Origin of the sequence: Natronolimnobius sp. AArcel1 (assembly GCF_011043775.1) — an archaeon.
Classification (GTDB): Archaea; Halobacteriota; Halobacteria; order Halobacteriales; family Natrialbaceae; genus Natronolimnobius.
In genome coordinates, this window is sequence record NZ_JAAKXY010000001.1 from 1 (window position 1) to 55,463 (window position 55,463).

The window sequence follows — 55,463 nt, forward strand, 5'->3', positions numbered from 1 at the left end:
GACAACTCCAAGCCGCTCTCAGCAACCGCTTCTTTGAGTCACTCGACGATCTTACAACGGCGATTGATACAGCTCTTGACCAGCTCTCTGTACCAGAAGTGAGTAATTATTTCTAACTCCTACTATAATTCAATCCGCAGTTTCACTCTGCAAGCGGTGTCCCCCGTTTGACGTACTATGCGCACTCTCCACCGTTGGCCTTCGTCTCGAGTCTTTATCAGTCTGCATTGCATCGATGATATTATAATACACGTCCGCGAGGATGTGGATATGTCCGAGCAGGCTGGTGGGGATCCGTTGTTCCAGTCCCACGATCCGATCTTCAATCGGAAAGAACTGCTTCACGTTGGCCACGTTCCCGAGGAAGATCGCATCGTCGGGCGCGACGACGAGATTCAGTCCGTCGCGGCCGAAGTCGGGGCGATTACGCGTGGCGATCCACCGAACAACGTGATGATCTACGGGAAAACTGGGACCGGAAAGAGTCTCATTTCCCGCCACGTCGCGACGCGAGCACAGGATGCCGCCCGGAGCAACGACATCGATTGTGGCGTCCTCTACGTTGATTGTTCCGAAGCCAACACAGAGACGCGAGCTACCCGTCAACTCGCACTTAGCCTGAAAGAAGAGACTGGCTACGAGGAACACATTCCGCTTCGTGGCGTTGGGACGATGGAATACTACCAGCACATCTGGGGAATTCTCCAGCAATGTTTCGACGCCATCGTCGTCATCTTAGACGAGATCGACAAACTCGACAACAGTAACATCTTGATGCAACTCTCGCGCGCTCGAGAGGCCCAGAAGACCGACGCCTACATCGGCGTCATTGGAATCAGTAACAAGATTCAATACCGCGAAACCTTAGACGAGCGCATCGACAGCAGTTTTGGCCATCGCGAACTCTTCTTCCATCCCTACGACGCCTCCCAACTGCGTGAGATCATGCGCAACCGTGAGGATGCCTTCCAGCCATCCGTCCTCGAGGACGGAACAATCGAACTCTGTGCGGCACTCGCCGCGAAGAAACACGGTGACGCCCGCAAGGCAATCGAGATTCTGAAAGAAGCGGGTGAACTTGCGCGACGAACCGATTCCAAACTCGTCGCCGAAGATCATATCCAGCAGGCCCAGGAGGTCGCCGAAATCAACCGCATCGAGGAACTCACGAGCGGGGCGACAGTTCATGCAAAACTCGCTCTCTACGCGCTCGCAAGTCGCATCATCACTGGCGACCGTGAGACGTACAAGACTCGCGAGATCTTCGAGCGCTATGTCAGCATCTGCGAACTGGTCGCAAACGATCCGATCACCGAGAACGGGCTCTACCGCCAACTCAAAGAACAGGCCTTCCTCGGCGTCATCGAATCCGAAAAGACCGGCGGCGGCCGCTCGCAGGGCAGCTATCTCCTGCATCGGCTCGTCACTGATCCAAAACACATCGTCAAAGCCGTTCGCCGAGACTCCTCGCTCGAGGACCTGCCGACGTATGACCACCTCGTCGAACGGAGTAACGAACTCCAGAATCGCGACGCTGACCTGTCGACGTTCTCCTAACGTCTGTCTCCCCCACACGCCGTCGGGCTGTTTTCACTCTGAACAAGGGGTGTGGGTGGGCTTCGGCGCTGGTTGCGTTACGTCATGCCAAGTAACGACACACCCGCGAGTGACGCCGCGACGAGTGCAAGCGTCCACGCGCCGAGACCAACCGTGAGCCAGCCAATCGTCGTCTTCCGACTCGAGCCGGCGGACACTGCCAACATCGCCGTGAGGTGAATCCCGGCTAAAATCGGACCGGCAAAGGATAGGCCAACGAGTCCGTATCGCTCCCAGATGCGGCGGGCACGTGCGTATCGCCCACTCGAGTCCTCTCCCTCATTGGCAGTTCGCTGGGACCACCACGCAAGCAATCGGTGTTGGGCGAGGACGATCACGCTGACGATTGTGATGCTCCCAGCGAACGCCACCAGCCCGGTGACGACTGGGTCCAGACCAAGGCCGATTGCGACCGGAATGACGATGAACGGCTCGATTGCGGGAACCATCGTCAGGACGAACACGAGCAGGTACTGCCAGACGCCGCTTGTCTCCTCGAGAAGCGAGTCTGCTTCGGCCTCGACGAGGGCAGGGACGGGACTAAATGCGGACTCGAGAAGCAGGGGGTTGAACACGGACTCGACGAAGAGAGACTGCAGTGCCATGGGAAGTGCCTCGAGTGTTTGTGTAGTGACACTCACAGACGGGAGGAAAAGTCGTTTCGATTGTCGCCGTCCTTGGGCCCGATTCGGATACCTGGAGACGATTCGGACGACGTTTCCAGCCCAGTAGCCCGGCAGTAGCTTTTTGGTTCGGATCTGCGACGACGAACACATGACCGGACGGTACTACGAAGAATTCACGGTCGGCGAGACGATTGCCCACGAGCGCCGGCGGACCATCTCCGAGAGCGACAACCAGCGCTTCTGTGATGTGACGATGAACCAGCAGCCGCTGCATCTCGATGCGGAGTTCGCCGCCGAGACGCAGTTCGGCGACCGACTCGTCAACGGCCTCTACACGCTATCGCTTGCGGTCGGAATCTCGATCCCCGAGATGACCGACGGCACAATCGTCGCGAATCTCTCCTACGATAACGTCGAACACCCCGAGCCTGTCTTTCACGGCGATACGATCCGCGCTGAGTCGACGGTAACGGACAAACGCGAAACCAGCGACGGCGAGCGTGGCATCGTCACGATGGCCGTCGAAGTGTTCAATCAGGACGACGACCTCGTCTGCTCGTTCGAGCGCACTGTCCTCTCACTGAAACGGGAACACGCCGAAACCGGTGGTGAGGGCGATGGCAACTGAAACGCCTGCGACACTCGAGAGCGACGCGACCGCCGGCGACCTCGAGTGGCTCTCGCTCGAGGATGGCGAGGAAATCGTCTGGGCCGGCGGGCCAGATCGACGAACGCTCCTGCCAGCGTTTCTGATTGGCATCCCGCTTGCAATCGTCCTGATCGGGATTCTCATCATCGTCGGCGAGTACCTACGGATTACGAACACGAGCTACGTAGTCACAACCCGCGCAGTATACCGAAAATCCGGTGTACTCTCGCGTGATGTCAAGCGAATTGAACACGAGAAAGTCCAAGATATCTCCTACACGCAGTCGGCACTTGGGAACCACTTTGGGTATGGCACCGTCGAAGTCAGCACGGCGGGTGGCGCTGGCGTCGAAATGGCGTTTTCGTCCGTTCCGGAGCCACGAGACGTCCAGCACCTGATCGGCGAGCAGCGAAAGCGCTCTCGCTCGAGTGCTGGCTCTCGAGGTGACGACGTTGACCGACCTGCTGACGACGTGCTCGAGGAAATCGTCACCGAACTGCGCGAGATTCGGACGCTGCTCGAGGAGTCAGAAACACAGCAGCGATCAGGATCACCCGCTGACCCGGATGATTCCACGACGCGAACGTCCTCGAGTGGCCACCGATCACGATGATAGACGACACCAGCGAGGGGCGTGGGAACCCCGTCGACGCAGGCGACCTCGAGTGGCTCGTCCTCGAGTCCGATGAGGAGATTCGCGTCCGAACAGGTCCGCGAATCCAGACTGTGTACCCGTGGCTTGCGATTGCGCTTGTCGGCGTGGCCGTCGTCAGCATCGCCGTCTGGATCGAGGTTATCTCGCTGCTCGGCGCGCTCTGGATTCCGGTGTTCGTCGCCCCCGCTATCTGGCAGTACGCACAGGTGACGCGGACGGCGTTCCTCGTGACAACGCACCGTGTTGCGGTCCGCAGCGGCGTCTTTGGACGCTCTGTTCGCGTCGTCGGCCTCGAGCGCGTCCAGAACACGACCCGGAAACAACACGCACTCGGCCGGCTGGCGGGCTACGGCACCGTGACGATTGAAACCGCAAGTGGCTCGATACTGACGTTCTGGAACGTCGAGGAGCCAGCGTCGGTGCAGGCCTCACTCGAGTCCGTGACCCAGTCTGGCAACGGCGACATCGAGGACCCGGCTGCCGTTCCGGGCTCGAGCGCACAGTGGCAGGCCGTACTCGAGGAGGTCCGAGGCTGGCGACGAGCACTCGAGCAGACGCGCTCGAACTGACCGGCTCGTGGTGTGTAACCGAATAACAAACTACCGACACGATTTTTATACGACCGGCCAACTGGGACGGTATGGGTGACCTGCTTCCCGAAATAATCGAGACGGACCGGTTACGATTCGACGCGATCCGTCCCGAGTCGGTCGACGTCTTCGACCTCTATGCGATCTGTTCGTCGGATCCCGGAATCGACGAGATTACCGAGTATATGACGTGGGATCCACACGACACGCCAAAGGAGGCCCAGGAGTTCATCGAGCGCGTGAGCGACCAGTACGACGACGGCGACGGTGTCTCGTACCTGATTCGGCCGCGAACAGATGCCGGCGAAACCGGTGCCGGCGAAATTGCGGGCACCGGCGGCTTCGGCATCGACTGGGAGAAACGCACAATGACGATGGGCGTCTGGCTCCGCAAACGATTCTGGGGTCGGGGCTACTCCGGCGAACGCGCCGCTGCCTTCCTCGAGCTTGCGTTCGACCGCCTCGATCTCGAGGTCGTCGCAGCCGCTGCACACGTCGATAACGAGCAATCGAATCGCGCGATTGAGAAGTACGTCGACGCGCACGGCGGCCAACGTGATGGCTGCCTGCGAAACCATATCGTGATCGACGGCGAGCCGGTTGATTGCTATCGGTATACAATCTCGAGCGAGGAGTGGGTTGCAAATCGAAGCGATCTGACGGTGCAGTTTCGCGACTGACCTCAGATGACCAGCGAGATCATGTACATGTTGATAAAGACAGCGAGCAGCCATGGCAGGGCAAGCCCGGCTGGAACGATCGGTCGGTATGCGCGAGGCAGCAGTGGGCGACAGACAAGCCCAACGCCGATTGCGAACGCCTTCAGGACCAGCATTCCCGCGAGTCCGTAGCCCTCGATTGCACCGCGCGCAATTGGATTCGATTCGGCCAGCCCCAGGTGCAAGCCGACGAACGTCGTCACGACGTCGCCGACCAGTGAAATGGCGACGAGCACCCAGAGCGCGCGCTCGAGTTGGACCGGTGTCACGTCGATTGGCAGTGAGTGGTGTCTGTAGGCACCGTCGGAACTCATACGCGCTCGTCCGGAATCGAACCGGACTGCCACGAACAGGTGGCGGGAACCAACAGAGCGTGCGACAGGGCCGCACGCATCGGTTCCAGTACTGACAGTATTGTTATGGCAGCCGTAGAACGCGAGCGCTCGCAGTAAGGGCTGATAACCGTCAAGAAGGGAGTGACTTACCACCAGAAATGCGCTGACTCGAGGCTACAGCACCGTCCCGTGCTTTTTGTCAGGAAGGGATTTCTCGACGTCTTCATAGAACGCAAAGCGAGCGGCCAGTTCACCTCGGAGCCGACTCGGCGGGATGAGTTCGTCGATGACAACTTCACTGGCCATCCGATGGACGTCGATGTCTTCGCGGTACTCCTCGCGCAGTTCCTGCTCGCGTTTGGCTCGCTCCTCGGGGTCGTCAATTTCTGAAAGCTTGCGCGCGTAGACGGCGTTGATGGCAGCTTCCGGCCCCATAATCGCAATCTCACCCGACGGGAGTCCGATGACGCTCTCGGGGTCGTAGGCCGGCCCGCCCATCGCGTAAATGCCAGCGCCGTAGGCCTTGCGAACGACGACAGTCTGTTGGGGGACAGTTGCAGCCGACGTTGCGTAGATCAATTTCTTGCCCTGCTCGAGGATGCCGTCTTGTTCGACCTGTGAGCCAGCCATGAAGCCGGGCGTGTCACAGAGATACAGCAGCGGGATGTTGAACGCGTCCGCCGTCCAAATGAACTGGGCGGCCTTTTCGGCGGCATCGGGGAAGATCGCTCCCGCCCGCTGTGCTGGCTGGTTCGCGACGATTCCGATTGGTCGGCCGTCGATCCGAGCGAACGCGGTCAGGATCTCTTTCCCGTACTCTGGGCGCAACTCGAGGACCGAGCCTGAATCGACGAGTCGGTCGATCACGTCAGTCATGTCGTAGCTTTCGTTTGGCCGTTCGGGTACGACCGCGTCGATTCCGTCCGGCGAGTTTGCGGGTGCTGTACCGGCTTGCTGTGGTGGTTTCTCGTCGGCGTTGTCCGGCAGATACGTCAGCAACTGGGCAGCGAGTTCGCGGGCGTGTTCCTCGTCTCGTGCGACGAGATCCGCAGAGCCGGACTCTCGAGCGTGGACTTGTGGGCCACCCAACTCCTCGAGTGAGATGTCTTCGCCGGTGACCATCTGGACCATTCGGGGGCTTGCAATAGCCATCGCGGACATGTTTTCGACCATAATGGTGAAGTCCGCAAAGACGGGCGTGTAGGCGGCACCGGCGATACACGGGCCGTAGAGCACACAGATCTGAGGGACGCGACCCGACAACATCGAGTGGTTGTAGTAGTATTTTCCAATCCCCTCGCGATTGGCGAAGAAGCCGGTCTGTTGGTCGATTCGCCCGCCCGACGAATCCATCAAATACAGCACTGGCCGGCCGGTTTTCAGCGCGCGCTGTTGCATCCGGAGGAACTTTTCGACGCCCTTGGCGGCCATGCTGCCCCGCTTGACCGTGTAGTCGTTGGCCATAAAGTGCAGGTCCCGGCCCTCGAAGGTCGCGCCGCCCGTAATGAGCCCATCCGCCGGCAGGCGGTCGTCCGTCTCCTCGCCCGCCCCGTCAGGATGCCAGTCATCAAACGCCGCGAACGTTCCATCCTCAAATAGAAACGCATCATCTTCGCCGCCGAACCACAACTCGAGGCGGTCGCGGACGAACAGTTTCTCGTCTAACCCCTCGCGGTACTTCTCGGGACCACCCTCGAGAATGTCTTCAATTTCTGCTTCGAGCGCGCGCTCACGGTCGGTCGGGCCGAGTGGCTCGTCGGTTGCGGCACTTGAGTCGGCTGCTGTGGCGTCGTCTGCTGCACCTGGACGACCATCCGCGTGTCCGTCGTACTCGTGACTGGCTGTCGGCTCAGTTGCCGATCCGACGTAGACGTCGACGGAGTCACCAAGGTGTTCGGCCAGCGCGGCTGCGATCGCTGCGGCTTCTTCCTCGCTTGCCCCCGGTGCGATACGGACTTGCATACCACATGGTGTGTGGGGATTGCTCAAAAAGCCAGCGCGCAGTGTGTCGCGTTGAGAGCGTGCGAACGCACATTTCAGTGGTGCGTATCGAGCAGAGAGGAGAGTGGTTCGCGCCGAGTCGATCACCACGGTTCGGTGGTCGAGGAGTGGACGGATGAGGAGGTTGCGTGTCGGGGAGATGGCGCGAACCTGTCGGGTGTCACTGCCTCCGTGGTCACCAGCACGGAGACAGATAGTGCTCTGATGGGTGCGGCCACGAACGCTTGCGTTCACGCGTGGCGTTTTTATATCGGGTCTGTTATCTCGACAACACATTCTCCGGCTGATGGCTCGAGAATCGACCGCCCTCACAGATCGACTGCGGGCGTGCTACGCTGCTCTTATCTAGCTGGCCCGCACCTGCAAGCAGCACCGCTATACGGCGATTTGTCGTAGGTCTGGTAGCTTTCGACTACCGCGTGTACGTGAACATTAGCTTTGTCGTAACGGGGTGGACCAGCACCTAACCCAGTCGAGTGTATGTCAGACACTGAATCCGAGAGTACCGTCAGGCGGCTCGCCTCACTCCGTGACCGTCTCGAGGCAGGGATGGACCGGCGAGAGTTTTTACGGACCCTCGTCACTGGCGGGTACGCGGTCGGGATGGCCCACTTTCTCGGTGTTGAAGACTTTCTCTCGGCTGCCGACGGAGAGGTGCCGGTTGTCACGGCGGTAGTACGCGAGGATCCATCCGATCCGTACTCACTGACAGAGCGCACGCAGACCGTTCCTGCCGACTGGTACGCGGCCGTCGAGACCGCGACCGAACTGAACGACCGGTTGGCACGACTGGCATTTACTGGCTACCTCGGCAGCGCCGTCGTCCCTGGGAGCTACGACAGTGCCACGGCATCCGTCTCGATCGGTCTCTCGAGCGATGCTGACTCGATTCCGGAGGCGATTTCGGCGTTCGCTGACGATATCTCGATCAACCCCGAGACGTTCATCGAGATAGAGTCGATCGAAGAGGGCCCGGATCCGACGACTGCGGAACCACGATTCGCCAGTCACATCCCCGCCGATGGCCCACCGAGCGGCGTCGCCTGTGAAACATCCTCGAGCATGGCAACGCTATCGCCGGCGCTGTACGATCCCACGGATGAACAGGCCTTTTTTGCGACGGCTGAACACGCTTTCGAGGAAGCGGACTCGGCCATCGGTGAGCGCGTGACGCTGCCCGTCGAAGGCGGCGACCTGCTCACACTCGGGGCCGTCGAACAGGCGTTCCCCGTCGAGGATATCGTTGCAGTCTCTCCAGACGACGGTGACGGCGTTCAGCCCTCGAGTTGGATCGACGCGCCGGAACCGGTTCGTGTCACCGGGCAACTCACGAAGTTCGGCCTTGCCGACCTCATTGCCCGCGACGAGGAACTCGAGAAAGTCGGCGCGTTGACCGGACACACGACGGGACGCATACAGGGGATCGATGCGGTGACCTGTTTTACAGATCATTTCTGTCGGCGTGGCCAGATTCGCTGGGGTGGTGAGATGGATCTCACAGACGGCGATAGCGGCTCCGTGAGTTATTATCCGGATCCGGAAGGTGCCGACGACACCGTGCTCGTTGCTGGACTCAACAACGCCCGCACTTGGTGGCCTGGGCAGAGCTACGTCTGGGGTGTGAGTGCGTACCACCTGACTGAAATGCAGGGCTATCACTTCTAACGATGACAACGACAGATTCCACGCGCGACGGTGACCGACTCTCAACTCTGTTCAGCGCCAGCGTCCGGATCATCGCTGACCTGCTCATCGTCACACTCTGGGTTGTATTCCTCGCGTTGCTGTTTCTCGGAACCGCGTGGCCACGGTGGGCGTTTTATGCCCTGTTACTGGGCGGCGTTGCCGGCTACGTCATGATCACGGCTGCGTGGAGGCGTTAATGTCTTGTCACAGGCTTCTACAGCCAACTCACACAGCCTCGCCGCGCTGTTCTCGTTTCCAGAACAGCACGAGTAGCGTGATGCAGACGATTGCGGCGATGAGATAGCCAACTGCGTTCGGCAACCATGACGACGCACGGACGGCGAGAACGCCGAGCCAGCCCACAATCAGGACGCCTATGACGGTCACGCCAACCGCAAGCAACAGAAAATACGGCCTGATCATTACTCGAGGTTCGTCTCCGTCCGGAAAACCATCGTGCCTGTACCCGCAAGGCATTGGTATCCGCGTCTGGACGAGCCCTGCTGTCCTACACCGATTCTTCAAGACTCGCCTCGAGGCGCTCGAGGAGTCCGTCGTTGCCGACAAATACCGGTGTCCGCTGGTGGACGTCAGTTGGCTCAACCGTGAGCAGTGACTGCTCGCCGTCCGAGGAGGCCCCGCCCGCTTGCTCGACGATGTACCCAATCGGGTTCCCCTCGAACTGCAATCGAAGCTTGCCTTGGGGTGCGGATTCGAGGGCGGGGTATCCGAAGATACCGCCATACGTCATGACCTGATTGACGTCACCGATCATTGCGCCACCATAGCGGAGTTTGAGTTCGGACTCGATTTCTCGGGCGTATGCTTCGAACGTGTCGGTCCAGTTGGGAACGCGTCCGCCAAAACCGTACGCGACGGGGTCTTCGGGAAGCGTCACGTCCTGGTCGATAAGGCGGCGCTCGCCGCCGCTGAGTTCGTACTCTGAGACGGTCTCGTCGGTTGCGATCACCATCGTCGTGATCGGTCCGTAGAGGACGTACCCCGCTGCGACGAGCGTGTCGCCGCGAGCGGGGAGGGAATCAGCGTAAATACCGAAGATTGACCCCATCGCGTTGTTCGACGTGAGGTTCGAGGAGCCATCGAGCGGGTCAACGGCGACCGCGTAGGTGTCGGACGATCCCGGAGCAGCGCCACACTCGAGGACGTCGGATTGTTCTTCGCTTGCATACTGCCCGACGCCGTCGATAGTCGACAGTCGCTCGGCGAGCAACTCATCGGCCCAGATATCGGCTGCGAACTGGGTCTCACCGCTTGGGTTTTCCTCGTCGTCAACGGTGTTACGGCGGCCGACCAGCCCCTGTCGAATCTCCGTCGCTGAGCGAGTGACTGTCGCGACGATGGACTCGACAACTGGATCGGAAACCGTCATCTATTCGGCTGCCTCGAGTGCGGCGTCGGCCGTTTCCTCCTCGAAGATGACCTTCTCGAGGGCGTCGAGGATGTGGGTCGGGTTCTCGCGCTGCCAGACGTTGCGGCCGACGGCGAGGCCAGTACAGCCGGCGTTGACGGCGGCTTCGACGGTCGAGAGGAAGTCGTAGTCCGAGGTTTTCGAGCCACCGCTCATGACGACGTTCATGTTGCCGGCGGCTTTGCAGGCGTGTTCCATCGCGTCGGGACTGCCCGGGTACTTGACTTTCGCGATGTCTGCACCGATCTCGAGAGCGATACGAGTCGCATAGGAGATGGTCGAGGGCTTGGTGTCGTTTTTGAGGCCCTGTCCGCGGGGGTAGGACCACATGACCATCGGCAGGTCGTGGTCGCGGGCAGATTCCTGGGCGTCGCGGAACTCCTCGAACATCTCGACTTCGTGGTTCGAGCCGCTGTAGACGGTAAAGCCGACGGCGTCAGCGCCGAGTTCGGCGGCGTAATCGACTGTGCAGTTGACCGGCGAGTCGGGTTCGCCCATCCAGAGGTTGGAGGTGCCGTTGAGTTTCAAGAGGAGGTTGACGTCGTCCTCGTAGCTTGGGTAGTAGCCCTCGGCGATTCCTTTCTGGACGGCCATCGCCGTGACCGCGTCGTGGGTCGCCGTCTCAAAGACAGTCGCCGGATCGAGCTTTTCCGGGACGTCCTCGAAGTCGACCGGACCGTGTTCCAATCCGTGGTCCATCGCGAGAATCAATGACTTGCCGTCGCGAACGATAGGAGAGTCGTCGATGGGTAGCATTCGGTGTTCACTCCAACAGTCGGCTATATATCTCTGATGATCCTAATTATCGAAATTACTTATTTTAGTAGTAATGATCTCGACAGTCGATTTCGTCGTCGATTGGAAGTGAGTGTATACCGTTCGGTAGCGACTGGATTCGAACATCAATAACACGTCCGCAGTGACACTTCACTCGAGCAATTCCCGGGCGTTGTGTCGCCACGACCGGACGTGCAATACGCTCAACTCGAGGACCTTTGCAACGTCGAAGGCGTTGATCGTCGCTAATCGCTCAGCCGAGATGATGCCGGCGTCGGCGAGTGCTGTTGCATCGTCGGGCCCGACACCGGTCACCGCCTGAACTGGCGTCGGGCGCGGACACGGCCGCTCGGTTGCTTCGTCGGGTTCGGTCTCGACAGCGCGCGTATGGGCGTACTCGAACGCCTGCCAACTTTCGTCGTCGCTGACTGCGATCCATTCTCGCTCGGCGTCGCCCAGGCCGCGTATCTCACTCGAGCGCCGTTCGAGGTCGCCGTCACTGCCACCCTCGAGCGACCACGGAAGGGAGAACCGTCGCCGTAGTGCATCGGCAAGCGAATCGTCGACCGACGAATCGAGCAGTTCGCGGTACGAGCAGTCCTTCTCGCGGACGGTCTTTGGCTCGATCTCGGCTGCCTCGAGCGCTGCCTGTTCGTCCTCGGTGATCTCGAGGCGACGGTCGCTATCGGTGTCATGCGCCCGGCCCGCATCCGCCGTTGCTGTGGCACTGTCTGCATCGGGAACGTCAGCCTCGTCGAATGAGAAAGTAACGCCGCTGTCAGCGTCCACTTTCGCGTCGGTATTGACGTCAACTTTGATGCCGATATCGATTGTCTCGAGCCCGCTGTCTCCGTTTTTGCCGTCAGTATGCCCCGTTGTCCGTGCCCCGGTGACGACCTCTTTATTACTCACACGACCCACCTGTTATCAGTAGCTCTCACTGTCCACTCTTGAAACTTGTCCCCTGTTCGTGGCGACACCACCCACTGCGCAGCAGACCGTGTGATCCTCCATCACGTTTACCACGCAACCCGTCGAATGCGAGCCATGGTTCGCGACCGGATCGACCGAATCGGCGTCGTCGGCGCAGGGACGATGGGCAGCGGCATTGCACAGGTCGCCGCGATAAACGGCTACGACGTTCGCCTCCGAGACGTCGACCAGGCGTACGTCGAGGACGGCTTCGAAACCATCGAGCACAGCCTCTCGAGGCTCGAGGCCCGCGATGATCTCGAGGAGTCTCCCGACACAATCATCGACCGCATCGGGGGGACGACGTCTCTCGAGACGTTCGCAGACTGCGACCTCGTTATCGAAGCGGTTCTCGAGGACCTCGCAATCAAACAGGACGTCTTCGCCGACCTCGAGCGCGTCTGTGACCAGGACGTAGTGCTCGCGACGAACACGAGCACGCTCTCGATCACCTCGATTGCAAGCGACCTCGAGCACCCCGAGCGCGTCGTGGGGCTGCACTTCATGAACCCCGTGCCGATCATGGAAGGCGTCGAGGTCGTCGTCGGCGAGAAGACAACCGATGAGGTGACCGAGTTAGCGCACGACATCGCTGCAGACCTCGAGAAGACGACCTGGGAGGCTGACGACAAGCCGGGCTTCGTCACGAATCGGATTCTAATGCCCTGGATCAACGAGGGGATTCGCGCCTTCGACGAGGATGTGGCCACGAAGGAGGATATCGACGCGGGAATGGAACTCGGGACGAACGTGCCGATGGGACCGCTGACACTTGCCGATCACATTGGCCTCGACGTCTGTCTGCACGCCACGGAGACGCTCCATGAGGAACTCGGCGACCGATACCAGCCCGCCTATCTACTCAAGCGCAAGGTCGAAGCCGGCGACCTGGGTAAGAAGACGGGCGAAGGATTCTACGAGTACGAGTAGTCAAATGCCGCGATTTTGCGGGACTGGGCTCGGCTGCGTGGCAGTTTTATCATCATCGCTGTGGTTCGATACCCATGACTCACCGCGTCTTCGACAGCGACGAGTTTCAGGGCCAACTCGAGCGCGCGCTCGGAAAAGTGTACTACGGCTGTGCCGAGGTCGGCGAATGTTTCGCAACTGCTGACCGAATCATGGATGGCGATTACGACAGCTGGTACGATGAGTGGTTCGCGACGGCCGAGCGCCTCGAGCAGGTCGGCGCGTCTGCGCAGTCGAGTGGCCACCCCGTCAGCGCTCGCGAGGCGTTTTCCAGAGCATGTGAATACTACCGGTCGGCGTACTACTTTCGCCGGCACGATCTCGAAGATCCCGATCTGCTCGAGGCCTGGCGTCGCCAACGTGAGTGTTTTCGCGCAGCCATGGAACTGTTCGACCACCACAGCGAGATCATCGAGATTCCGTTCGAGGAGACGACGCTCGATGGGTATCTGTTCGCCCCGGACGCATCCGGACAGCCCCGACCGACCGTGATCGGCTTTCCCGGCTACGATTCGCCAGTCGAGGAGTCGTACCCGATGCTCGCCAGCGCCGCCCTCGAGCGTGGCTACACCTGTGTGTTGTTCGAAGGGCCGGGCCAAGGAGGGGCACTCTATGAAACACGCCAGTTCTTCCGACCAGACTACGAGACCGTCCTCGAGTCCGTCGTCGACTACGCCGCTCGCCAACCTGCTGTCGACGCCGCCCGCCTCACGCTGATCGGCCGGAGCTTCGGCGGCTACCTCGCGCCGCGAGCAGCCACCGGCGAGCACCGCTTAGCCGCGCTCGTCGCTGATCCCGGCCTGTACGATCTTGGCAGCCTCGTCGCTGCACTCGTTCCCGAGGAGCTACGCGAGGGCGTGCTCGCCGGCGATAGCGACGCCGATGCCGCCCTCGAGAGCCAACTCGAGGACCCACACGCCCTCGAGTATTTCGGGTCGCGGATGGCCGCCCACGGCGTCGATTCGCTCGGCGAGTACGTCCGCGAACTTCAAGAGTATACGCTCGCGGACCGCCTCGAGTCGATCACGTGCCCGACGCTCGTCACCGGCAACGAATCGGATCGCCTCGCTGTCCAGTCGGCAGACTTCGCCAACGCACTCACTGCGCCGTCGCAGTACATCGAGTTTACCGACGCGGAAGGGGCTGGCGGCCACTGCGAGGGAATGGGGCAGGCGGTGTTCCACCAGCGCCTGTTCGACTGGCTCGACGAGACGCTCGAGCGAGTCGACTCGAGCGCGGAGGCGCAGTAAGCCTCGAGCACCTCACTCCAAATCTTCTTGGCGCTCACAGCCGAGGACTCGAGCAATGGAACACTCGTCCGATGCTGGGACGGATCGCGGCCAACCGGAAGCCAACTCGCGCGTGTCCGCCCGGGTCCAGAAGATCCAACCCCAGCAGATTCGCGTCATGTTCGAACTCGCCAGCGCGGTCGAATCCGAAGCTGACGGCGACGCCGATCTCGTCCACCTCGAGTTCGGCGAACCCGACTTCGAGACGCCCGAAAACGTCGTCGCAGCCGCGTTCGAGGCAGCACGCGAGGGCGAGACGAAGTACACCTCGAACGCGGGACTCCCGGTACTCAGGGAGGCCATCGCAGAGCGCTGCAGCGCCGGCCGAGATCGTCCGGTCGATCCCGATTCGGAGGTCATCGTCACGAACGGCGGCGTCGAGGCGTTACATCTCGCGATTCACACAGTTGCCAATCTCGGCGACGAGGTCGTGATTCCGACACCCGCGTGGCCGAATCCCATCTCGCAGGCGAAACTTGCTGATGCCGTCCCTGTCGAGGTTCCCATGCCCGCTGAGACTGGATTTGAGCCCGACCCGGATCGCATTATCGACGCTATTGGCCCGGAGACAGCCGCCGTCATGTTAACCTCGCCGTCGAACCCAACTGGGCGCGTGTTCTCCGAACCTGCCATCGAGCGCGTCATCGAAGCCGCCGTTTCCCACGAGGCCTACGTCATCGCCGACGAGGTGTACCGAGAGCTGACCTACGAGGAGAGTCCGCCTCGAGCCGTTGCCCTCACTGACCACGACGAGTGGGTGCTCTCGGTCAACTCGACCTCAAAAACGTACGCGATGACCGGCTGGCGCGTCGGCTGGCTCACCGGCCCCGACGACGTGGTCACCGAAATGACAAAGATCCATGAGAGTACAACCTCCTGTGTCAACACGCCCGCGCAGTACGCCGCACTCGAGGCCCTGACCGGTCCCCAAGAACCGTTCGAGAAGATGCACGCTGCCTTTCGCGAGCGACGGGAGTTCGTTATCAGCCGCCTCGAGTCGATTCCCCACATCTCGGTCGCCGACCCCGAAGGCGCGTTCTACGCATTCGTCGACGTGAGCGCGCTTTCGGGCTCGAGTACGGAGATTGCGAAGCGTCTGTTGTACGACTACGGTGTCGTCGCTGCGCCCGGAGCGGCGTTCGGCGCTGGCGGCGAGGGCCACCTGCGACTGAGTTTCGCGAACGACCACACACGGCTCGAGTTGGGACTGGATCGACTCGAGACGATGGTTCGGGACGAACTCGGCGAGAAACGCGAGTAATCGCTTACTGGTGGAGCGGCTGTTCGGCCATAATCTGGCGTAACTCCTCGAGTCGGGCGCGTGAGACGCCCTCTTCGAACTGCTGGATCAGGGTATAGACCTCGGCGCGTGGGACCTTCACGTCACCCTCTTCGACGACATCCTCGGGTCGTTCCTGGAGTTCGCGCATCGTTCCAACCGCGAGCAGGTACGGAATAGCCCACGCCGAGAGGCGATTACCGTGACGTTCCGGCACGACCTCGAGATAGCGATGGGCGTCGTCGAGGTACGTCTCCGCGCGATTGGTCACGCGCTGGATGACGTTCGTGACGCCAGTGTGGTGCGATTCGTCCGTGACGGCCTCGACGTCGACGTTTTCTTCTTCGAGCCACTCGGCGGGGAGATAGACGTTGTTCTCCTCGTGATAATCGTCCTCGACGTCTTTGGCGATGTTAACCAGCTGTAGCAAGAGCGCAAACGAGCGAGCGTTCGCCTGCATCTCTGCGGCTCGCTCCTCGGAGGCTCCCCGGGCGACCAACCCCGTAATCAGCGTGCCGACCGTGCCAGCAGCGTACCAGCAGTACTCCTCGAGTTCCTCGAGTGTCTGCAGGCGCAGCCCGCCTTCGTCGGCGTAGCGGTCGGTGAACATCGCCATCCCGTCGACGAGTTCGCGTACCGGTTCGCGCATGATCTCGCGTGGCTCTTCCTCGAGTGATTCGAACGTTCGAAGGACGCGTGGCGTCTGGGCGACGACTTCCCAGTCTGGGCTTCGGTCGTCTGGAATCCACGGTTTGACATCGTCCATGAACGTCTCGACAGACTGGTCGGTCTCGGGATCGAGTAATTGATCGTACGTCGAGAGCAGTTCGGTCTGTTCAGATGGGGGAATATGTCCCGCATCCTCAATCGTATCTGCAATCCTACATAGGAGATAGCCGAGACAGATGTGTCTCGCCATCGGCTCCTCGAGGCGATCGATCGTGATCGAGAAAGTCCGCGAAACGCCGTGTACCGCGTCGTAACACCACTCGAGATCGGCGTCGGTTGTGAGTTCGGGCTGGCCGGTGGTCATCTACTCGCTCTTACTTAGGGGTCATCCCGGAAAAATATCGTGGTCGCGGCGTGATACACTGTCTGTCCTCCTCGAGAGGTCAAATTTGGTCCCCAGTAGCTCGATGAGGGTGCCCCGGCACCACCCAGGCCAACGGCTTTTCTTGTCGGCGGCGAATGGTGTTCCATGACGGAGACACTTCTCGTCGCAGGCGCACACGGCGCAACAGGACAGCACGTCACGGAGCGGCTTGCAGCACGTGACGAGTACGAGGTGCGTGCGATGATCCGCGACGACGACCAGGCCGACGAACTGGAATCGCTCGGCGGCGATCCGGTCGTGGCTAATCTCACCGAACCCGACTCGCTCGAGTCCGTTGTGGAGGGCTGCGATGGCATCGTGTTCGCTGCGGGATCGAACGGCAACGACGTCTACGGCGTCGACCGCGACGGGGCGATCAACCTGATCGACGCCGCCGAAGACGCAGGCGTCGACCGATTCGTCATGCTCAGTTCGATGGGCACCGACGATCCCGAAGCCGCCCCCGACGCACTCGAAGACTACCTCATCGCGAAAGCCGAAGCCGACGAGTACCTCCGGCAGAGCGGCCTCAGCTACACCATCGTCCGCCCCGGTGAACTAACGACTGACGCCGGCACCGGCGACATTCGAGCAGCCGACAGCCTCGAGATGGACGCCGGTGACATTCCGCACGAAGACGTCGCCGCAGTGCTCGTTACCGCCCTCGAGTTCGATCCTGTCTTCGGCGAAACGGTCGAGATACTGGGTGGTAAGACGGCGATTGAAGACGCACTCGAGGAGATCGGATCGTCGTAACCCGCGCTCGATTTACGCGACAAAATTAGGATTCTGGCTCGTACTCTTCGATAGCGATACGCTCGTCTATGACCGCATCGAACGCGTTGTCCGAGGAAATGACCGAATCCTCATCCGCGTAGGCAATATGATAGGAGTCAAACGCAGTGAGTCCGTTCTGATCCATTAAATCCGCTGCTTGGAACAGTACGTCAGTTTCTTCGGGAACCGTTGCAATCTCGAGAATATACGCGAGCGCCTCCATCCGATCAAATTCAAATCGGTCTGAAATCATAAGCAACTCGAGCAGCGTCGCTCGCGAGGTGTAAATCTCACCCTGATTTTCGAGTGCGATAGTAGCGGCACGCTCTTGGAGCCAGTCGTCGTCTTTCACTAATGCGAGAAAAAAGTCGGTATCTGCGTACATCATCGATAGGTCACGGTTCCATGCTATCGACTGCATCTTCTCGAGCGGCCGTTCGCGCTTCGCGCTTGATTTCTGCGATGGATTTATCGTTGAAGGCATCACCGACAGCCTCACGAAGGCCGTCGATTGGATCGTCAGCAAGTGGGATTAGTTCGACTCGATCCTCGAGTTCAACGACTCGGTATCGATCACCGTGTTTCTCTCGAATCTCGTGCGGGATGACGATTCGACCACGATCATCAGCCTCTGCTGTTTTGCTCATGTGATAGTGGTCTTATGTGGGGATCAAACAAAAATATTCCCACTGTTATTCTAGCGTTCCCCATCACTCATCCGATAAACGCAGGAGTCTCGGCCAGTAACATGGCCATATAATAACCGTCAATATCACCGATCTATTCTGGCTACGAACAGGTACACGTCATTCGTTATGCATTCTTCAAACGGAAGTAAACTGGCTTGAGGTGGTCGTTTTCGGGCGCGAACAGTAAAGGAGGGCCCGCACGTTAGCCCGTATATGGACTTTGCACTCTCGGCCGAACAGGAACAGATTCGCGAGATGGTCGCCGAGTTCGTCGACGAGGAAATCGTCCCCGTTGCGAGCGAAATCGACCACGACGACGAGTTCCCCGCGGAGCTCGTCAGCGAGATGGCCGACCTCGGGCTGCTGGGAATGCCCTTCCCCGAGGAGTACGGCGGTGCAGGCCTGGATTATCACTCCTATGCGATTGGGTTAGAAGAAATCTCTCGAGGTTCCGGTGGACTCGGGACGGTCGTCGCCGCCCACACCTCGCTTGCGGGCAACATGCTCTACGAGTTCGGCGACGAGTCCCAGAAAGAGGAATTCTTGACGCCGCTTGCGGAGGGACGCGACATCGGCGCGTTTGCGCTCTCGGAGGCCGGTGCAGGGAGTGACGTGCCGGCGATGGAGACCACCGCAGAGAAAGACGCCAACGAGTACGTCGTCAACGGCGGCAAGCTCTGGATCTCGAACGGCTCCGTCGCGGACACGGTCACGGTCTTTGCGAAGACAGACCCCGAGGCAGGCAATAAGGGCATTTCGTCGTTCGTCGTCCGCCCCGAAGAAGACGACGGCTTCATCGTCGAAGGGACGGAGGAGAAACTCGGCGATAAGGGCTGTCCGACCGCCGAACTCCGGTTCGATGAGCTTCGACTATCCGAGGACCGCTTGCTCGGCGAGGAAGGCGATGGATTCGTTCACGCGCTGAAGACCCTCAATGGCGGCCGGATAACCATCGCCGCTCGCGGTGTCGGCATCGCCCGTGCAGCCTTTGAGGAGGCCCGCGACTACGCCAACGAGCGCGAGCAGTTCGGCCAGCCAATCGGCGAGTTCCAGTCGATCAAGCACAAACTGGCCGATATGGACACGAAGATTCAGGCCGCGAAGCTGCTCATGCACAAGGCCGCAGACAAGAAAATCCGCGGCGAGAACTACATCAAAGACGCCGCCCAGGCCAAACTCTACGCCTCCGAGGTGAGCCGCGAGGTCGCCAACGAAGGCATCCAGATCCACGGCGGCTACGGCTACACGAAGGACTTCCCCGCCGAGCGATTCTACCGCGACGCCAAACTCAACGAAATCTACGAGGGCACGAGCGAAGTGCTGCGGAATACGATTGGGGATCAGTTGCTCGAGGAGTGAGCCACGAGTACTGACGACCCGTCTGACCACATCTTGATTTTCACGTTCTCGAGTGTGCCCGTTCGTGATGCCAACCGCCGAAGACACCAAGCGGGAGAATCAGCCACCCGGCAGCCATCGCTGCGAAAAGGAGGCCGGCAGGAAACATGATGAATCCGAAGATGATCGCCTCGAGAACGGCCATCTCGCCGGTTGTAACGTTCGAAATGGCGAGAACGACGGCGGGGCCGAGCGCCCCTGCGATGAGACTGCCCATTGCCGTGACGGCCCCGAGGATCGCACCGTGGAACGGGCGGCGCGTCTCGGACGAGATCGTTCGCCAACAGAGCGTCCCGATGAGAAACGCACTCACAATCGAAACTGGGAACGCGAACATGCCGCCGACGAGGACGAATCCGAGCATATCGGACTCGAGTCCTGCGAGCAAGAGCGTCCACGTTCCGCCGAACCAGAGCACGGCTGCGAGCAGTCCCGTCGCGGCCATCGCAATCCCACCGCCAATATCGCGTCGACTCGCATACGGAAGCCGACCCGGCCCATACCGATGGCAAAGTCGTCGTCCCATACCGAATACTATTGTCGAGCCAACATAAACTCTTGTTCCAGAAATTGCTGTTCGAGTCGTCCTCGCTACTCCTCGAGACACTCACAAACCCATTCATAATGCTCCCGAACGCGCCGTTCGCCGCCGTCCGTTAGCGCGTAAACATCGTGCAGTCCCGCGGTCCGTTTCTCGACGAAGCCCGAATCCTCGAGCGCCGAGAGCGTCCCGTAGAACGATTTCGGTTCGATATGCTCGTCGTAGTGGGCCTCGAGTTGCGATTTCAACTGCTGGCTACGCAGTTCACCGTCCTCGCTTGCGACGAGCAGGAAACAGATGTCTCGTCGTCGCCCGCTCTGAAGCCACTTGGTCATACGGCTCTCTCGAGTGGGCAGGCGCTCGAGCGTTACGGTTTCGTTGCTGTGATGCTGTCTCGAGTCGCCCCCACGAGCGCCCACAATATGCCGCCAGCCATTGCGAGCGCGAGGATGAGTGAGGTTCCAACCTCGAGTGAGGCACTCGAGCCGTGGCGTTCGTGGCGAAAGAGCAGCCAGAACCCCTCAGACGCGCCGAAAATCACGTCGCCAGAGCCGACGGCGAGCGAGCCGAGTACGGCGACGATGCCGACAGCGATGAGGCCAGCGAGCGTCCCAACTGCACCGATGACGACGCGAGCGAGGGCGACCGAGCCGCGCCGTCGGGTAATTGTGTCGGTGCTCGAGTCGCTATCTGCAGGCGGGTAGATCGAGAGCCCCTGCACGTCACTCGGCGGATCACTCACACGGACGTTCGTGGGGTACTGCAACAGGGTGCCGGCCATCCAGAGGTCGCCAACGGAGCCGGCGACGTTCGCAGCGAGCGGGATGATCAGGATGCTCGAGGGGACCACAGCCAGCGCGAGCAGGCCAACGGCCGTGATAACGACCAGCGGCGCAAGCAAGATGACGAGCAACTGTGTGCGCGTGAAACTCGCGTCGGTCTCGGCGTAGGCATAGGGTAGGACGAAGTAGGAGACGCCAAGACCGTACGTCGTTTCCCCGCCGTAGACGGCCATGCAGACGCCGTGGAGTAACTCGTGGAGGACGACGACCAGCGCGATCAACACCAACGAGATGACGAGTACGCGATTGATGCCAGTCGGCGTGGCCGCGATGACGATTGGCTCGAGAGGCCGTCCACGAATCATCGCCTGCACGGCGGCGAAGGCGTACGCAGAAACGAAAAACGCGGCTGTTGCGCCGGCGAGCCACTGCCAGGCGACGCGGCGCGTGAGTCGGACCGTCGCAACCGGTTCGGTGGCGTCGCTTCCGGGTCGATCCGCACCACCGTTATCCGCTGGGTCCGAAGCCATGCGACACACGACAGCCAGTCCCGGCGGGGATACAAAATTGGTGTCGGTCTGTCCCCACATCGACGGTCGTCCGAAACCGACACCTTCCCGGTACTGGACTCCCGAACGTGCGTATGACCGATCCGACGCACGAGCCGGATACCGAGACATCCTCCGAAAGCGAGCAAACCGCCACACAGGATGGCATTACGGCGACCTACGACGAAACCGAGTCCGAACGCATCCTCAAGTTCGTTGTAACCGGCGATTCGGAAACGGCCCGCGCCAGCGCCACTGCAGCAATCGCCCAGAACATCGACGGCTACGCCATGCTAAAGGTACGTCCAACCGCCGAGGGCGATGAACTCGAGCGCTACTACGGCTTCGACATGGCTCTCGATCACGTGGGAGAACTACTCGGCGTGTCACCGCACGACCTGCCGGTGCCGGACGCTGCTGCGGACATGGGAATGTGACAGATCGAAGAGGACTCGAGCCAGCGTTCCCAGCAGGGGGTCAAAAGCGGGAATCATAAATACACAGAGTCGAACCTTCCAGACAAGACTAGCCGTGGCAACTGATCCGTTCCCCCGGCCGATCCGGACTCATCGACGCTTTTCTGCACTGCTTGCAGCGACTGCACTCGGCGTCTATCTCTTATTGATCATCGGGGCGACGACCTCGATCACAAACGCCGCGTCGGCCTGCTCGACGTGGCCAGTCTGTCACGCACCGACTGACCCAGTCAGTCAGACCGAACTCGCAATCGCCTGGGGCCACCGCCTCACCGCTGTCGTCGTCGGCCTGCTCGTCGCTGCAACCGCCGTCGTTGGCGCTCTTGGCGACGCCTCGAGTCGCGTGCGCCGAACACTGTTCGCCTCGAGCGCGCTCTACGTCGTCCAGATTGGCGTCGGCGCGGCAACCGCGACGCTCGGCCCGGCCGCAGTCACGCCGGGACTGCATCTCGGACTCGGCGTCGCCATCTTCACCGGCATCGTCCTCGCACTCGCCTGGGATCTCGAACGTGCAACCGGCGACGAGAACGATACCATCGACATGCGCGGTGAACCCGAGCCGATCGAAGCCACTCCCGACGCAGCGGGCAAGCGCCCTCTCCCCGCCGGTGGCATCGCTCGAGCGCGCCTCACCGCCTTTGCGTATTTCAAGATGATGAAGCCGCGGCTGATGTGGCTGCTCTGTCTCGTCGCCGCCGCAGGAATGGCACTCGCTGCCGGCCCCACACTCGATCGCTACACCATCGTCGCGACGCTCGGCGGCGGCGTCCTCGCAATCGGTGCGAGCGGAACGTTCAACCACGTCCTCGAGCGCGATGTCGACCAGAAGATGTCTCGGACTGCGGACCGGCCGCTAGCGAACGACCTGATCCCGGTCTCGCATGCACTCGCGTTCGGCGGCCTGCTGACGGTTGCCTCGCTCGGCGCGTTCGCGACGATCAACATGCTGGCAGCAGCACTCGGACTCGCCGCCATCCTGTTTTACAGCGTTGTCTACACACTCCTGCTGAAACCGAATACGGTCCAGAACACGGTTCTCGGTGGACTTGCGGGTGCGCTGCCAGCGCTGATCGGCTGGGCTGCAGTCACGAACGAAATCGGCATGCCCGCGCTCGCGCTCGCGGGCGTCATTTTCCTCTGGACACCAGCGCACTTTTACAACCTCGCACTGGCGTACAAGGACGACTACGCCCGTGGCGGCTTCCCGATGATGCCGGTTGTTCGCGGCGAAACCGAAACCCGCAAACACATCATCTACTATCTCGCCGCGACGCTCGTCTCTACGGTCGCACTCGCCTGGCTCACCGATCTCGGCGCGCTCTACGCCGCGACAGTCGCCATCTTTGGCGGCATCTTCCTCTGGGCCGCTGTTGTGCTCCACTTCGAGCAAACCGAAGCCGCTGCGTTCCGATCGTTCCACGCCTCGAACGCCTTCCTCGGAGCCGTTCTCGTGGCCGTCCTCGTCGACGCACTCGTCCTCGTCTAACGCTCGAGTATTACTCAGTCATCGCCGTCATCGATATTCCTAACCGCCCGCAATCCCTAGCACCGCCAATGAATCGCCGTTCGTTTCTCGCGACGACCGTTGGCACCGTCACCGTCGCCACAGCGGGCTGTACCTCGCTGCTCGAGGCCTCGATACCTGACGAACTCGAGGATGTTGACCCAGACCAGCAGCTGCCAACGCCGACGCGTGGCGATGGGGCGGTAACGGTCGAGGTCTACGAAGATATGGGCTGTCCGCACTGTCAAGACTTTCAGGCGGACGTGTTTCCGGTGCTCGAGGACGAGTACATTGACCAGGACGAAATCGAGTATCGCCACCACGACTTCGTTGTGATGGCATCAGACGCGTCGCTCGCCATGGCAAACGCCGCGCGTGCAATTCAAGACGAGACGGGGACCGACGACGATCCGAACGGAGAGTTTTTCGCGTACAAAGCAGCGGTAATGGCGGCAGACCCCGACAGCGGCGACGAAATCGCCGCGCTTGCAGATGAGGTCGATGTCGACCCAGAGGTCGTGACTAACGCACTCGAGAACGAGACCTACTACCCAACACTCGCGGCGGACTGGGAGCACGGCGACGAGGAGGGTGTCGAGGGGACGCCGACAGTTATCGTCGACGGCGAGGTGGTCGACGAGCCGACGGACCCGGATGCAGTCGTCGACGCGATTGCGGAAGCGCAGTGAACTCGAGGGCCGCTCGAGATTAGCGGTAGGCCTCGAACTCCTGGCCGAAGATGGCGAAGTAGACGACGCCGATGAGTCCGATAACTGATGCGGCCGTGAACGCGATTTCTGGGGTCGCGTACGCCCAGAGCAGGCCGCCGATGAACCCGCTTGGAATCACGATTGCACCGCGAACGAAGTAGTACGAGCCGGTTACCCGACCGCCAGCGCCCCGTTCTGCGGGACCGACGATCAGCGCCTTGTGAGCAGGTAATCCAGCGAATCGGAGGCCGGAGAAGGCGAATACGGCGATCAGGACCCAGACGTTTGCGGGCGAGAAGATCAACAGTACGGGGAACGCAGCGTAGACGAAAAAGCCGAAGTTGACGACCGGTTTGAGCCCAATCGACTCCGCGAGTTTCGCAGCCGGTGCCATGGTGAGCAACGCGACGAACATCTCGACACCGAGCAGGAGGCCGAAGAAGGCAGCGGGTGCGAGATCAACCGCGCCGACTGCGGGGAGCGTGACCGCGAGCCCGATGTCGAGTTCCTGCGTGATCACCCAGATGAAGAAGATGTAGACCATCCCGTTGGCGAAGCGAACGAACGTATCCGCGACCAACAGAGGTCGCAGCGGGCCCGGAAGCGCCCGTAAGTCGTCCGCAATCTGGCCAAACCCTTCGAACTCCTTGCCGACGCTATCCTCGTCGGCCTCGTACATGACGTGCTGGATGAGCGTCCCCAGAAACGCGAAGACGATCCCGATGACGAGCACCCAGAGGAAGCCGGGCAGGAACTGGTCTGCAACCAGTACGGTGACGATCAGCGGCGCGATCAGAAACGCGGTTCGACGGAACGTTTCCGTGCTGGCGAATCCTTGCGCAAGCCGGCTCGGGTCCGTGGATTGCTTGACGATTGCGTAGTGACCGCCGATGCCGAAGGATTTCCAGCACTGAGCCAGCAACAGGCCGACGAAAATCCAGACCCACGGCTCGAGGACGATAATCCCGAGGTCAATTGAGCCGATGTAGTAGGCGGCCAGCCAGATGCCAAACCCAATCGTCGAAAGAAAGCCGAAGACGGTCAATGCGTACCGAGAGCCGACCCGGTCGGAGACGATGCCGCCGTAGTAGGGATAAACAGCGCCGATGATATTCCCGAGTGCGGCGAACGTACCGACGATGAGTGCGCCTGCGCCGAGTAACTCGAGGTACTCCGCGAGGAATCGGTTGGTCATCTGGAAGCCCAAGCTGAACGCGAACATGGCCAGCGACAGGATGAGAACGTCCCGCTGGAGCGAGAAGAACTGCTTGAACGTATCTAGCGGGCTCGTCTCCTCTGTGTCGACCGTGACTTCTTCGTTTGACATTGATAGTCCTGATTTAGATGGTTACTCGTGTGTGGTCTCGAGGTGATCGAACAGGGCGCGTACGCGGCGCTGAATCTCGTCGCGTTGTGCTCGAGTCGCGTCCAGATCGTCGCCGCCGGGATGCTCGAGGTCCCAGGTCTCCGTCTCCCCGTCCCAATCGTCGGGGACGAACTCGGCGGGCGCACAGCCCATTGTGATGACGTATTCGGCGTCGACGACGTCTGCCGACGTTATTTGACGCGGTTCGCGGTCGCCGATGTCGATTCCCTCTTCCTCGAGTACTGTACGCACGTCATCGTGGACATGGTCTCGCGGATCGACACCGCCGGTGACGATCTCAACGGCGTGTTCGAGGCCCCGGTTTGCCCGTTCCTGTTCGGCGAACGCGGTCGCGAGCTGACTGCGACCGGCGTTTCCGACGCAGACGAACGCCAGTTTGGTCATACGCACATATCATGGGTCGAAGGTATATACATTACCCAATACAGTCAACCGGTATCGATTTACCTCGCGGCCTCGACCTCAAAGTATAGGGAACTATGACCGGCCGGAAGAACGCGATGCTCACGACGGAAGACCGGCGGTGGTTGACTGGTGAGAAACGCTACGACGGCGAGCACGCGAAGCAGCAGCGCTACCAGCGCCGGCGGGATATCCGCGAACGCGTCTCGAACTCGCTGCTTGATTTCTCGGTACTGTTCGAGCATATAGAAGAGGACGAACTCGAGAAACTGTTCGGCACGCCGGGGACGGACCAGACAGAGGTAACTGACGACAGTGCACTTGCTGATGGCATCTGCGATGCGCTCGCGTTCGTGCTTCGGAGTACGGGAATCAACGCCATGCACGATGGCGCGGCCACCGATTCGAACCCGCTCGCAGAGCGCTTGCTCACCGAAGCGCTCTATCGCGCAGGCCGGAAAGACGGCTATCTGGTCCAAAATGTCGATCTCGAGGTCGACGCGATGGCGTTCTCCCGCAAATCGCTGCTCGCGGATTTAGAGGCCGGCAACGACCTCTCGCCGTCCGAACTCAGGGTGTTACTCGAGATCGAGGACGTCGACACGAGCGCGGTGCAAGAACACATTCGGCGGCAACTGCTCGAGGAGTGATGACGCTATTCAGACGCCACCGCCTCGTTTGGGCCGCTAGCAATTCTGGGACAGCATTGCGAAGACGACCCCGATCACGACACACGATACAGGAGCTACTTCAATGACGACCACGACACCCACCGAGATGTTCGAACGCGAACTGCAGAAGCTCTATCACGCCGAACTCGAGATTCTCGACTTGCACGCGGATCTCGCGGCGGCCGCGGCGACCGACGATGTCGCGGCGCTGTTTACGGATCACGAAGCGGATACGGTCGAGCAGATTCACCGGATCGAACGGATATTCGAGGAGTTAGACGAACCGCCGGAAGCCGAGGGGAGTCCGGTCATGGAAGGTATCCTCACCGAAAAGGACGAAATCGTCTCCACGGACGTCCCGCCGGAGCTTCGGGATCTGGATGTTCTCAGTACGGGGATGATGAACGAGCGATTCGAGATCACAGTGCTTGATCGCCTCCTGTTGTTGGCGACGGATCTGGATCTTCCTGACGAGATTACGACCGAACTCGCGACGAACCGTCAGGAGGCGAAGGCTGCACTCACTGCCATGGAAGCAATTGTCGAACGACGGCGTCTCGAGGACGGATGACGGAGTACTGGCGACCCGAGGAACACACGAAGCGACTGCAGACCCAGATCGCGTATACCGCGGAGCAGATTCACTTCCGATTTCAGTGGAACCAGCCAAATCCCGGCGGCTGGATTCACGACATGCTGGTCTACCACAACGGCGAATGGACCCAGTTCGGCGATCCCTCCCCGTGGATGGCCGCCGGTGACGACCACGACCACACTGGATTTTACGAAGATCGCGTGAGCTTCCTGCTCGATGACGGCTCCGTGCGCGGCTTCGAGGAGTTCGGCGGCTGGCTCACCGTTCACACCGGCATGCGGTCATTGCCGAGTGAGGTCTCCGAACAGGCCGTTCGAGCCCACGACCACTTCGGAGACGACGGCCTCGAGAAGACCGATATCCGAAAGTACATTCCACAAGCCTGCGGCGGCGAGTGGTGGGAAAACGACTGGCGCGACGTGCGCTCGGGGGCGGAACTCGAGGCGCTCAAGGCCGACGGGGTCTTTCTCGATCTGCCGATGTGGCGCGCTCACCGCAGCCAGCCAAAGGGCTACGGCACGGACCACCACGTACTGGACTACCGCCATGGCGACCAGGGGCGAAACACGTACACGACGCAGGCGTGGGACCCCGAGGACGGCCCCGAGTACATGTGGGATCCCGAGGTGCTCGAGGGTGGGGCGCTCGATTATGCCGAAATTCGAACCGGCGAATTCCCGGATCAACAGGACGGCACCTATGCTCTCGAACTCGAGGATGCGGTCCCGTTCGATCCCGAGGTCGCCGAGTGGGAGGGCGCGATGATCCCGCGCCGGCCCCTGCAGGAACCCCACGGGAGCGCCGCTGACTGGCAGGCGGATGGGGTCTACGACAAGGATGCCGGAACGTGGACCGTCGAGATGTGGCGGGACTTAGAAACTGACTACCCCACAGACACGACACAACTCGAGCCCGGCGGCGTCTACACGTGGTCGCCAGCGATCCACCACGGCGCGGGCAAGCGCTGGCACTGGGTGGCCTACCCGTACAAACTCGGGCTGGGCGTCAAGCCAACGTATCAGGGCGAGGAGCACGCCAGCGGGACGACCGAACTCATCGCTCAGGAGGTCATCAGCGAGACTCCCGACTGGGATGAGCTTCCGACGTACACGATTCCGCTCATTTTCCCCGGTGTACTCGAGTGGAGCGACCTGACGAGTGACGACCACCCGCGCGCGGATGAGATCCGAAATGCCGAGGTGACGATGTGGGAACTGTACGAGACGGATCCTGAATCGTTCCTCGAGTAATGGGGGCGGTAACGGTGCCGATACCGTACAGGTTACAGCGACGGTGACGGCCCGCTCGAGGAACGAACCTGAAAGATTTGCTACATTTTCTCCGCGATCCGCTCAATCGCCTGCACCAGTCGATAGAGCAGATAGACGAAGGCGAGTACGGCACCGACCAGTATTCCATCCAGTACGAGTCCTGCGGTGACGAGGAAATTGATCCCATATAACAACCCGAAGAGGATCACGAAACCCACGAAAACGAGGACGAGGATCCCGTATCGGTAGAGATCGACTGCAGTCGGCTGCGGTGGAGACATAGCCAAACGATCAAATCACAGAAATAAATATGTTCATGATCAGGGGGCAGTCCGCCTTCGGGATGGTCGCGACATTCGTACCGAAACGGCCGATTTCACCCACTCCCCACTGACGCTTACTCCTCGAGCGCTCGAGCCGCCGCGATGCGCTCGAACTGGTCGTTGCTCAGGTCGAGTTCGACCGCGCCGACGTTCTCCTCGAGTTGGGTTGGTTTTCGCGCGCCGACGATTGGGACGCACGTATAGTCCGGCTGGTCCATCAGCCAGCGCAGCGACACCTGTGCCGGTGAGGCGTCGAGTTCGTCGGCGACGCTCTCGACTGCCTCGAGCACGTCCCACGCCTGGTCCGAGACGTACCAGTCGTCGAACATCTCGTCGAGACTGCCCCGCGAACCGTTCGGCGCTTTGACGCCGCCGCCGTCAGTGCGCTCGTACTTGCCGGTGAGGAAGCCACCCGCAAGCGGCGAGTAGGGACAGACGGCGAGGTCCTGATCGGCACAGACCTCGAGGTAGTCGTTGACCTCGTCGTACTGGACTGCGTTGACCATCGGCTGGGTCACGTCGAAGCGCTCGAGGCCGTTCACGTCGCTTTGCCAGAGCGCCTTCGTCAGCTGCCAGGCAGCCATCGTGGACGCACCGAGGTAGCGAACTTTGCCCTCGCGGACGAGTTGGGTAAGTTCCGAGAGCGTTTCGCGAATCGGCGTGTTCTCGTCCCAGCGGTGGATGTAATAGACATCGAGATAGTCGGTGCCGAGGCGTTCTAAGGTGCCCTCGATCTGGGCGCGGATGTGCTTACGTCCGAGGCCGGAGTCGTTCGGCCCGGGCTCACCCCAGCCGTCAAAGGGGAAGTAGACCTTCGAGGCGATGACGAAGTCCTCGCGGTCGTGGTCCTCGAGCCACTCACCGATCCACTCCTCGCTGGTGCCGTTTGGATTGCCGTAGACGTTCGCGGTGTCGATGAAGTTGACACCGTTCTCCCAGGCGGTATCGAGCAAGTCGTGAGCCGCCGTCCGGTCCGTCTCGACGACGCCGCCACTTTCCATCGCGAATCGCCAGGTGCCGAAACAGAGTTTCGAGACCGTTGTCCCCGTGTTGCCGAGTGTCGTGTACTCCATACTCCCTCGAGGATTGGCAAGCAACGGGTAAAACAAATCGGGAAGCGGCGAGTGGAAGGGGGTAGGAATTCACTCGAGTCGGTACCAGTCGAACCGTTCGACGGCGTAGCGGTAAGCGACCGGTGGCGCGATCAGCCCGATGACGAGAATCGTCCACGAGAGCGTCGTGACGGTGCTTGCTTCGAACGTCGCTTCGACCTGCGGGATGATCGTCGCCGTCATCGTGGCGATCTCGGCGATCAACGCCGCCGAGTCGGTATAGAGGACGGTCGCCGCACCAGCAGGCAGCATGATCGCGACTGTGTAGACGAGAAAGGCCATCTTGCTCGGCATGACTGCCTCGCTGTTGTTCGTCACCTTGACGGTCCCGAAGCGGGGAAACACGGAGCCGATGCCGGCCGCGAGTCCTGGGGTGACGAGCGCGCCGACGGCGGAACCAACGACCAGCGCGCCCGTCGCCTCGAGTGAGAGCGGACTCACAAGTCCCATCGCGATTGCGACGATGATGGCGACGGGGACGCCGACGAGCGAACCGGCGATCATCCGCCCTCTGATTGCATCCGTGCCGGAGAGCGTCGACGTGAGGACGGCTGACAACGCCTGGCCGAGGTCGCCGAGCGGGTTGAGCGTGAACAGCACGCCCGCGCCCCAAACGACGTACAGACAGAGCAGGACAGCGAGATACGTCGGGACCGTCCCGGTCTGGATGATCTCCTGGGCGAAAAACAGCGTGCCGAACAGGGGATAGGCAACGTATGCCAGTCGGATCGGCGCGCGTTTTGTCCGGCGAATCGCCGTCACTGCGACGGTCCGCGTCGGCTGGGCGAGCCCGTATGAGAGTAGTTCTGCGAGGCGGTTCGACGAGTCCGCGTCCGAAACAGTCTCGTCACCCGTTCGTGCCGGGTCCGCATACCAGTGGACGCGAGCGACGGCCTCACCAGCGAAAATGGCAAGCGGGGCGACGACCGCCGTGGCGACGAGCGCGCCGATTGCAGCCGTACTCGAGGGAGAGATTCCCGGAATGGCAACCAACAACAGGTGGCCGGGCCAACCGAGCGGGCCATCACCGAGCAAATCAAAGAGGACGGCCGTGATCTCATTGAACCAGCCGGTTGCAATCGAGCCGAAGTACGCAAGAGCAAGCAGGGCAAGCAGCGGGGTGCGATAGCGGGCAATCGGTTCGTAGACGGTGATCAGGTGCCGGAAGCAGACGCCGATGACGAAGCCGACCGGGACTGCGGTTACGAGAAGCAGGACCACCACGAGCGGGGCGATGACGACGGGGAGGATCGTCCCAGTGCCGGAGGCGAAAGCTGACGACAGGACCACCGCGGGCGGGACGACCCACAGTGAAAAGAGCACGATTTCCGCGCCAACCACGCCGACGACGACGTTCCGGAGCCGCGTCGAAATGAGCAGACAGGCGGGCTTGTCGATCTTCGCCGCCGTCGTCACCGTCCGAATCGCAGCCATGAGAACCGCAAAAAGCCAGACTACGGCAACGACGCCTGGGACGATCTCGAGGATCATCGACGCCATCTCCGAATCGACGGCCCCCGCTGCGACCTCCTCGCCGAGTTCCGGGAGCAACAGCAGCGCAACGACCGTCAACGGTCCGAACGCGAAGACGCCGATGGCAGCCATGACGAGAATCTTCGTCCGGTCGCCGGTGACCGCACGAATCGTCCGGCGACACTCCATCCCGGCGATGCTGAGAGCCGCGTTCGTCACTGGGTCTCACCGCCACGAACAACGTTCTCTCCCGGCATTTTCATATCTGATATCAGACCGCCTGCTACGTAAACCGTTTGGACCGTTGTCACACTCAGAACCTGCGATTCATCTGCTGGCGTGTGCTCAAGGCAGCGTGGTTCTGACTGGATCCCTTCGACCTGCGTGGACGAACAGGGCTGCGGACACTGATTCAGGGCAGAGAAACAGAATAAAACGCTTATGTGTCACTGTGAATTATACAATAAAATGAAACTTAGGACGGTCTTGGGTACAGGATCGATGGTATTATTTGCCGGCTGTAGCCTTCCGGTCGTCGATTCTGAGACTACTAGCAGCGATGGTACAACGTCCACTGACGCCGAAGGGACTGTACTCGAGAACTGCCCTCTCGAGTCCACAGCGTGGCCGTGCTATCGAGGGAATATGGCACAGACGGGGCGCAATCACGTCTCAGTTGAGCCGCCATATGACGACACAACCATTTTTGAGTTTTCTGAGCCGCTGTCGATTCCGCAACGGTCAACACGAGTAACGCCCGGTGTTGCGGTTACTGAAGACGCTGTCTGTCTGACGACTCTTGATTGGGACCACGAACCACTCGCTGTCGATCCAACTGACGGACGGTTGCTCTGGCGATTTAACCACGTCCTTCGAGAGCAGGACGAACCGATTCGAACGAGCGAGTTCCAGCACACGTCGACGCCGCTCGCTGTCTGTGATTCTGTGATTCTCCAAACGAAGGACCGTCGTTGTCGTATTGACATTCTCGATGGATCGACAGTGTGGGAAGACACAACGTCGATACGTGGTGGTGCCCTGATCGGCAACCGAGACACGATCTACCACCCGGATAGTCTCTGTCGGATTGATCCACAGACCGGTTCTTTAGATGGATGCGTTCACGACAGTGAGTCCGGTATCCTGTACGGATTTGCCGTTTCTGATGACTATATCGTCGCTAGTTCCGGCTATGGGGCCGGCCGTGTCATTGCCTACAATACAGCTGATTGGTCTCTCGAGTGGAAAGAACCGACGCCAAGCGGTATTCGCGGTGGCCCCACAATCCACAACGGGCGTGCGTTCGTTTCCATTAGTCAGGGGACCAAAGCGCTGTCAATTCGGGAGGCCCAACTGAGAGCGTACGACCTCGAGACGGGTACAGAACGCTGGCAAACGAGCGTCCCCGATACGGTCGGTGCGCCATCGCACGACGAAGACGGGACAGTGTATCTCCCACACACTGATGACGTGGTACACGGCTACGACGAAACCGACGGCGAACAGGTCTGGTCCGCAAATATCGAGGACTCACTCGAGGACTTCGTCGGCGACCCGTCGACGTGCTACCCGCCGCTGATCACCGACGAGACGATGATCCTCGCCGGTCGTGACGGTATCGTGATCGTCGACCGAGACGACGGCTCTCATCGCTGGTCGGCAGCACAGACGATTGTTGGCGCACCCGCGGTGACCGCTGACGGGCTGTTTCTTGCGACTCGCGACGGCGTGACCGTCGTTCGCTAATCGCTTTCGTTTGGGGTCCCAGACTGTCCGCACTCGAGGCTGCATCCGAGCCTGACAACGGTGTCATGGATTTAACTGGATGCGAGCGCAACGGAGGGTATGGTTCCGTCTCCGTCGTCGCCTGCAGCGCCGTCAGGACCGCCGTCCAGCGCTGGGACAACCGTGATCGAGACTGCCGACCTCACGAAGCAATACGGCGAGACCACTGCCGTTTCTGGACTCTCACTCGAGGTCGACCGTGGAACCGTCTACGGCTTTCTCGGCCCGAACGGCGCAGGAAAGACGACGACGATGCGGATGCTGACGACGCTCACCCAGCCCACTTCGGGGACGGCCCGCGTCGCCGGCCACCCGATCACTGACCGCGAGGCTGTCACGCCCCACATTGGCTATCTCCCTGAGGAGCCGCCGATCTACGACGAACTCTCCGGGCGCGAGCAACTCGAGTACGTCGCCGGACTGCGTGATCTGCCAGCCGAGGATGCAAGCGAGCGCATCGAGTCGCTGCTCGAGCGCTTTGGCCTGCTCGAGGATGCGGACAAGCGCATCGGCGACTACTCGAAGGGGATGCGCCAGAAAGTCGGCGTGATTCAGGCGGTGTTGCACGAGCCGGCCGTTGCCTTCCTCGACGAGCCGACGAGCGGACTCGACCCGCGTGCGGCACGGACGATGCGCGAGACAATCGCCGATTTGGCCGACCGGGAGATGACCATCTTCCTCTCGACGCACATCCTCCCCGTGGTCGACGAACTGGCGGATGAAATCGGCGTCCTCCACGGCGGCGAACTCGTCGCACAGGGCGACCCCGAAACCCTCAAATCCCGCGCTGAAACCGGCGAAGCCCGCAGTCTCGAGGATGCCTTCCTCGAAGTCACGCAGGAACACGGCGAGGAAGCCTCGAGGCGGTCGGCGGAAGCGTCGCCTGAGTAAGGCCGCGTACTATCAATTCTGTTTCTATTTTTGGAGGTATGCATAAATAGTGGTGTGCTGTCATATTTACTATGTACTGGTCTCGGCCCACCGCGACGACGCTCGCGCTCGCCGCCGTCGGCGGGCTCGTAAACGTCGCCGTCGTGTTCACGCTCTACGTCCGCGCGGCGTACCCCATCCTCGAGTCGACTGGCGATATCGCCGTCCTCGCGGTGGCGCTGTTCGCAGTCGGCGCGACTGCGGTGTTCGCTTCGGCGTACACGCGATTGCTTACGCCCGCACTCGGCTGGATCGCGGCACTGGCGGGCACCGCGTACTACGAACTGACGACGCCGATGCCTGACTGGGGCGAACTGGATGGGCACGTCATCGTCGAGGGTCCGACTCACGTTGCCAGCTACGCCAACACGTGGTACGTCTGGCTCGCGCTCGCGTTGTTCGTCGGCGTCCTCGAGTTTGGCATTCGACGCGGCTACGGGCTCGGCGAGCAGTCTCTCCGAAACCTTCCCGACCTGCCGCTGTCGCGAGCGGACCTCGCACGCACCGTCGTCGGTTTCGGTGCACTGGTCGGCGTCGCAACGATGCTGTTGACGATTCGATCCGGTTTGCCACACCTCGAAACGGCGCTGGCCATCGCCGTTCTCGCGACCGCTGTCGCCGCAGTCCCCCTCGCAGCGTTGCTCGCTCGAGGCATGGTCCTCCCAACCATGCTGTTCGTACCCGTTCCATATCTGCTGATCTACGAGGTGTTCGTCACCACCGACAGCCCGGTCCACATCCTCCTGTTCGGACCCTACGCAGTCGTCCTCGCTCTCGCGTGGGCGCTCGAGGCTCTGCTCCGGTCGCGGCTGCGAGGCTGGGACGGTGGCCGGTTCACTGACCACAACGCCGCATAGGGGAGACAGTGCGGGCGGACTCGAGTCCGACATCCCTAAGCGCGCGGACTCTGTGGTTCGGATATGGAGTATCACGAGGCGGCGGACGCGCTCTTCGGGCTACGGCGGTTCGGTCCGAAACCGGGCACGGAGTCGACGGCCCGACTTCTCGCCCACCTCGAGGACCCCCACGATGGCGTCGATTTCGTGCAGGTTGCCGGCTCGAACGGGAAGGGAAGTACGGCACGGATGCTCGAGCGAACGCTTCGCGAGGCGGGGCTCTCGGTGGGACTGTACACCTCGCCGCATCTCGAGGATCTACGCGAGCGGGTACGGGTTGATGGACGCAAAATTCCACGTTCGGCTGTTTGTGCGTACGTCACAGCCATTCAGGAGTATTTGACGGAGCGGGCTGCCGATGGCGAGTCACCGACTTTCTTCGAGGCGATGACAGCCATGGCGCTGTGGCACTTCGACCGCGAGAACGTCGACGTAGCCGTCCTCGAGGTCGGTATCGGCGGCAAGTTCGACGCCACGAGTGTCGTCGATCCGATTGCGAGCGCAGTGACGAGCGTTACCTTAGAACACACAGGAATTCTGGGTGAGACAGTCGAGGAAATCGCGCGGGATAAGGCCCACGTTGCCCCCGCAGACGCGCCGTTGGTGACCGGCGTCACGGGGTCCCCACTCGAGGCAATTCGCGACGTGGCTGGCGAGGTGGTAACGGTCGGTTCTGCAAGCGAGGGAACCGAAGCGAACGACCGAACACGACCCGACGTTTGCGTCACCTACGACGGGTTGGCGAATCACGCCGAAGCGGGAGTCTCGATCACGGCCGATGACTGGGACCTCGAGACGCAGATTCCGCTACCGGGCGCACACCAGGCCGAAAACGCCGGCATCGCCGCAGCACTCGCCCGACAGGTCGCAGCTGCCTCGAGCGCCGAAATCGCCCGTGGACTGCGAAATGCCCACTGGCCCGGCCGGTTCGAAGTGATGGGGACCGACCCGCTGGTCGTCCTCGATGGCGCACACAATCCGGGTGCCTGCGAACAACTCAGTGCGACGCTCGAGCAGTATGAATACGAAAATCTCACGCTCGTCTTTGGCGCGATGCACGACAAAGACCACCGGGCGATGGCCGACGCCCTGCCAACGCCAGACAGCGTTATCGCAGCAGCGCCGTCTCTCGAGCGCGCCGAAAACCCGGCCGTTCTCGCTGACGTGTTCGACGACGCGGGCGTTTCGACCGTCCAAACGGAATCGGCCGTTGTCGACGCGCTCGAGACCGCGCTCTCGGACGCCGGGGCGGCTGACTGCGTGCTCGTCACTGGGTCGTTGTTTGCGGTCGCCGAAGCCCGCTCGCGCTGGACGCGAACGGACGTGTCGAAACGCATTCGCGACCGCTCGGAGGCTCGCGAGACGCTCGAGGACGCGGATGTGACGCCAGCGACCGCCCGGCGACTCGAGGGCGACGGCGTCCACCGTGTTGTGAAAACGACGCTGCAGCCCCGACAGGCAGACCGATTGCAGGAGGAACTGCTGCGTGTCGGCGGCGACTGTGCCATTGCCGACCACCAGTACGATGGCGAGCGCGTCGAAGCTGTCCTGATGGGCACGCTCACACAGTTCGACCGCCTCGTCGACACACTCGAGTCGGCCTCGGATGGTCTCGATGAGGTCGCACGAGAGTTGCAGCGAACGCTCGCGTTCGATACCGGCCAGCCCGGTGTCGGTGCGTCGACGAGCCACCCCGAGTACCCCTGGACCGACCGTACCGCCGTCATGGGCATTCTAAACGTCACGCCCGACAGTTTCCACGACGGCGGCGAGTACGACGCCCTCGAGGCTGCACTCTCGCAAGCCGAATCGATGGTCGAGGCCGGCGTGGACGTGATCGATGTCGGCGGCGAATCCACGCGTCCCGGCGCAGACCCCGTCTCGACGCAGGACGAAATCGACCGCGTCGTCCCCGTCATCGAACGCATTCGCGACCTCGAGAGCCACATCTCGATTGACACCCGCAAAGCCGCCGTCGCCGAGGCCGCACTCGAGGCTGGCGCGGATATCATCAACGACGTCTCCGGACTCGAGGACCCCGAAATGCGCTTTGTCGCGGCCGAGTACGACGCCGGCCTGATCGTCATGCACAGCATCAACGCGCCCGTCGTGCCGGACCAGGACGTGACCTACGATGACGTCGTCGAGGACGTCATCGACCAACTCTCAGAGCGCGTGTTGCTGGCCGAGAAGGCTGGCGTCGACCGCGACCGACTCATCATCGACCCCGGTATTGGCTTTGGCAAGTCCGCTCGCGAGAGCTTCGAAATGCTCGACCGACTCGGCGAGTTTCGCGCACTCGGCTGTCCCATCCTCGTTGGACACTCCCATAAGTCGATGTTCAGATACGTCGGCGGCGAGGCTGGTGACTGCCTTGCAGAAACCGTCGCGGCGAGCGCACTGGCAGCGGACCGCGGCGCAGATATCGTTCGCGTACACGACGTGCCCGAGAATGTCGCTGCGGTACGGACGGCGCTCGCGACACGCGATCCGGACCAGTTCGAGTGGTAATTTAGGACGTGTTCGGACGGGTTCTCAGAGTCACCTCGAGCAGCCCGTTCTCCATTGGGGCTGTAATCGACAGTCGCTCGAGCAGTGGCGTGAGCGTAACCTGTTCTGCGTGACGATCCCACTGGATGACGCCAGTATCGGCGAGCAGCGGGAGATGAGCGTGAGTCAATAAAAGCTCCACGTCGTTTTGCCGATCGACAGTCACGTGCGCCGGGTTGAGACCGTCTTCAGCGGCCGCAAGTTCGGCTGCTAACCGCGTGACGGACACCGACTTGCGGTGTTGCAACAGGAACTGCAATACGTCCCGCCGCCGTGAATCGGCCAACAGCTCATAGAGCGTGTCGAGAAACGCAGGTGTCCCTGCCTGCTCGAGTCGGAGTTGTTCAACCATGGCCGTCCACTCACAGGTGAGCACGAAAGCTCGACCGCCGGGCTGCTCATGGCCTTTATGTCGATTATACTGGTCTCGATGAATATCCGTGTTAAGTGTTTCGGGAATTGGGGTGATCGAAAGCACTCTGAAGCACTTTGTCGGCCCCGCGCCGAACCCGTTCTGAGAGCGCCTGTACCGAAACGTCGAGTTCTGTCGCCAGTTCCTCGAACGTCACCTCACGCGGGACTTTGAAGTAGCCTTGTTCGACGGCGAGCGAGAGTGCGTCGTACTGTGGGTCGGTCAGATCGTACTTGTGGCCGTCTCGATTCGTGTCGCTCAGTGATGAGACGCGATTGAGTTGATACGAAATGCCGTGAGCGTTACAGTACTGGTTGAACTGGGCGAGCCCAGAGTGGTCGTCGAATCGAATTCGAAACAGCCACTCGTCATCGCTGTGAGCCTCGAGAATCGATGCCTCTGAATCCGTGATTCCGGTAATGAGCTGTTCGGCGGGATCCTCCCATTCGATCTTATACAGCGCGCGGTCGTCGTACGCGTCAAGGACGGTAATCGACCGCACGTTTGGACTGTCGGACATCGTATTCTCGAAGGCCTGCAAGTCGGAGCCATACCCCCAGATGTAGGGCATGATCCGCTTTTCGGCGGGGACGACGCGCTCGAGTTCGACGGAGATGCCGGGGTGTTCAGCGATGATCTGCCCGAGCAGAAACTCGTCGGCTTGAATCGAAATTTCGGCGATGACGGTCATACTGACACGACGTGGTCGGCCGTATTAGACCGCCACCTTGGTGATTCATTGCCTAACCGCTGCAGATGGACGACGAAGACGTTTCCAGCGGACCGAGCTACCAGCGGTGGTGGACGTGCTCTGCGACGTATTCTTCGTAGACATCCTGGGTCGCGCCGTGGGCCTGACTCGAAAGCGACTCGAGGTCCGATACTGCCGCGTTCGAACGGACGTGCTCGGGCGAGGTCGTTCCCGGAATCACGCTCGAGACCGCCTCGTGGTCGAGAATCCAGCACAGCGTGAACTCGGCGGTTGTGAGGTTTTCGGGAACGTGTGCCTCGAGTGCGTCGACAGCGTCGTGGCCAGTCTCGTAGGGGACGCCCGCGAACGTCTCGCCCACGTCGAAGGCCTCCCCCTCGCGGTTGAAGTTGCGGTGGTCGTCTTCGGCGAACTCCTGGTCGCGCTCGAGTGCGCCCGTCAGCAAGCCGGAGGCGTAGGGAACGCGGACGATAACGCCGATATCATTCTTTCGGGCCTGCTCGAAGAACAGTTCGTTCGGACGCTGGCGGAACGGATTGAAGATGATCTGAACCGTCTCGACGACATCGTACTCGATGGCTTTCAGCGCCTCTTCGACCTTCTCGACACTGACGCCCGCGTGGGCGATTTTGCCGTCTGTTTTGAGTTGCTCGAGCGCCTCGAACGTCTCTGGCTGGTAGTACGCCTCGGTCGGCGGACAGTGCAGTTGCAGGAGATCGAGCGTCTCCATCCCGAGGTAGTCGCGGCTCCGGTCGACGAATCCCTCGAGGTTCTCGTGGGTGTAGCGCTCCGCTTCGTGGGGGTCGAGACGTCGCCCTGCTTTGGTCGCGACGAACACGTCGTCATAAGCGTCTTCTTCCTCGAGGACGTGGCCGATGTGGCGTTCGCTGCGCCCATCGCCGTAAACGTCTGCGGTGTCGATGAAGTCGATATCTGCCTCGAGGGCGGTGCGGACGACTTCGCGGCCGGTTTCGTCGCTCACATCGCCCCAACTGCCGCCGATGTTCCAGGTGCCGAGGCCGACTTCCGAGACGGTGTGACCGGTCGAACCGAGTCGTCGATGGTTCATACGTGGTTAGTTGGGCTGGTGGCGGGTATGGGTTTGCCTCGTGGCAATCGCTTCGGCCAGCCTCGAGGGGACAACTAATCGGGCGACTGTGATTGCGTGGGTCCATCGGAGCGCGGGCGTTTTCGTCGGTAGAAGACCAAAACGGCAACACCACCGATCACCGGCACGAGAACGAAGCCAGCGAAGAACGCCATCGCCCAGATATCGGCGCTTTCGATGCCACGACTCCGAGCGTCCTGATAGACCCAGGTGACGCCGGCCATTCCCACCACCACCCCCACTGCGAGGAGAATCTGCACGTCGAGTTGCACCATTGGACGACTCTCTCGCGTAGATGACTAAATAACCCAGTGCGACGCTGACGAAATCCGATGAGTGAGTGCCAGGTGTTCTTCAACGAGTCTCAAACGGTTAGTCGTCCGCGGGGTCAGGAACCTCAGTCTCTGTTGAGGTTGTCAGTCCCTCGAGCGGGACAGCTTCAGTGCCGGTCGTTTCCCGGGTGATCTTCTCGATGCGCTCTTCGGTCGATTCAGGATCGGTCACCCAGTCTTCATAGAAGTCAAACGGACACGCCGATTCCCCATCACCGAGTCCCGCGTCCTCAGTCGCAGTGTAGCCCCGGTGGAGGAGTTTATAGAGGTGATTCTGGCTCTGCCAGTTCTCTCGAGCGTCGCGAATAGCTGAGACGGAAAGTTCCGCGTACTGCCAGACGCCGGGTTCGGAGCCGCACTCGCCTAAGACACGGCCATCGAAGCCGACGATGTTTGACTTCCCAAAGAACGAGTACACTTCGTCCTGACCCGCCATGTTCGCGACAGCGACGTAGGCGTTATTCGCCCATGCGGAGTGGCGAGCGACGATCTCCTGTTGTTCAGCAGCAGGGTACATGTATCCCTGACAGCGAACGATCAGTTCGGCTCCCTTGTAGGCGCAATCACGCCAGATTTCAGGATAGTTACCATCGTCACAGATAATCAGACTAATCTGTAGTCCCTTTGGCCCCTCCGTGACATACGTCTGGTCTCCTGCGGTCCAGCCCTCGATCGGACACCAAGGGATGATTTTGCGATATTTTTGTCGGATCTCTCCTTCGTCGTCGATAAGCAACAGTGTGTTGTAGGGGTTTTTGTCAGGATGTTCCTCATGCTTCTCGCCGGTTAGCGAGAAGACACCCCACACATCGTTCTTACGGCAGGCTTCCGAGAAAATCTCCGTTTCAGGACCCGGTACCTCCGTCGCAAGATCCATCATCTGTTCCTCGTCGTAATTGATCCCTTGCGTGCTGTATTCGGGAAATATAACGAGATCAACGCCAGGTGCGCCCGCTTTGATCCCCTCTATTTTGTCTGCAAGGGCGTGACACTGCTCAAGAACTTCTTCTTTCGTCTCTGGACTCGGTGCATCCGTCTGGTGGACTGCGACGCCGACGGTATCCGGGGATGATGAAATATCTCCGTGCCTCATTAGTACCGTCTGTCAATCAATAACGGAGTTAAAAAAGACTTCTTCTTATATTGTATTACCAGTTGGGAGGATATTAGCTTGTTATTTTAGATTACTATCGTCCAATTATGCACCCATAAAATGGAAAATATCTTATTATAGACTTCCCTCGATTAAGTGCATTTGGGCGAGTTGTGGCTAGTTAATTTGACGTTCGTAGGAATATGGGGGAGAACAACAAGGTCGATGTAGTCACCGCAGCGACGGCAGCACTTCTTCCTCGTAAAACTCGAGTGCGGGCCCCTGCTCCGGGCCGATCTGGTGGAAGTAGACGTGGTCGTAGCCAGTGTCGATGGCCTGCTCGAAGCTATCGATGTGGGCCTGTGGGTCAGGGCTGGTAATTGTCGCGGATTCTTCGATATCGTCTTTATCGACCAGCTGGGCGGCCTGATCGAAGTGTGCCGGTGTCGGAAGTTCCTGGGCAAGTTCGCCCGGAATCGAGCCGTTCGGCCAGTACTCGTACACGGTGTCGACGGCTTCTGCCTCGGTTTCGGCGTAGCACCCATGTAGTTGCGTATACGCCGGCCCGTCGCCGCCGGCGTCCTCGTAGGCCTCGACTGGCGCTTCTTTCGGGCCGGAACACCAGAGCCCGTCAGTTTCCTCGGCGACCCACTCGGCAGTTTGGGGGCCGAAGGCGCTCCCGATCACCGTCGGCTGCTCGTCGGGACAGGTGTAGAGGCGCGCGTTCTCGAGCGTGTAGTGCTCGCCGTGGTGACTGACCGTTTCGCCAGTCCACAGTTTCCGCATGGCCTCGAGTGATTCGTCGAGCATCTCGAGGCGAACGTCGTGTTCGGGCCAGCGGTCGCCGGTGACGTGCTCGTTTAAGTTCTCGCCGGTTCCGATGCCGAACGTGAATCGGTCACCGAACATCTCATCGACTGTGGCGACTGCGTGGGCGACGTTGACCGGATGGATACGAATCGTCGGGCAGGTAACGCCGACGCCAACCTCGATATCGTCGGTCGCCTCGGCGATTGCACCAAGTGTGGACCAGACGAACGGCGATTCGCCCTGTGCTGAGACCCACGGATGGAAGTGATCCGAAATTGAGAGAAAGTCAAAGCCAGCCGCTTCGGCTCGTTTAGCCATTTCAACCAATTCCATCGGTTTGTGCTCCTCGCTCGAGAGGGTGTATCCGAGTTGTGTCATTCCTGACTCGCTACCACGGATTTTGGGGTAATGGTTGAGCCTGCGAGTACGCGGTTCGAGCGAGTGAAACGAGTGAGAACCGCGGCAAAGCGAACGGGGAGCGAAGCGACCCGTGAGCCGCGACCCAAGCAAGAAGTATGTCCACTTGGACAGTAAACGGAGTGAACCGTGCGCCGCGGAGTGAGAACCGCATTACTGCGAATAGTGCGGGATCAGCGACCTCACGAACCGTGCGAACGGGCGCGAAGTTCCCGTGAGCCACAACCCATACGAGAGCTGTGCTACCTCGAGCACCAACCAACAAAACCCCACGAAAACAAGCACGAAACGCGAGCCGCGAAAACGTTCCTTCGTTACTTCCCTTCGAATTCAGGCTCGCCGTCACCCATGAACGCCGTCATGCCCTCCATGAGGTCCTCCGTGCCCATGAGGTGTCCGAACGCGGAGGCTTCGTACTCGAGGCCGGCATCCGTGTCGTCGCGGCCGGCGAGCATCGCGCGCTTGGTGAACTTCTGGGCGATTGGCGGCCCACCGGCCAGGTCGGTCGCAAGCTCGAGGGCTGCATCGAGAAGGTCGTCGTTGTCGACGACGTCGTTGACGAAGCCGTAGTCGGCCATGGTCTCGGCCTCGAAGCGCTCTGCGGTGAGGATAATCTCCTTCGCGCGGCCCTCACCGACGATGTGTTTCAAGCGCTGGGTGCCGCCCCAGCCGGGCAGCAAGCCGAGATCGAGTTCGGGCTGGCCGAACTCCGAGCGCTCGCTGGCGACGCGCAGGTCAGCACAGGTCGCAAGCTCCATGCCGCCGCCGAGACAGTAGCCGTCGATTCCCGCGACAACAGGCAGGTCGCAGGCCTCGAGTTTGCCGAAGGTCTGTTGGCCCTCCCGGGAGAGTTCCTGGCCCTGTATCGGATCCGCACCGCTTGCCATGCTCTGGACGTCAGCACCGGCCGAGAACGCGCGGTCGCCCTCGCCCGTAAGCAGGATCGAGCGGACCTCGTCGTCTTCCTCGAGCAGGTCAATCGCCTCGGATAACTCGGCGAGCAGTTCGTTGCTGATGGTGTTCATCCGGTGTGGACGGTCGATGACGATGTGGCCGACCATGTCGCCGGGGTACTCGACGCGGATTGCCTCGAACTCGACGCCGTCGTCGCTCTCGTCGCTTTCGTAGAAGCCGCCTTCGTCGGCGCGCTCGGTGAGATACTCTGCGGGTGCGTAGCGCTCGTGACCCGTTTCCTCGTAGGCCTCCTCGAGCGTGTCGTGAAGCTCCTCGAGGCCGTAGTCGTCGACGAGTTTCACGGGACCATCGGGGAAGCCGGCACCGAGCTGGACGGCCTCGTCGATGGAGTTCGGTGGCGCAACGTCGCCGCCGACGAGTTTCGCAACCTCGTTCGCCATGGCCGCGAGCAGGCGCTTTTCGACGAGGTCGGACTGCTCGTCGGTCGGAATGTCGACACCGCCGTTGTCGTAGTCGTAGAACCCTTTGCCAGTCTTTTTGCCCAGTTCCTCACTCTCGACTTTCGACTCGAACAGCGGGCTTGGCTCGTAGGCCTCGCCGAGGACCTCGTTCATATACTCGAGGACGTGATAGCCCACGTCGATACCGGTGAGGTCGGCGAGTTCGAAACTGCCCATCGGCAGGCCCATGCCGTACTTCGTTGTGGAGTCGACCTCGGCGATGGAGGCTTCGTCCTCGCTGACGAGCCAGCAGGCCTCGTTCATCAGCGGCACGAGAATCCGGTTGACGATGAAGCCCGGTTCGTCTTTGTGTACGCGTACAGGCGACTTGTCGAACGCCTCGGCCAATTCCTCAACGGCCTCGAGCGTCTCCTCGGCCGTGTCAGCGCCCGAAATCACTTCAACGAGATCCATCCGAACTGGCGGGTTGAAAAAGTGCATGCCACAGAACTGCGCTGGGCGCTCTGTGACTCCCGCAAGTTCCGTAATCGAGAGACTCGAGGTGTTCGTCGCAAACAGCGCGCGGTCTGGGGCGTACTCCTCGACCTCCCCGTAGACGTCTTTCTTAATGTCCATCTGTTCGGGGACGGCCTCGATGATGACGTCGGCGTCGCCGACGGCTTCTTCCATGTCGACCAGCGGCGTGACGCGCGCTAAGGCGGCGTCGGCTTCGTCTTCCGAGAGGCGGTCTTTTTCGGCGAGTTTGCCGAGTGACCACTCGATTTGCTCGTAGCCGTTCTGGACGAACTCCTCTTTGATGTCACGCATCGCCACGTCATAGCCAGCAATCGCGGCAACTTCCGCGATTCCATGACCCATATTTCCGGCACCGAGAACTGCGACGGTGTTGATATCTTCGACGTCCATACGTCGTAATGCGATGGGGAGCTGTTTGAACGTTTCCCCATTCCCTTGGAAAAACTATGTTTAGGTTTATGTCTGGTTACAAAGGTCTTTATCAATAGCCATAGTTAGAGTCCCACATGGACTTTGGCCTTTCTGACGAACAAGAACAGATCCGCGACGAAATTCAGCGCTTCGCAGAGAACGAAATCGTTCCCGTCGCCGCCGAATACGACGAGGAAGAGAAGTATCCACACGAGATTATCGACAAGGCAGCCGAGATGGGCCTGACCGGCGCGTACATCCCAATCGAGTACGGCGGCGCTGGCTACTCCATCCTCGATACAGCGATCATCACCGAGGAACTGTTCGCGTACGACCCTGGCATTGCGCTCTCGATCGTCTCGACTTCCTTCGGCTGTGAGGCAATCATGAACTTCGGCACTGAAGAACAAAAAGAGCGCTTCTTAGAGCCCGTTGCAATGGGCGAGAAGATTTCGGGCGCAGCAATCTCTGAGCCAGATACCGGCTCCGACGTCTCCTCCGTCTCCACGCGTGCCGAAAAGGACGGTGACGAGTGGGTCATCAACGGCAACAAGATGTGGATCACGAACGGCTCTATCGGGGACTTCTTCGTCGTCCTGTGTGAGACCAATCCCGACGCCGAGGGTCGCTACAACGGCTTCAGCCAGATCGTCGTCGAATCCGACCGCGACGGCTTCAGTGCCGAGAAGATCACCGGCAAACTGGGCATCCGCGCCTCCGACACCGCCGAACTCGTCTTCGACGACGTTCGCGTTCCCGAGGAGAACCTCATCGGCACCAAAGACGCCGCCTTCATGCAACAGATGCAGTTCTTCGACGAAACCCGAACCGCCGTCGCCGCACAGGGCGTCGGCATCGCAAAAGGCGCACTTCGGGCCGCCCTCGAGTACGCCCAAGACCGCGAACAGTTTGGCAAGTCGATCTCGGAGTTCCAGGCCATCCAGCACAAACTCGCCGAGATGGCAACTGACACCGAGGCCGCCCGCAACTTGACGTATAAGGCTGCCTGGAACGTCGATCAGGGCGGTGACGTGACCAAACTCGCCTCGATGGCCAAAGAGCAAGCGTCCCGCGTCGCCGTCGAGGTCGCAGACGAAGCGGTCCAGATCCACGGCGGCGCTGGCTACGTTAACGACTTCCCCGTCGAGCGATTCTACCGCGACGCCAAGATCACCCAGATCTACGAGGGCACGACCGAAATCCAGAAAAACATCATCGCTCGAGAGTTGCTCGGCAAAGGGTTCTAACGAGAACCCGTTCAATCCGGTCCTGAACGTCACCAATCCTGAAATACGTTTGCGAATTGGTGTACACAAATGAGTGTGCTCCGGACGGTGTGGTGTACAGATATTTATTTCTGGATCAGTTATTCCAACTACTCACGCTATTTTATACACTCTGTGGGTAATTCGACCAATCTAACCGTTTGCTGAGCAAGAAAGCTTATACCGGACGGTTCAACTCTTGCAATTATGGCACGCGATAATCCGGTCCAACGTCGGAGCCAAACAGCATCAACAGACGACTCACACCTCCCGAATCTCGTGACCATCGTTGGTCGCGGCGTTCCCTCGAACTTCGAGATCGCCGTCGACGGTGAAATCGAGATGCTCGCAGACGACCCCGTTGCGGAAGCGACGGTCGTCTCCGAGAACGTTGCCGAAGGGGCAATCGACGTCGGTGTGCAACGATTCCGGTTCTCAGGCGACATGGCAAACGTCCGCGTCGTCGACTGGAACGGTGTCCCCGCACCAGAATCGTCGAGTACACCGAACGTTCACGTCGATTACAACGTTTCTGGCCGATAATACCGACTTCGGGTAGGGGTTTTACGGAGTATCCATCTCCTTGAGTACAATCGCTACAAGAATTTGTTTGATTACTAGTACATGTTGGCTACCTCATGGGAGTTACAACAGATGGATGCCCAGAATCAACAGACAGCGCCCTGCTTCGACTCACCTTCGATATCGAAGGTCATCTGAATGTATCTGTCAACCTGGGTAGTTGATATGAGTAGTTTTATTCGATACGGTTTGGAAGTATGTGGTGTATGGAGAGTGGTGGCGATAGCGTCGATGGGGCAGTTCGAAAACCACCGAGTCGAGCCGTTATCGAAGCGGTTGCAGATGCAGAAGGCGTCTCTCCGGTCGATTTACGACCGCCAGAGTATGAACCCTTACATGCGGCCATTGATCCCGAATCGCTCGATGGATTGTTCGACAGCCAGGCTGATGGAACGCCTCGAGTTGGTGGTTCTGTCTCGTTTCACTACTGCGATTATCACGTCATCGTGACGGCAGACGCCAACGTCACTCTCGAGTCGGATACGGACGAAGAATAAGTTGGCAGGGCCTGACCAACAGCGACTCGAGTCAATAGCCGGTGAGACCGACGGGGGCGCTGTGGCGAACGTGTTCGGAGACGGGCAACCGCAGAACAAGAAGACAAATACGCCATCGCTCCAACGGTTCGATAATGGCAACCGTGGACGCGAAACGGCAGCTTCGAGAGCGCCCTGTCGGCATCACACTGCTGTTGACGGTGGTCGGTTACACACTCGTCATCGGCACGTTCGTCCTGGATGTTCCGCTGTATCCTGATCTGACGAACGCACAGGTGAATCTCTTTACGCACGCGATTGCGGTGATCAACGCGGTGACAACGGTATTGTTACTCTGTGGCTGGTACTGGATTCGTGCCGGCGAAACGGAAAAACATCGCGCGGCAATGTTGGGGAGTTTTGCGACGATTTTACTCTTTCTGGTCGTCTATCTCATTCGGGTTGGTGGCGGCGGAACGAAGGAGTTCGTCGGCGACGAACTCGTGCGAAACGCCTACCTCATCATGCTGGCGATCCACATCATCCTCTCGATCGTCGCCGTTCCAGTCGTCCTCTACGCACTCATCCTTGGGCTGACCCACACGCCCGCAGAACTGCGCGAGACCGCCCACGCTCGAGTTGGTCGAATTGCGGCCGGATCGTGGATTCTGAGTCTCGTTCTCGGCATTGTCACGTACCTCATGCTCAATCACATCTACGACTACGAGTTCGCGATGATCGTGGGACTGCCCTAACATGAATAACGTATAGCGTTCTCTACTTGTCAGCAGCTTTGGAATGACCTTTACCCCTGCGAAGGCGGTACTAGCGGTGAGATGGGGCCGTCGAACCACCGATCGACCGACGAACCCGAGCAGTATCTCCACCAGCAACAGGTTCTCGCCGATCTGGGGAGTCGCGCCCTTGAGACGGAGTCCCTTGAAAACCTCTTTCAAGACGCCACAGAGACGGTGCTCGACATACTGCCGGTGGATCGGTGTGCGATTCTCGAGTATCGGGCGGGTAGTGACGGCCACGACAACGATAGCCAGGTTATTCTGCGAACGGTCGCTGGAACGGATGCAACGGATACGCCACAGACGACAAGCCCAATAGAAACGGAAACACAAGCCGGCTACGCACTCGAGGCTGACGGCCCTGTCGTTGTCGAGGATCTCCGAACTGACCCGCAGTTTCGGGCAGCGGATCCGTTTTTTGACGGTGAGGCAATCGCAGGTGTGGCTGTCAGCATCGGGCCCACAACAGAGCCGTGGGGCGTTCTCTGTGCACATTCGACGACGAGTGAACCGGCTGTCACCGCTGGCGTCCCCGTGTTGCAAAACGTCGCAAATATCCTCGCATCGACGCTCCAGCGCGAATGCACGGCACGACAACACGACGAAGAGGCAGCGTTCAGACGGACGGTTCTCGAGACCTGCCCACTCGGAATCACGCTGATCGACGCCGATGGGATGAACGAGTTTGCCAATGAGCGTGCCGAAGCGTTGCTTGGACGGTCGAATCCAGAGTTACAGACATACGCACACGATGACGATCGGTGGAGTCTCATCGACGAACACGGTGAGGAACTCGCTGAAGCGGACCTGCCGTTCGCAACGGTCCGCGAAACGGGTGAGCCAGTGTACGACGAAACCGTCGGTATCGAACATCCCGATGGCGAGCGGGTCTGGCTCTCAGCACACTGTGGGCCAGTCATCCACGGTAGTGAGTTCGAAGGTGCCGTCTACGCCCTTCGGGACATCACCGAGCGACGACGTCTCGAGAGCAAACTCGAGGAAATTCTCGGCCGCGTCGACGATGCGATCTGTGCGCTCGATACGGACCTGCGATATACACACGTTAACGAACGCGCCGAGGAACTCCTTCAGCAGTCCGAATCGGAACTGCTTGGCGAACGACTCTGGGAGCGGTTTCCCGAGGCGACCGAAGACGAAGCCGTCCAGCAGAGTTTCGAAGAGGCACTCGAGACCCTCGAGCAGACCAGTTACGAACATTACTACGAACCTGTCGACGCCTGGTTCGAAGTGACTCTGTACCCGTCTGAAACTGGCATTTCGGTCTACTTCCGTGATATCACTGAGCGCAAAGAGTCCCAGCGCCAACTCGAGGAGTCAAACGAGCGACTCGAGCAGTTCGCCTATGCGGCCAGTCACGATTTACAGGAGCCCCTGCGGATGGTGACGAGCTATCTGCAGTTGATTGAGGGCCGCTACAGCGATGAGTTAGACGACGACGCACAGGAGTTCATTGACTTCGCGGTCGACGGTGCCGAGCGGATGCGTGAGATGATCGATGGGTTGCTTGCGTTCTCGCGAGTCGAAACGCAGGGAGCACCGTTCGAACCAGTCGATCTGAACGATGTACTTGCAGATGTGAGACGCGACTTGCGTGTCCAGATCGACGAGCAAGAGGCGACGATTACAGCCGACTCGCTGCCGACTGTCTACGGCGACGGCAATCAGTTGCGACAGGTCATCCAGAACCTGCTTTCGAATGCGATTACCTACGCCGGTGACGAGCCGCCGGAAATCGAAATCTCGAGCGAGCGCCACAGCCGAAACTGGTGGCGGATCGACGTCAGTGACGCCGGTATCGGGATCGAGCCCGAAGACGCAGCGCGCGTCTTTGGCGTCTTTCAGCGGCTACACGCGGACGATGAGGGTTCTGGGAGCGGCATTGGGCTGGCGCTGTGTGAGCGAATCGTCGAACGCCACGGTGGCGACATCTGGGTTGACTCCGAACCGGGCGAGGGATCGACATTTTCGCTGACGCTTCCCACACTCGAGGGCAATGCACCGGCGGAATCCATCGACTCCGCCTAGTCGACACAACTCCACCGATACCGCGTCCTCCACTCAATCCGTCTGCGGAATCGAGCGCGCACCGAGTGCGAACGCAACGAGAGCGATTGCAAGCAGTATCCCGAGATTCGAAATGGCGGGGTCAATGCCGGCGATTGACGCTGTTTCTGCTGTCTCCGGGGCCGTCGCCGCACGCACGCCACGCGAAAAGTACGTCAATGGCGAGAGGTTCACCAGCGGCTCGAACCAGCCGGGTAGTTGCTCGAGCGAGATGAACGTCTCAGACAGAAAGAGCAACGGTAGTCCAATCGCGTTACTGGCAGTGACTGCACCGTCTCGAGAGTCGGTGTAGCTGCCAAGCATCGAGCCGATGCCACAGAAGGCAACGACGCCGACAAAGACGTAGATGACCAACAGCGGCGAGTACGCAATCTCCGCGCCCGTCAGCAGAACGACGAGTGCGAGAATCAACACGCAGGCAATAGCGATGATGACGGCGTTGACGAGCGTCTGGGCGAGCAGCCACTCCGGTCGTGATAGTGGTGTCGTCGCGAGTTTTTCGAATCGACTCCCTTCACGGTGGCGCGCAACCTCACTTCCCATCCTCGAGAACGGTGTAAAGAGGACGACGACGGCGAGATAGCCAGGCACGTAGTAGGCAGCGGGTTCTGCGAAGAGGCCGCCGTCGCCGGGGTCCGTCCGAACCAGCGCGCCGAAGATGACAATCAAGATTACGGGGAAGAAAAAGGTAAAGAAGACGGCTGTCCGCCGGCGGATAAACGAGCGCCAGCCAGCCCCGGTTTCCGCACGGATGCGTGACAGCCGGCTCATGCCGTTTCACCCGTCTGTGTGGCATTGGCATCCTGCGTATCTGTATCCGTCTCCGTTTCGGCGGCCGTCCGTTCGCGCTCAGTCGCATCCGCCAGTGTGAGATAGACGTCCTCGAGGTCGGGTTCGGCCCACGCTAGCCCCGAGTACGTGAGGTTGTTCGTCTCGAGATAGGTGACGACTGTGGCAATTTCGGCGGGTTCGATATCGCGGACGACAACGCCGTTGGCTTGGCTTTGGCGGCCGGTCCCGGTTGATTCCGTGACGGGAAATGCAAGGTCGTCGAACGCACTCATTGGCGCTGGCGTTTCGATCGTCAGCTGACTCGAGCCGGCGTGATCGGCGATGAGGGCTGCGGGCGTGCCCTGTGCGACAAGCGAGCCGTTAGCGAGGAGGCCAACGCGGTCTGCGAGGCGCTCGGCTTCGGCCATATCGTGGGTCGTCAACAGGACGGTCGTTCCTGCCGCAGTAAGGTTTTCGATGAGTCGCCAGATCGTTCGTCGCCCGGCGGGGTCGATACCGGTCGTGGGCTCATCAAGGACGAGCACGTCTGGATCGTTGACCAGCGTCGCTCCGACGCAGGCGCGTCGTTGTTGGCCGCCCGAGAGGTTCTCATACCACGTTTCGCCGGCATCGACAAGACCCACGTCAGCCAACACGTCCGCCGGATCACGAGGGTCATCATAGAGTCCAGCGTAGTACGTCAGCAGTTCCTGTGCGGTCAGTCGATCCGGCGGCGAAAAGTCCTGTGGCAACACCCCAAGTCGATCCCGATCGATTTCGGTCGGCGACTGCTCGAGGATGCGAACAGCGCCGGAATCGGGGTCAAGCGTCCCGGTCAGTGCGCGCACGAGCGTGGTCTTTCCGGCACCGTTTGGGCCGATGAGGGCGTAGACCTCGCCGGATTCGACGGACAGCGACGCGTCCGACAACGCCACTGTCTCGCCGTAGGCCTTCGCTACATTTGTCGCTTCGACGACGGCGGTCATACTGGTGGCTAGCAACGCATCGTGGGTAAGGCGTTCGTTTCTCGTGGGCGTTCCGTGTGTGTTTCGTGCGTCTTGCTGCATTCGATGTCGGCGAGTAATCTCGATGGCCCGGTCGGCGACAGCGACTGTACTGCCCCGAAACGAATGTTGAATAGATGACATATGGTCGCGAGGTTTATGAACCAGAGGTGCGACTACACACGCGTGGCTGTAATCGACGAAGGGTATGGAGGGGTCAGCCAATGAGTGATGAGGGGCACGTTCTCGTTGTCGATGACGAATCCCGACTCGCAGACCTGTTCGCCGCATGGCTCCAGAGCGATTGGACCGTCGAAACGGCGTACGATGGCGACTCGGCCCTCGAGACGATCTCCAACGACGTCGATGTCGTCCTTCTCGACCGTCGAATGCCGGGACTGTCCGGCGACGAGGTTCTTTCAGAGATCCGCGACAGGGGCTATGATTGCCGGGTCGTAATGGTGACGGCAGTCGACCCCGACTTTGATATTATCGAGATGGGCTTTGACGACTACCTCGTCAAGCCGGTCTCCAGAGACGAACTGATCACAATGGTCGAAAACGTCTCAACGCGCTCTGCGTACGCTGCGACGATCCAGGACTACTACGCGTTGGTCTCGAAGAAGGCACTTCTCGAGAGTGAGAAAGCTGATCGCGAACTCGAGGACCACGGCGAGTACCAAGAACTCTGTTCCCGTGTCGCCGAACTCGAGACGGAAGTCGACGACACTGTCGCCGGCATGTCCTCACACGACGATTTCGTCGGTGCCTTCCAGGACCTCTAGACGGAAAACTGACTACTGAACCGATTACCGCAGTCGCCGCTTTGCATCGGTTGTCTCGAACTCGAATCTGGCTCCACCCGCCTCGCTCTCCCCCGCAGTGACCGACCAGCCGTGTCCGGTAGCGACTTCTCTGACGACCCAGAGCCCGATTCCTAACCCGGTTGATGACGTCGACACCGACGGGTCGAAAATTTCGTCGCGAATCTCTTCGGGCAATCCACAGCCATCGTCTGCGACGTAGAATCCCTGAGCGTTCTCGAGCGTACCGATCTGAATCGTTATGGACTCAGCGGTTTCGACGCCGGTTTCACCATCTGCGTCAGCGGTAGCCTTGGCCGTGGTCCGTGAGCGGTCGTCCGGAACGCCGTGTTCGACGCTATTTCGGAAACAGTTCTCGAGTAATCGCAGGAGACGGGACCGGTCGGCTGCGACGGTCGTCGATGTCGTCACGGACAGGGTTGCAGTCGGCGTTTCGACGTGGTCCCAGGCGTCGGTTGCAACAGCCTCGAGGTCAACCGGCTCGGTGTCTGCTGCCCACTCACCGCCACGGGCAATCGCGAGCACGTCGTCGATGATTGACTCCATCCGATCGAGTCCATCACGAACATTGGAAATGTGATCAGGCGTGTCTGTCTGATCCATCAACTCGAGATAGCCCTGTGCGACACCCAGTGGGTTTCGCAGGTCGTGGCTGACGATCTGAGCGAACGCGTCGAGGCGTTCGTTTCGCTCGCGAAGTTTGCGTTCGCGTCGCTTTCGGTCGGTGATATCCCGGACGACACCGACCGTCCCGTGGAACGTTCCGCCGTGAGTGAGCACGGCGATCTGGATCTCACAGGGGATTGTCTCTCCGTCTTTCGTCTCGAGGATAACCTCAACGGTGTCAGTGCCGCGGTCGGACCGGAGTAATGACTTGATTGTGTCTTCGCCCGCTTCGACGTCGGCGTCACTTAGCAGGACGGTCGCGGGTTCGCCGAGCAGTCCCTCGCGGCTGTAGCCGGTCATCTCGACGAGCGCGTCGTTGACCGTCATGAAGTTGCCGTCCTCATCGAAGACGTACATCCCGTCACCGGCCGTTTCGACGAGTCGCTCGTATCGGTGGAGTGCGCGTGCTTGCTGTTCGAGTTGCCCACTGGCCGCAATCGTCTCGAGAACGTGCGACGCGACGGCGGCGCTCGAGCGGATGACACGTCGATCAGCAGGCGATAGGCCACGGCGTGCATAGATGACGAACACGCCGTACAGTTCGTCGTCGCTCGCGAGCGGCATTGCAGCGACCGTCCCAACATTGCGCTCGCGTGCGTGCTCAGCAAACGGAACGAGCGCCGAATTGCCCGTCGATAGATCGAGTATACGGAGCGTTCGGTCGTGAAGTGCCTGCTCGAGAAGCGAACTCGAGTCGTCGTCGGTGCCGACAGAGAAGGTCCGTTGCATTGGCCACTCCGTCGCGTCTGGATCGGTGAGCCACGGGACGATTTCACGTTCACCGCGGTCGTACTCGCCGACCCAGGCAAAGACGAACCGGTCGCTGGCGACGAACTCCTCGCGAAGCACGTGCTCGACGACGGCGGGCGAGGTTGCATCTGCCAGTCGCCGCCGAACGCTCTCTTCGATCCAGGCGAGATCCGGCGGGAGTTCACACTCGGCGGTGTCACTGTCTGCGTTTGCATCCCCGTCTACATCGGCGTCAGCGGGTGTGCCAGCCAGACTCGCTCGCTGAACGGAGCCGGCACCGGTTGCATCACTGCTTGTCGCTGCAATTCCGTCGGTATCCACTCGAGCGTTCGCAATAATTCGGCCGGCAACTGCCTCGTTGCCGATTCCGGCGTTTAGCTGATCGGTGATCGTATCGGCCAGGCGATTCGATCGCTGCTTGTCGGTGCTTCGGGCAACGACCTGACTCAAGACCGCCATCGACTCGTCTGCGGATTCCTTCGGAGTCTCCCAGTAGACGAACGTCGGGAGCTTCGGTGTCTTGGCCTCAGCCGCCGCGATCACCCGCGGTACGTCTGTGACTGTACTCGCATCGATAACGATTGCATCGATCGACTCGCACTCGAGTCGGTTGCCGGCGTCGTCGGCCTGCTGTGCGAAGACGACGTTTACGGGTTCGTCCGTCAGAGCGAGCGTCAGCGATGCTCGCGTCGCTCGATCGTCACTGACACAGAGAACGCGTGGACGACTCATGGCTCGGTTTGGATCTCGATTAGCGATTCGACGGGGGGCTGCGTCTTGCACATACCGTTCGCGCCAACAGGGTTGATTCTTTCGACCGCGAACTATTGATATGGGGTCGCGTATCTGTAATCAGTTATGTTGCGAGCAAAACCGACGAGAGGCGCTCTATCGCGCCCGACTGTTCGGTTACGTAGGGTTTTGTTATCATAGCGACAATTGCAGGCACCGCCGTTTTACTCGCCCATCGACTACCGCGCTCGAGAGCATGAGTGATACCACAGTAAACACCGAGACGAACCAGGACCGTGAGACAATGAATACGGACGCCATGCAATGGCTGAGTGCGCTCGTCGCACTGATCGGCCTCTATCTCGTGGCCTCGCCGTTCCTCTTCGAGGCGACAGATGCAGCGTACTGGAATGATACGCTCGTCGGGACAGCGATCTTCCTGCTCGCAGGATACAACTTCTACCTGCTCTCGAAGAACCGATTGGCGAACGTCAGTATCGCGTCGCTTGCAGCCCTGCTCGGTCTCTGGGCGCTCGTTTCGCCAGCGGTCATCGAGATGGGTAGCAACGAACTTGCGACCGGAACCGCGATCTCCGGGCTCCTCGTTGCCATCCTCTCGGCGTACAACGCCTACGCGAACAGCAAGGCCGACACGCCGGATCGCGCCGGTGCTGGCGCTCGAGGATAACGCAATAGATTCGGTCGACAGTCGTCTGTGAGTCGCTCGAGGGAGCGAACGACGGCTATGTGGCTACGGCGGCCACGCGGCTACGGGGCCTGCCGGTAGATGAGATTACGCTGAATCTCGTTTGCGCCCTCGTAGATAACCGGAATGCGGGCGT

At 60.5% G+C, this 55,463-nt stretch carries 58 protein-coding genes and 1 pseudogene (1 of these 59 running past the window's edge); 30 read left to right on the plus strand and 29 right to left on the minus strand.

The annotated features are described in order from the left end of the window. Positions 1–116 (plus strand): annotated as a pseudogene (locus tag G6M89_RS00005) (IS630 family transposase); the annotation flags it as partial. Positions 117–270: 154 nt separating this feature from the next. Further along, positions 271–1,557 (plus strand): Cdc6/Cdc18 family protein, encoded by a 1,287-nt coding sequence (locus G6M89_RS00010; RefSeq protein WP_165159609.1) that lies wholly within the window; start codon positions 271–273, stop codon positions 1,555–1,557. Positions 1,558–1,634: 77 nt separating this feature from the next. On the opposite strand, the gene G6M89_RS00015 is transcribed toward G6M89_RS00010, so the two are convergent. After that, positions 1,635–2,201 (minus strand): small multi-drug export protein, encoded by a 567-nt coding sequence (locus G6M89_RS00015; protein ID WP_165159611.1) that lies wholly within the window; start codon positions 2,199–2,201, stop codon positions 1,635–1,637. 169 nt (positions 2,202–2,370) lie between these two features. Between G6M89_RS00015 and G6M89_RS00020 the strand changes: the two genes are divergently transcribed. The 4 genes from G6M89_RS00020 to G6M89_RS00035 all read left to right on the plus strand — a co-directional run bounded on the left by G6M89_RS00020 (position 2,371) and on the right by G6M89_RS00035 (position 4,796). Continuing rightward, positions 2,371–2,850: a MaoC family dehydratase gene (locus tag G6M89_RS00020; protein WP_165159613.1), complete on the plus strand. Its 480-nt coding sequence runs from the start codon at positions 2,371–2,373 to the stop codon at positions 2,848–2,850. Then, positions 2,840–3,484, plus strand: a complete 645-nt coding sequence (locus G6M89_RS00025) for a PH domain-containing protein (RefSeq protein WP_165159615.1) — start codon at positions 2,840–2,842, stop codon at positions 3,482–3,484. The genes G6M89_RS00020 and G6M89_RS00025 overlap by 11 nt, the downstream gene beginning before the upstream one ends. Then, positions 3,481–4,095, plus strand: a complete 615-nt coding sequence (locus tag G6M89_RS00030) for a PH domain-containing protein (protein ID WP_165159625.1) — start codon at positions 3,481–3,483, stop codon at positions 4,093–4,095. The genes G6M89_RS00025 and G6M89_RS00030 overlap by 4 nt, the downstream gene beginning before the upstream one ends. Before the next feature lie 80 nt (positions 4,096–4,175). Beyond that, a complete protein-coding gene (locus G6M89_RS00035; RefSeq protein ID WP_394352356.1) occupies positions 4,176–4,796 on the plus strand; it encodes a GNAT family N-acetyltransferase in 621 nt (206 codons plus the stop codon). A 2-nt stretch (positions 4,797–4,798) separates the two neighbouring features. Here G6M89_RS00035 and G6M89_RS00040 read toward each other — a convergent pair whose 3' ends face one another. Beyond that, positions 4,799–5,149 (minus strand): DUF5658 family protein, encoded by a 351-nt coding sequence (locus G6M89_RS00040; protein ID WP_206335403.1) that lies wholly within the window; start codon positions 5,147–5,149, stop codon positions 4,799–4,801. Between the two features lie 195 nt (positions 5,150–5,344). Then, entirely contained in the window at positions 5,345–7,132 is a 1,788-nt protein-coding gene (locus G6M89_RS00045; protein WP_165159629.1) for an acyl-CoA carboxylase subunit beta, read from the minus strand. A 519-nt stretch (positions 7,133–7,651) separates the two neighbouring features. Here G6M89_RS00045 and G6M89_RS00050 point away from each other — a divergent pair. Both G6M89_RS00050 and G6M89_RS00055 read left to right on the plus strand, forming a co-directional pair. Next, positions 7,652–8,836, plus strand: a complete 1,185-nt coding sequence (locus G6M89_RS00050) for a hypothetical protein (protein WP_165159631.1) — start codon at positions 7,652–7,654, stop codon at positions 8,834–8,836. A gap of 2 nt (positions 8,837–8,838) precedes the next feature. Continuing rightward, a complete protein-coding gene (locus G6M89_RS00055) occupies positions 8,839–9,054 on the plus strand; it encodes a hypothetical protein (protein WP_165159633.1) in 216 nt (71 codons plus the stop codon). A gap of 28 nt (positions 9,055–9,082) precedes the next feature. On the opposite strand, the gene G6M89_RS00060 is transcribed toward G6M89_RS00055, so the two are convergent. From G6M89_RS00060 to G6M89_RS00075, 4 genes are all read right to left on the minus strand, one after another. Beyond that, the gene (locus tag G6M89_RS00060; protein ID WP_165159635.1) at positions 9,083–9,280 is read right to left on the minus strand and encodes a hypothetical protein; all 198 of its coding nucleotides are present in this window, start codon (positions 9,278–9,280) and stop codon (positions 9,083–9,085) included. A gap of 85 nt (positions 9,281–9,365) precedes the next feature. Continuing rightward, complete coding sequence (locus G6M89_RS00065; RefSeq protein ID WP_165159637.1) at positions 9,366–10,247, minus strand: class 1 fructose-bisphosphatase; 882 nt, start codon at positions 10,245–10,247, stop codon at positions 9,366–9,368. After that, positions 10,248–11,042, minus strand: coding sequence for a class I fructose-bisphosphate aldolase (locus G6M89_RS00070; RefSeq protein WP_165159639.1), 795 nt, complete (start codon positions 11,040–11,042; stop codon positions 10,248–10,250). It abuts the gene before it with no gap. 171 nt (positions 11,043–11,213) lie between these two features. Then, complete coding sequence (locus tag G6M89_RS00075) at positions 11,214–11,975, minus strand: hypothetical protein (protein ID WP_165159643.1); 762 nt, start codon at positions 11,973–11,975, stop codon at positions 11,214–11,216. 135 nt (positions 11,976–12,110) lie between these two features. Between G6M89_RS00075 and G6M89_RS00080 the strand changes: the two genes are divergently transcribed. The 3 genes from G6M89_RS00080 to G6M89_RS00090 all read left to right on the plus strand — a co-directional run bounded on the left by G6M89_RS00080 (position 12,111) and on the right by G6M89_RS00090 (position 15,554). Then, positions 12,111–12,965, plus strand: a complete 855-nt coding sequence (locus G6M89_RS00080; protein WP_165159647.1) for a 3-hydroxyacyl-CoA dehydrogenase family protein — start codon at positions 12,111–12,113, stop codon at positions 12,963–12,965. A gap of 74 nt (positions 12,966–13,039) precedes the next feature. Then, positions 13,040–14,254, plus strand: coding sequence for a S9 family peptidase (locus G6M89_RS00085; protein WP_165159650.1), 1,215 nt, complete (start codon positions 13,040–13,042; stop codon positions 14,252–14,254). A gap of 55 nt (positions 14,255–14,309) precedes the next feature. Beyond that, entirely contained in the window at positions 14,310–15,554 is a 1,245-nt protein-coding gene (locus G6M89_RS00090; protein WP_165159661.1) for a pyridoxal phosphate-dependent aminotransferase, read from the plus strand. 4 nt (positions 15,555–15,558) lie between these two features. Here G6M89_RS00090 and G6M89_RS00095 read toward each other — a convergent pair whose 3' ends face one another. Next, a complete protein-coding gene (locus G6M89_RS00095) occupies positions 15,559–16,605 on the minus strand; it encodes a phytoene/squalene synthase family protein (protein ID WP_165159664.1) in 1,047 nt (348 codons plus the stop codon). Between the two features lie 165 nt (positions 16,606–16,770). Between G6M89_RS00095 and G6M89_RS00100 the strand changes: the two genes are divergently transcribed. Next, entirely contained in the window at positions 16,771–17,421 is a 651-nt protein-coding gene (locus tag G6M89_RS00100) for an SDR family oxidoreductase (protein WP_165159668.1), read from the plus strand. A 25-nt stretch (positions 17,422–17,446) separates the two neighbouring features. On the opposite strand, the gene G6M89_RS00105 is transcribed toward G6M89_RS00100, so the two are convergent. Further along, positions 17,447–17,830: a PIN domain-containing protein gene (locus G6M89_RS00105; RefSeq protein ID WP_165159680.1), complete on the minus strand. Its 384-nt coding sequence runs from the start codon at positions 17,828–17,830 to the stop codon at positions 17,447–17,449. A gap of 7 nt (positions 17,831–17,837) precedes the next feature. Next, positions 17,838–18,089, minus strand: a complete 252-nt coding sequence (locus G6M89_RS00110) for an AbrB/MazE/SpoVT family DNA-binding domain-containing protein (RefSeq protein ID WP_165159682.1) — start codon at positions 18,087–18,089, stop codon at positions 17,838–17,840. A gap of 255 nt (positions 18,090–18,344) precedes the next feature. Between G6M89_RS00110 and G6M89_RS00115 the strand changes: the two genes are divergently transcribed. Next, positions 18,345–19,490, plus strand: coding sequence for an acyl-CoA dehydrogenase (locus G6M89_RS00115; RefSeq protein ID WP_165159684.1), 1,146 nt, complete (start codon positions 18,345–18,347; stop codon positions 19,488–19,490). 40 nt (positions 19,491–19,530) lie between these two features. On the opposite strand, the gene G6M89_RS00120 is transcribed toward G6M89_RS00115, so the two are convergent. The 3 genes from G6M89_RS00120 to G6M89_RS00130 all read right to left on the minus strand — a co-directional run bounded on the left by G6M89_RS00120 (position 19,531) and on the right by G6M89_RS00130 (position 21,382). Further along, a complete protein-coding gene (locus tag G6M89_RS00120) occupies positions 19,531–20,055 on the minus strand; it encodes a hypothetical protein (protein WP_165159686.1) in 525 nt (174 codons plus the stop codon). Positions 20,056–20,120: 65 nt separating this feature from the next. Further along, positions 20,121–20,405 (minus strand): PadR family transcriptional regulator, encoded by a 285-nt coding sequence (locus G6M89_RS00125; protein WP_165159688.1) that lies wholly within the window; start codon positions 20,403–20,405, stop codon positions 20,121–20,123. A 32-nt stretch (positions 20,406–20,437) separates the two neighbouring features. Then, entirely contained in the window at positions 20,438–21,382 is a 945-nt protein-coding gene (locus G6M89_RS00130) for a DUF3267 domain-containing protein (RefSeq protein ID WP_165159690.1), read from the minus strand. 113 nt (positions 21,383–21,495) lie between these two features. On the opposite strand from G6M89_RS00130, the gene G6M89_RS00135 reads away from it, so the two are divergent. The 3 genes from G6M89_RS00135 to G6M89_RS00145 all read left to right on the plus strand — a co-directional run bounded on the left by G6M89_RS00135 (position 21,496) and on the right by G6M89_RS00145 (position 24,069). Beyond that, positions 21,496–21,837, plus strand: a complete 342-nt coding sequence (locus tag G6M89_RS00135) for a hypothetical protein (RefSeq protein ID WP_165159692.1) — start codon at positions 21,496–21,498, stop codon at positions 21,835–21,837. Between the two features lie 94 nt (positions 21,838–21,931). Beyond that, on the plus strand, positions 21,932–23,362 hold the full coding sequence (locus tag G6M89_RS00140) for a heme o synthase (RefSeq protein ID WP_165159694.1): 1,431 nt from the start codon (positions 21,932–21,934) through the stop codon (positions 23,360–23,362). 68 nt (positions 23,363–23,430) lie between these two features. Further along, positions 23,431–24,069 carry a thioredoxin domain-containing protein gene (locus tag G6M89_RS00145; protein WP_165159696.1) on the plus strand — a complete coding sequence of 213 codons (639 nt, stop codon included), beginning with the start codon at positions 23,431–23,433 and terminating at the stop codon, positions 24,067–24,069. A gap of 19 nt (positions 24,070–24,088) precedes the next feature. On the opposite strand, the gene G6M89_RS00150 is transcribed toward G6M89_RS00145, so the two are convergent. After that, a complete protein-coding gene (locus G6M89_RS00150; RefSeq protein WP_165159698.1) occupies positions 24,089–25,417 on the minus strand; it encodes an MFS transporter in 1,329 nt (442 codons plus the stop codon). Between the two features lie 21 nt (positions 25,418–25,438). Then, on the minus strand, positions 25,439–25,861 hold the full coding sequence (locus tag G6M89_RS00155) for a low molecular weight phosphatase family protein (protein WP_165159700.1): 423 nt from the start codon (positions 25,859–25,861) through the stop codon (positions 25,439–25,441). Positions 25,862–25,956: 95 nt separating this feature from the next. Between G6M89_RS00155 and G6M89_RS00160 the strand changes: the two genes are divergently transcribed. From G6M89_RS00160 to G6M89_RS00170, 3 genes are all read left to right on the plus strand, one after another. Continuing rightward, positions 25,957–26,529, plus strand: a complete 573-nt coding sequence (locus tag G6M89_RS00160) for a hypothetical protein (protein WP_165159702.1) — start codon at positions 25,957–25,959, stop codon at positions 26,527–26,529. A gap of 103 nt (positions 26,530–26,632) precedes the next feature. Then, positions 26,633–27,121 carry a DUF892 family protein gene (locus G6M89_RS00165; RefSeq protein WP_165159704.1) on the plus strand — a complete coding sequence of 163 codons (489 nt, stop codon included), beginning with the start codon at positions 26,633–26,635 and terminating at the stop codon, positions 27,119–27,121. Next, positions 27,118–28,395 (plus strand): ethylbenzene dehydrogenase-related protein, encoded by a 1,278-nt coding sequence (locus tag G6M89_RS00170; protein WP_165159706.1) that lies wholly within the window; start codon positions 27,118–27,120, stop codon positions 28,393–28,395. The genes G6M89_RS00165 and G6M89_RS00170 overlap by 4 nt, the downstream gene beginning before the upstream one ends. Positions 28,396–28,475: 80 nt before the next feature. Here G6M89_RS00170 and G6M89_RS00175 read toward each other — a convergent pair whose 3' ends face one another. The 3 genes from G6M89_RS00175 to G6M89_RS00185 form a co-directional block, all read right to left on the minus strand. Then, the gene (locus tag G6M89_RS00175) at positions 28,476–28,697 is read right to left on the minus strand and encodes a hypothetical protein (RefSeq protein WP_165159708.1); all 222 of its coding nucleotides are present in this window, start codon (positions 28,695–28,697) and stop codon (positions 28,476–28,478) included. Positions 28,698–28,813: 116 nt separating this feature from the next. Further along, a complete protein-coding gene (locus tag G6M89_RS00180) occupies positions 28,814–29,812 on the minus strand; it encodes an aldo/keto reductase (protein ID WP_165159710.1) in 999 nt (332 codons plus the stop codon). Between the two features lie 69 nt (positions 29,813–29,881). Then, positions 29,882–31,543, minus strand: coding sequence for a hypothetical protein (locus G6M89_RS00185; RefSeq protein ID WP_165159712.1), 1,662 nt, complete (start codon positions 31,541–31,543; stop codon positions 29,882–29,884). A 249-nt stretch (positions 31,544–31,792) separates the two neighbouring features. Between G6M89_RS00185 and G6M89_RS00190 the strand changes: the two genes are divergently transcribed. The 4 genes from G6M89_RS00190 (at position 31,793) to folP (ending at position 37,446) form a co-directional block, all read left to right on the plus strand. Further along, positions 31,793–33,070, plus strand: coding sequence for a PQQ-binding-like beta-propeller repeat protein (locus G6M89_RS00190; protein WP_165159714.1), 1,278 nt, complete (start codon positions 31,793–31,795; stop codon positions 33,068–33,070). A 99-nt stretch (positions 33,071–33,169) separates the two neighbouring features. After that, complete coding sequence (locus G6M89_RS00195; protein WP_165159716.1) at positions 33,170–34,000, plus strand: ABC transporter ATP-binding protein; 831 nt, start codon at positions 33,170–33,172, stop codon at positions 33,998–34,000. Between the two features lie 71 nt (positions 34,001–34,071). Then, the gene (locus G6M89_RS00200; protein ID WP_165159718.1) at positions 34,072–34,896 is read left to right on the plus strand and encodes a hypothetical protein; all 825 of its coding nucleotides are present in this window, start codon (positions 34,072–34,074) and stop codon (positions 34,894–34,896) included. A 63-nt stretch (positions 34,897–34,959) separates the two neighbouring features. After that, positions 34,960–37,446, plus strand: coding sequence for a dihydropteroate synthase (gene folP, locus G6M89_RS00205; protein ID WP_165159720.1), 2,487 nt, complete (start codon positions 34,960–34,962; stop codon positions 37,444–37,446). Position 37,447: 1 nt separating this feature from the next. Here folP and G6M89_RS00210 read toward each other — a convergent pair whose 3' ends face one another. The 7 genes from G6M89_RS00210 to G6M89_RS00240 form a co-directional block, all read right to left on the minus strand. After that, the gene (locus G6M89_RS00210; RefSeq protein ID WP_165159722.1) at positions 37,448–37,837 is read right to left on the minus strand and encodes a hypothetical protein; all 390 of its coding nucleotides are present in this window, start codon (positions 37,835–37,837) and stop codon (positions 37,448–37,450) included. Between the two features lie 91 nt (positions 37,838–37,928). Continuing rightward, the gene (locus tag G6M89_RS00215) at positions 37,929–38,588 is read right to left on the minus strand and encodes a helix-turn-helix domain-containing protein (RefSeq protein ID WP_165159724.1); all 660 of its coding nucleotides are present in this window, start codon (positions 38,586–38,588) and stop codon (positions 37,929–37,931) included. 97 nt (positions 38,589–38,685) lie between these two features. Then, entirely contained in the window at positions 38,686–39,675 is a 990-nt protein-coding gene (locus tag G6M89_RS00220) for an aldo/keto reductase (protein ID WP_165159726.1), read from the minus strand. A gap of 74 nt (positions 39,676–39,749) precedes the next feature. Then, positions 39,750–39,989 carry a hypothetical protein gene (locus G6M89_RS00225; protein WP_165159728.1) on the minus strand — a complete coding sequence of 80 codons (240 nt, stop codon included), beginning with the start codon at positions 39,987–39,989 and terminating at the stop codon, positions 39,750–39,752. A 97-nt stretch (positions 39,990–40,086) separates the two neighbouring features. Further along, on the minus strand, positions 40,087–41,139 hold the full coding sequence (locus G6M89_RS00230) for an aliphatic amidase (RefSeq protein WP_165159730.1): 1,053 nt from the start codon (positions 41,137–41,139) through the stop codon (positions 40,087–40,089). Between the two features lie 231 nt (positions 41,140–41,370). Further along, on the minus strand, positions 41,371–42,327 hold the full coding sequence (locus G6M89_RS00235; RefSeq protein WP_165159732.1) for a TIGR03557 family F420-dependent LLM class oxidoreductase: 957 nt from the start codon (positions 42,325–42,327) through the stop codon (positions 41,371–41,373). Between the two features lie 353 nt (positions 42,328–42,680). Then, positions 42,681–44,648, minus strand: coding sequence for a 3-hydroxyacyl-CoA dehydrogenase/enoyl-CoA hydratase family protein (locus tag G6M89_RS00240; protein WP_165159734.1), 1,968 nt, complete (start codon positions 44,646–44,648; stop codon positions 42,681–42,683). A 116-nt stretch (positions 44,649–44,764) separates the two neighbouring features. Between G6M89_RS00240 and G6M89_RS00245 the strand changes: the two genes are divergently transcribed. The 5 genes from G6M89_RS00245 to G6M89_RS00265 all read left to right on the plus strand — a co-directional run bounded on the left by G6M89_RS00245 (position 44,765) and on the right by G6M89_RS00265 (position 49,835). Then, the gene (locus G6M89_RS00245) at positions 44,765–45,916 is read left to right on the plus strand and encodes an acyl-CoA dehydrogenase family protein (RefSeq protein WP_165159736.1); all 1,152 of its coding nucleotides are present in this window, start codon (positions 44,765–44,767) and stop codon (positions 45,914–45,916) included. 225 nt (positions 45,917–46,141) lie between these two features. After that, positions 46,142–46,477: a hypothetical protein gene (locus G6M89_RS00250; protein ID WP_165159738.1), complete on the plus strand. Its 336-nt coding sequence runs from the start codon at positions 46,142–46,144 to the stop codon at positions 46,475–46,477. Between the two features lie 245 nt (positions 46,478–46,722). Next, on the plus strand, positions 46,723–47,013 hold the full coding sequence (locus G6M89_RS00255) for a HalOD1 output domain-containing protein (RefSeq protein WP_165159740.1): 291 nt from the start codon (positions 46,723–46,725) through the stop codon (positions 47,011–47,013). Positions 47,014–47,147: 134 nt separating this feature from the next. Further along, positions 47,148–47,747, plus strand: coding sequence for a DUF420 domain-containing protein (locus tag G6M89_RS00260; protein WP_165159742.1), 600 nt, complete (start codon positions 47,148–47,150; stop codon positions 47,745–47,747). A gap of 81 nt (positions 47,748–47,828) precedes the next feature. Continuing rightward, positions 47,829–49,835 carry an ATP-binding protein gene (locus tag G6M89_RS00265; RefSeq protein ID WP_165159744.1) on the plus strand — a complete coding sequence of 669 codons (2,007 nt, stop codon included), beginning with the start codon at positions 47,829–47,831 and terminating at the stop codon, positions 49,833–49,835. A gap of 33 nt (positions 49,836–49,868) precedes the next feature. Here the strand turns inward: G6M89_RS00265 and G6M89_RS00270 are convergent, their stop codons facing one another. Next, a complete protein-coding gene (locus G6M89_RS00270; RefSeq protein WP_165159746.1) occupies positions 49,869–50,645 on the minus strand; it encodes an ABC transporter permease in 777 nt (258 codons plus the stop codon). Beyond that, positions 50,642–51,631: an ABC transporter ATP-binding protein gene (locus G6M89_RS00275; RefSeq protein ID WP_165159748.1), complete on the minus strand. Its 990-nt coding sequence runs from the start codon at positions 51,629–51,631 to the stop codon at positions 50,642–50,644. Before G6M89_RS00275 ends, G6M89_RS00270 begins: the two co-directional genes overlap by 4 nt. A 242-nt stretch (positions 51,632–51,873) precedes the next feature. Here G6M89_RS00275 and G6M89_RS00280 point away from each other — a divergent pair, with 242 nt between their 5' ends. Further along, positions 51,874–52,434, plus strand: a complete 561-nt coding sequence (locus G6M89_RS00280; RefSeq protein WP_165159750.1) for a HalX domain-containing protein — start codon at positions 51,874–51,876, stop codon at positions 52,432–52,434. 24 nt (positions 52,435–52,458) lie between these two features. Here the strand turns inward: G6M89_RS00280 and G6M89_RS00285 are convergent, their stop codons facing one another. Continuing rightward, positions 52,459–54,621, minus strand: coding sequence for a PAS domain S-box protein (locus G6M89_RS00285; protein ID WP_165159752.1), 2,163 nt, complete (start codon positions 54,619–54,621; stop codon positions 52,459–52,461). Between the two features lie 256 nt (positions 54,622–54,877). On the opposite strand from G6M89_RS00285, the gene G6M89_RS00290 reads away from it, so the two are divergent. Next, complete coding sequence (locus G6M89_RS00290; protein WP_165159754.1) at positions 54,878–55,309, plus strand: SPW repeat protein; 432 nt, start codon at positions 54,878–54,880, stop codon at positions 55,307–55,309. A gap of 80 nt (positions 55,310–55,389) precedes the next feature. Here the strand turns inward: G6M89_RS00290 and G6M89_RS00295 are convergent, their stop codons facing one another. Further along, positions 55,390–55,463 carry the 3' end of an acyl-CoA dehydrogenase family protein gene (locus tag G6M89_RS00295; RefSeq protein ID WP_165159756.1) on the minus strand. The gene runs 1,078 nt beyond the window's last position, so only the last 74 of its 1,152 coding nucleotides appear in the window; the start codon falls outside the window, past its right edge — the gene reads right to left on this strand; its stop codon occupies positions 55,390–55,392.

Bases quoted from the DNA above. Each gene is read 5' to 3' on its own strand.
- G6M89_RS00010 (WP_165159609.1), top strand. From the start codon at position 271: ATGTCCGAGCAGGCTGGTGGGGATCCGTTGTTCCAGTCCCACGATCCG.
- G6M89_RS00015 (WP_165159611.1), bottom strand. From the start codon at position 2,201: ATGGCACTGCAGTCTCTCTTCGTCGAGTCCGTGTTCAACCCCCTGCTT.
- G6M89_RS00020 (WP_165159613.1), top strand. From the start codon at position 2,371: ATGACCGGACGGTACTACGAAGAATTCACGGTCGGCGAGACGATTGCC.
- G6M89_RS00025 (WP_165159615.1), top strand. From the start codon at position 2,840: ATGGCAACTGAAACGCCTGCGACACTCGAGAGCGACGCGACCGCCGGC.
- G6M89_RS00030 (WP_165159625.1), top strand. From the start codon at position 3,481: ATGATAGACGACACCAGCGAGGGGCGTGGGAACCCCGTCGACGCAGGC.
- G6M89_RS00040 (WP_206335403.1), bottom strand. From the start codon at position 5,149: ATGAGTTCCGACGGTGCCTACAGACACCACTCACTGCCAATCGACGTG.
- G6M89_RS00045 (WP_165159629.1), bottom strand. From the start codon at position 7,132: ATGCAAGTCCGTATCGCACCGGGGGCAAGCGAGGAAGAAGCCGCAGCG.
- G6M89_RS00050 (WP_165159631.1), top strand. From the start codon at position 7,652: ATGTCAGACACTGAATCCGAGAGTACCGTCAGGCGGCTCGCCTCACTC.
- G6M89_RS00055 (WP_165159633.1), top strand. From the start codon at position 8,839: ATGACAACGACAGATTCCACGCGCGACGGTGACCGACTCTCAACTCTG.
- G6M89_RS00060 (WP_165159635.1), bottom strand. From the start codon at position 9,280: ATGATCAGGCCGTATTTTCTGTTGCTTGCGGTTGGCGTGACCGTCATA.
- G6M89_RS00065 (WP_165159637.1), bottom strand. From the start codon at position 10,247: ATGACGGTTTCCGATCCAGTTGTCGAGTCCATCGTCGCGACAGTCACT.
- G6M89_RS00070 (WP_165159639.1), bottom strand. From the start codon at position 11,042: ATGCTACCCATCGACGACTCTCCTATCGTTCGCGACGGCAAGTCATTG.
- G6M89_RS00080 (WP_165159647.1), top strand. From the start codon at position 12,111: ATGGTTCGCGACCGGATCGACCGAATCGGCGTCGTCGGCGCAGGGACG.
- G6M89_RS00085 (WP_165159650.1), top strand. From the start codon at position 13,040: ATGACTCACCGCGTCTTCGACAGCGACGAGTTTCAGGGCCAACTCGAG.
- G6M89_RS00090 (WP_165159661.1), top strand. From the start codon at position 14,310: ATGGAACACTCGTCCGATGCTGGGACGGATCGCGGCCAACCGGAAGCC.
- G6M89_RS00095 (WP_165159664.1), bottom strand. From the start codon at position 16,605: ATGACCACCGGCCAGCCCGAACTCACAACCGACGCCGATCTCGAGTGG.
- G6M89_RS00100 (WP_165159668.1), top strand. From the start codon at position 16,771: ATGACGGAGACACTTCTCGTCGCAGGCGCACACGGCGCAACAGGACAG.
- G6M89_RS00105 (WP_165159680.1), bottom strand. From the start codon at position 17,830: ATGATGTACGCAGATACCGACTTTTTTCTCGCATTAGTGAAAGACGAC.
- G6M89_RS00110 (WP_165159682.1), bottom strand. From the start codon at position 18,089: ATGAGCAAAACAGCAGAGGCTGATGATCGTGGTCGAATCGTCATCCCG.
- G6M89_RS00115 (WP_165159684.1), top strand. From the start codon at position 18,345: ATGGACTTTGCACTCTCGGCCGAACAGGAACAGATTCGCGAGATGGTC.
- G6M89_RS00120 (WP_165159686.1), bottom strand. From the start codon at position 20,055: ATGGGACGACGACTTTGCCATCGGTATGGGCCGGGTCGGCTTCCGTAT.
- G6M89_RS00125 (WP_165159688.1), bottom strand. From the start codon at position 20,405: ATGACCAAGTGGCTTCAGAGCGGGCGACGACGAGACATCTGTTTCCTG.
- G6M89_RS00130 (WP_165159690.1), bottom strand. From the start codon at position 21,382: ATGGCTTCGGACCCAGCGGATAACGGTGGTGCGGATCGACCCGGAAGC.
- G6M89_RS00135 (WP_165159692.1), top strand. From the start codon at position 21,496: ATGACCGATCCGACGCACGAGCCGGATACCGAGACATCCTCCGAAAGC.
- G6M89_RS00145 (WP_165159696.1), top strand. From the start codon at position 23,431: ATGAATCGCCGTTCGTTTCTCGCGACGACCGTTGGCACCGTCACCGTC.
- G6M89_RS00150 (WP_165159698.1), bottom strand. From the start codon at position 25,417: ATGTCAAACGAAGAAGTCACGGTCGACACAGAGGAGACGAGCCCGCTA.
- G6M89_RS00155 (WP_165159700.1), bottom strand. From the start codon at position 25,861: ATGACCAAACTGGCGTTCGTCTGCGTCGGAAACGCCGGTCGCAGTCAG.
- G6M89_RS00160 (WP_165159702.1), top strand. From the start codon at position 25,957: ATGACCGGCCGGAAGAACGCGATGCTCACGACGGAAGACCGGCGGTGG.
- G6M89_RS00165 (WP_165159704.1), top strand. From the start codon at position 26,633: ATGACGACCACGACACCCACCGAGATGTTCGAACGCGAACTGCAGAAG.
- G6M89_RS00170 (WP_165159706.1), top strand. From the start codon at position 27,118: ATGACGGAGTACTGGCGACCCGAGGAACACACGAAGCGACTGCAGACC.
- G6M89_RS00175 (WP_165159708.1), bottom strand. From the start codon at position 28,697: ATGTCTCCACCGCAGCCGACTGCAGTCGATCTCTACCGATACGGGATC.
- G6M89_RS00180 (WP_165159710.1), bottom strand. From the start codon at position 29,812: ATGGAGTACACGACACTCGGCAACACGGGGACAACGGTCTCGAAACTC.
- G6M89_RS00190 (WP_165159714.1), top strand. From the start codon at position 31,793: ATGAAACTTAGGACGGTCTTGGGTACAGGATCGATGGTATTATTTGCC.
- G6M89_RS00195 (WP_165159716.1), top strand. From the start codon at position 33,170: ATGGTTCCGTCTCCGTCGTCGCCTGCAGCGCCGTCAGGACCGCCGTCC.
- G6M89_RS00200 (WP_165159718.1), top strand. From the start codon at position 34,072: ATGTACTGGTCTCGGCCCACCGCGACGACGCTCGCGCTCGCCGCCGTC.
- folP (WP_165159720.1), top strand. From the start codon at position 34,960: ATGGAGTATCACGAGGCGGCGGACGCGCTCTTCGGGCTACGGCGGTTC.
- G6M89_RS00210 (WP_165159722.1), bottom strand. From the start codon at position 37,837: ATGGTTGAACAACTCCGACTCGAGCAGGCAGGGACACCTGCGTTTCTC.
- G6M89_RS00215 (WP_165159724.1), bottom strand. From the start codon at position 38,588: ATGACCGTCATCGCCGAAATTTCGATTCAAGCCGACGAGTTTCTGCTC.
- G6M89_RS00220 (WP_165159726.1), bottom strand. From the start codon at position 39,675: ATGAACCATCGACGACTCGGTTCGACCGGTCACACCGTCTCGGAAGTC.
- G6M89_RS00225 (WP_165159728.1), bottom strand. From the start codon at position 39,989: ATGGTGCAACTCGACGTGCAGATTCTCCTCGCAGTGGGGGTGGTGGTG.
- G6M89_RS00230 (WP_165159730.1), bottom strand. From the start codon at position 41,139: ATGAGGCACGGAGATATTTCATCATCCCCGGATACCGTCGGCGTCGCA.
- G6M89_RS00235 (WP_165159732.1), bottom strand. From the start codon at position 42,327: ATGACACAACTCGGATACACCCTCTCGAGCGAGGAGCACAAACCGATG.
- G6M89_RS00240 (WP_165159734.1), bottom strand. From the start codon at position 44,648: ATGGACGTCGAAGATATCAACACCGTCGCAGTTCTCGGTGCCGGAAAT.
- G6M89_RS00245 (WP_165159736.1), top strand. From the start codon at position 44,765: ATGGACTTTGGCCTTTCTGACGAACAAGAACAGATCCGCGACGAAATT.
- G6M89_RS00250 (WP_165159738.1), top strand. From the start codon at position 46,142: ATGGCACGCGATAATCCGGTCCAACGTCGGAGCCAAACAGCATCAACA.
- G6M89_RS00255 (WP_165159740.1), top strand. From the start codon at position 46,723: ATGGAGAGTGGTGGCGATAGCGTCGATGGGGCAGTTCGAAAACCACCG.
- G6M89_RS00260 (WP_165159742.1), top strand. From the start codon at position 47,148: ATGGCAACCGTGGACGCGAAACGGCAGCTTCGAGAGCGCCCTGTCGGC.
- G6M89_RS00265 (WP_165159744.1), top strand. From the start codon at position 47,829: ATGGGGCCGTCGAACCACCGATCGACCGACGAACCCGAGCAGTATCTC.
- G6M89_RS00270 (WP_165159746.1), bottom strand. From the start codon at position 50,645: ATGAGCCGGCTGTCACGCATCCGTGCGGAAACCGGGGCTGGCTGGCGC.
- G6M89_RS00275 (WP_165159748.1), bottom strand. From the start codon at position 51,631: ATGACCGCCGTCGTCGAAGCGACAAATGTAGCGAAGGCCTACGGCGAG.
- G6M89_RS00280 (WP_165159750.1), top strand. From the start codon at position 51,874: ATGAGTGATGAGGGGCACGTTCTCGTTGTCGATGACGAATCCCGACTC.
- G6M89_RS00285 (WP_165159752.1), bottom strand. From the start codon at position 54,621: ATGAGTCGTCCACGCGTTCTCTGTGTCAGTGACGATCGAGCGACGCGA.
- G6M89_RS00290 (WP_165159754.1), top strand. From the start codon at position 54,878: ATGAGTGATACCACAGTAAACACCGAGACGAACCAGGACCGTGAGACA.